50 protein-coding genes, 2 tRNA genes and 1 other RNA gene (1 of these 53 cut by a window edge) are annotated in these 56,767 nt (G+C 71.5%); 35 read left to right on the top strand and 18 right to left on the bottom strand.

The window, feature by feature from the left end:
* Positions 1 to 720 carry the 5' portion of an alpha/beta fold hydrolase gene (locus SSP24_RS31030; protein ID WP_167529749.1) on the bottom strand. It extends 354 nt beyond the left edge of the window, so 720 of the gene's 1,074 nt are visible here — the first part of the coding sequence; its start codon is at positions 718 to 720; the stop codon falls past the left edge of the window.
* A 151-nt stretch (positions 721 to 871) separates the two neighbouring features.
* On the opposite strand from SSP24_RS31030, the gene SSP24_RS31025 reads away from it, so the two are divergent.
* A complete protein-coding gene (locus tag SSP24_RS31025; protein WP_229866075.1) occupies positions 872 to 1,522 on the top strand; it encodes a TetR/AcrR family transcriptional regulator in 651 nt (216 codons plus the stop codon).
* A 178-nt stretch (positions 1,523 to 1,700) separates the two neighbouring features.
* The gene (locus SSP24_RS45345; protein ID WP_373306787.1) at positions 1,701 to 2,588 is read left to right on the top strand and encodes an ATP-binding protein; all 888 of its coding nucleotides are present in this window, start codon (positions 1,701 to 1,703) and stop codon (positions 2,586 to 2,588) included.
* Here the strand turns inward: SSP24_RS45345 and SSP24_RS31020 are convergent.
* Both SSP24_RS31020 and SSP24_RS31015 read right to left on the bottom strand, forming a co-directional pair.
* Positions 2,475 to 3,134, bottom strand: coding sequence for a response regulator (locus tag SSP24_RS31020; RefSeq protein WP_141313290.1), 660 nt, complete (start codon positions 3,132 to 3,134; stop codon positions 2,475 to 2,477). The genes SSP24_RS45345 and SSP24_RS31020 overlap by 114 nt on opposite strands.
* On the bottom strand, positions 3,131 to 4,450 hold the full coding sequence (locus tag SSP24_RS31015; RefSeq protein ID WP_229866077.1) for a sensor histidine kinase: 1,320 nt from the start codon (positions 4,448 to 4,450) through the stop codon (positions 3,131 to 3,133). Before SSP24_RS31015 ends, SSP24_RS31020 begins: the two co-directional genes overlap by 4 nt.
* 37 nt (positions 4,451 to 4,487) lie before the next feature.
* On the opposite strand from SSP24_RS31015, the gene SSP24_RS31010 reads away from it, so the two are divergent.
* The gene (locus SSP24_RS31010; RefSeq protein WP_141313289.1) at positions 4,488 to 5,210 is read left to right on the top strand and encodes an ABC transporter ATP-binding protein; all 723 of its coding nucleotides are present in this window, start codon (positions 4,488 to 4,490) and stop codon (positions 5,208 to 5,210) included.
* Complete coding sequence (locus SSP24_RS31005; RefSeq protein ID WP_141313288.1) at positions 5,207 to 7,216, top strand: FtsX-like permease family protein; 2,010 nt, start codon at positions 5,207 to 5,209, stop codon at positions 7,214 to 7,216. The genes SSP24_RS31010 and SSP24_RS31005 overlap by 4 nt, the downstream gene beginning before the upstream one ends.
* A gap of 175 nt (positions 7,217 to 7,391) precedes the next feature.
* Here the strand turns inward: SSP24_RS31005 and upp are convergent, their stop codons facing one another.
* A complete protein-coding gene (gene upp, locus SSP24_RS31000) occupies positions 7,392 to 8,027 on the bottom strand; it encodes a uracil phosphoribosyltransferase (protein ID WP_141313287.1) in 636 nt (211 codons plus the stop codon).
* Positions 8,028 to 8,123: 96 nt separating this feature from the next.
* On the opposite strand from upp, the gene SSP24_RS30995 reads away from it, so the two are divergent.
* From SSP24_RS30995 to SSP24_RS30980, 4 genes are all read left to right on the top strand, one after another.
* Positions 8,124 to 8,327: a hypothetical protein gene (locus tag SSP24_RS30995; RefSeq protein ID WP_167529748.1), complete on the top strand. Its 204-nt coding sequence runs from the start codon at positions 8,124 to 8,126 to the stop codon at positions 8,325 to 8,327.
* Between the two features lie 303 nt (positions 8,328 to 8,630).
* The gene (locus tag SSP24_RS30990) at positions 8,631 to 9,167 is read left to right on the top strand and encodes a tRNA adenosine deaminase-associated protein (protein ID WP_141313301.1); all 537 of its coding nucleotides are present in this window, start codon (positions 8,631 to 8,633) and stop codon (positions 9,165 to 9,167) included.
* Positions 9,168 to 9,226: 59 nt separating this feature from the next.
* Complete coding sequence (tadA, locus tag SSP24_RS30985) at positions 9,227 to 9,658, top strand: tRNA adenosine(34) deaminase TadA (RefSeq protein WP_229866119.1); 432 nt, start codon at positions 9,227 to 9,229, stop codon at positions 9,656 to 9,658.
* 45 nt (positions 9,659 to 9,703) lie between these two features.
* A tRNA-Ser gene (locus tag SSP24_RS30980) sits at positions 9,704 to 9,788 on the top strand.
* A gap of 58 nt (positions 9,789 to 9,846) precedes the next feature.
* Here the strand turns inward: SSP24_RS30980 and SSP24_RS30975 are convergent.
* Entirely contained in the window at positions 9,847 to 10,359 is a 513-nt protein-coding gene (locus tag SSP24_RS30975; protein WP_141313285.1) for a hypothetical protein, read from the bottom strand.
* A 142-nt stretch (positions 10,360 to 10,501) separates the two neighbouring features.
* Here SSP24_RS30975 and SSP24_RS30970 point away from each other — a divergent pair, with 142 nt between their 5' ends.
* The 3 genes from SSP24_RS30970 to SSP24_RS30960 are packed head-to-tail and all read left to right on the top strand — an operon-like array spanning position 10,502 to position 12,119.
* The gene (locus SSP24_RS30970; protein WP_141313284.1) at positions 10,502 to 11,083 is read left to right on the top strand and encodes an RNA polymerase sigma factor; all 582 of its coding nucleotides are present in this window, start codon (positions 10,502 to 10,504) and stop codon (positions 11,081 to 11,083) included.
* A complete protein-coding gene (locus SSP24_RS30965) occupies positions 11,080 to 11,307 on the top strand; it encodes a zf-HC2 domain-containing protein (protein ID WP_141313283.1) in 228 nt (75 codons plus the stop codon). Before SSP24_RS30970 ends, SSP24_RS30965 begins: the two co-directional genes overlap by 4 nt.
* Complete coding sequence (locus tag SSP24_RS30960) at positions 11,307 to 12,119, top strand: methyltransferase domain-containing protein (protein WP_141313282.1); 813 nt, start codon at positions 11,307 to 11,309, stop codon at positions 12,117 to 12,119. Before SSP24_RS30965 ends, SSP24_RS30960 begins: the two co-directional genes overlap by 1 nt.
* Positions 12,120 to 12,170: 51 nt before the next feature.
* Here the strand turns inward: SSP24_RS30960 and SSP24_RS30955 are convergent, their stop codons facing one another.
* From SSP24_RS30955 to SSP24_RS30935, 5 genes are all read right to left on the bottom strand, one after another.
* Complete coding sequence (locus SSP24_RS30955; RefSeq protein ID WP_229866086.1) at positions 12,171 to 14,096, bottom strand: copper resistance CopC/CopD family protein; 1,926 nt, start codon at positions 14,094 to 14,096, stop codon at positions 12,171 to 12,173.
* Between the two features lie 74 nt (positions 14,097 to 14,170).
* Positions 14,171 to 14,935 carry an SDR family NAD(P)-dependent oxidoreductase gene (locus tag SSP24_RS30950; RefSeq protein WP_141313281.1) on the bottom strand — a complete coding sequence of 255 codons (765 nt, stop codon included), beginning with the start codon at positions 14,933 to 14,935 and terminating at the stop codon, positions 14,171 to 14,173.
* Positions 14,936 to 14,951: 16 nt separating this feature from the next.
* Entirely contained in the window at positions 14,952 to 15,425 is a 474-nt protein-coding gene (locus SSP24_RS30945) for a cupin domain-containing protein (RefSeq protein ID WP_141313280.1), read from the bottom strand.
* Positions 15,422 to 16,030, bottom strand: a complete 609-nt coding sequence (locus tag SSP24_RS30940; protein ID WP_141313279.1) for a GNAT family N-acetyltransferase — start codon at positions 16,028 to 16,030, stop codon at positions 15,422 to 15,424. Before SSP24_RS30940 ends, SSP24_RS30945 begins: the two co-directional genes overlap by 4 nt.
* On the bottom strand, positions 16,023 to 18,113 hold the full coding sequence (locus SSP24_RS30935; RefSeq protein WP_141313278.1) for a penicillin acylase family protein: 2,091 nt from the start codon (positions 18,111 to 18,113) through the stop codon (positions 16,023 to 16,025). Before SSP24_RS30935 ends, SSP24_RS30940 begins: the two co-directional genes overlap by 8 nt.
* Before the next feature lie 90 nt (positions 18,114 to 18,203).
* On the opposite strand from SSP24_RS30935, the gene SSP24_RS30930 reads away from it, so the two are divergent.
* From SSP24_RS30930 to SSP24_RS30855, 16 genes are all read left to right on the top strand, one after another.
* On the top strand, positions 18,204 to 18,914 hold the full coding sequence (locus SSP24_RS30930) for a siderophore-interacting protein (protein ID WP_141313277.1): 711 nt from the start codon (positions 18,204 to 18,206) through the stop codon (positions 18,912 to 18,914).
* A 71-nt stretch (positions 18,915 to 18,985) separates the two neighbouring features.
* Positions 18,986 to 19,177 (top strand): hypothetical protein, encoded by a 192-nt coding sequence (locus tag SSP24_RS30925; RefSeq protein WP_174864748.1) that lies wholly within the window; start codon positions 18,986 to 18,988, stop codon positions 19,175 to 19,177.
* Between the two features lie 5 nt (positions 19,178 to 19,182).
* On the top strand, positions 19,183 to 20,391 hold the full coding sequence (locus SSP24_RS30920) for an NsdA family TPR-like regulatory protein (protein WP_229866088.1): 1,209 nt from the start codon (positions 19,183 to 19,185) through the stop codon (positions 20,389 to 20,391).
* 234 nt (positions 20,392 to 20,625) lie between these two features.
* On the top strand, positions 20,626 to 21,936 hold the full coding sequence (locus SSP24_RS30915; RefSeq protein WP_141313276.1) for an ABC transporter substrate-binding protein: 1,311 nt from the start codon (positions 20,626 to 20,628) through the stop codon (positions 21,934 to 21,936).
* A complete protein-coding gene (locus SSP24_RS30910) occupies positions 21,933 to 22,916 on the top strand; it encodes a carbohydrate ABC transporter permease (RefSeq protein WP_141313275.1) in 984 nt (327 codons plus the stop codon). Before SSP24_RS30915 ends, SSP24_RS30910 begins: the two co-directional genes overlap by 4 nt.
* Complete coding sequence (locus SSP24_RS30905; protein ID WP_141313274.1) at positions 22,913 to 23,794, top strand: carbohydrate ABC transporter permease; 882 nt, start codon at positions 22,913 to 22,915, stop codon at positions 23,792 to 23,794. Before SSP24_RS30910 ends, SSP24_RS30905 begins: the two co-directional genes overlap by 4 nt.
* Positions 23,795 to 23,849: 55 nt before the next feature.
* Entirely contained in the window at positions 23,850 to 25,160 is a 1,311-nt protein-coding gene (locus SSP24_RS30900; RefSeq protein WP_141313273.1) for a glycoside hydrolase family 36 protein, read from the top strand.
* Entirely contained in the window at positions 25,157 to 27,160 is a 2,004-nt protein-coding gene (locus SSP24_RS30895; protein ID WP_141313272.1) for a beta-galactosidase, read from the top strand. Before SSP24_RS30900 ends, SSP24_RS30895 begins: the two co-directional genes overlap by 4 nt.
* Before the next feature lie 65 nt (positions 27,161 to 27,225).
* Complete coding sequence (locus SSP24_RS30890; protein WP_141313271.1) at positions 27,226 to 28,065, top strand: Fpg/Nei family DNA glycosylase; 840 nt, start codon at positions 27,226 to 27,228, stop codon at positions 28,063 to 28,065.
* 45 nt (positions 28,066 to 28,110) lie between these two features.
* Entirely contained in the window at positions 28,111 to 30,057 is a 1,947-nt protein-coding gene (locus SSP24_RS30885) for a WD40 repeat domain-containing protein (RefSeq protein ID WP_141313270.1), read from the top strand.
* A gap of 5 nt (positions 30,058 to 30,062) precedes the next feature.
* On the top strand, positions 30,063 to 30,599 hold the full coding sequence (locus tag SSP24_RS30880) for a nucleotide exchange factor GrpE (protein WP_141313269.1): 537 nt from the start codon (positions 30,063 to 30,065) through the stop codon (positions 30,597 to 30,599).
* A complete protein-coding gene (locus tag SSP24_RS30875) occupies positions 30,599 to 32,230 on the top strand; it encodes an Hsp70 family protein (RefSeq protein WP_141313268.1) in 1,632 nt (543 codons plus the stop codon). The genes SSP24_RS30880 and SSP24_RS30875 overlap by 1 nt, the downstream gene beginning before the upstream one ends.
* A 29-nt stretch (positions 32,231 to 32,259) precedes the next feature.
* Positions 32,260 to 32,472, top strand: coding sequence for a DUF2997 domain-containing protein (locus tag SSP24_RS30870; protein WP_141313267.1), 213 nt, complete (start codon positions 32,260 to 32,262; stop codon positions 32,470 to 32,472).
* Positions 32,469 to 33,044, top strand: coding sequence for a 4Fe-4S single cluster domain-containing protein (locus SSP24_RS30865; protein WP_167529747.1), 576 nt, complete (start codon positions 32,469 to 32,471; stop codon positions 33,042 to 33,044). The genes SSP24_RS30870 and SSP24_RS30865 overlap by 4 nt, the downstream gene beginning before the upstream one ends.
* A gap of 17 nt (positions 33,045 to 33,061) precedes the next feature.
* On the top strand, positions 33,062 to 34,600 hold the full coding sequence (locus SSP24_RS30860; RefSeq protein WP_141313265.1) for a Ycf46 family AAA ATPase: 1,539 nt from the start codon (positions 33,062 to 33,064) through the stop codon (positions 34,598 to 34,600).
* A 41-nt stretch (positions 34,601 to 34,641) separates the two neighbouring features.
* A complete protein-coding gene (locus SSP24_RS30855; protein WP_141313264.1) occupies positions 34,642 to 35,049 on the top strand; it encodes a DUF1257 domain-containing protein in 408 nt (135 codons plus the stop codon).
* Positions 35,050 to 35,061: 12 nt separating this feature from the next.
* Here SSP24_RS30855 and SSP24_RS30850 read toward each other — a convergent pair whose 3' ends face one another.
* Positions 35,062 to 35,781, bottom strand: coding sequence for an NAD(P)-dependent oxidoreductase (locus SSP24_RS30850; RefSeq protein ID WP_141313263.1), 720 nt, complete (start codon positions 35,779 to 35,781; stop codon positions 35,062 to 35,064).
* Between the two features lie 93 nt (positions 35,782 to 35,874).
* Between SSP24_RS30850 and SSP24_RS30845 the strand changes: the two genes are divergently transcribed.
* Complete coding sequence (locus SSP24_RS30845; protein ID WP_174864746.1) at positions 35,875 to 36,555, top strand: TetR/AcrR family transcriptional regulator; 681 nt, start codon at positions 35,875 to 35,877, stop codon at positions 36,553 to 36,555.
* A 63-nt stretch (positions 36,556 to 36,618) separates the two neighbouring features.
* On the opposite strand, the gene SSP24_RS43085 is transcribed toward SSP24_RS30845, so the two are convergent.
* Together SSP24_RS43085 and lanL are read right to left on the bottom strand one after the other, a co-directional pair.
* A complete protein-coding gene (locus SSP24_RS43085) occupies positions 36,619 to 36,768 on the bottom strand; it encodes a VenA family class IV lanthipeptide (protein ID WP_167529746.1) in 150 nt (49 codons plus the stop codon).
* Entirely contained in the window at positions 36,765 to 39,557 is a 2,793-nt protein-coding gene (lanL, locus tag SSP24_RS30840; RefSeq protein WP_141313262.1) for a class IV lanthionine synthetase LanL, read from the bottom strand. The genes SSP24_RS43085 and lanL overlap by 4 nt, the downstream gene beginning before the upstream one ends.
* 247 nt (positions 39,558 to 39,804) lie before the next feature.
* On the opposite strand from lanL, the gene SSP24_RS30835 reads away from it, so the two are divergent.
* From SSP24_RS30835 to gap, 3 genes are all read left to right on the top strand, one after another.
* Positions 39,805 to 41,349, top strand: coding sequence for a fused MFS/spermidine synthase (locus SSP24_RS30835; protein ID WP_373306789.1), 1,545 nt, complete (start codon positions 39,805 to 39,807; stop codon positions 41,347 to 41,349).
* Between the two features lie 65 nt (positions 41,350 to 41,414).
* A complete protein-coding gene (locus SSP24_RS30830; protein WP_141313260.1) occupies positions 41,415 to 42,371 on the top strand; it encodes a GlxA family transcriptional regulator in 957 nt (318 codons plus the stop codon).
* Positions 42,372 to 42,482: 111 nt separating this feature from the next.
* Complete coding sequence (gene gap, locus SSP24_RS30825) at positions 42,483 to 43,481, top strand: type I glyceraldehyde-3-phosphate dehydrogenase (RefSeq protein ID WP_141313259.1); 999 nt, start codon at positions 42,483 to 42,485, stop codon at positions 43,479 to 43,481.
* Between the two features lie 105 nt (positions 43,482 to 43,586).
* On the opposite strand, the gene SSP24_RS30820 is transcribed toward gap, so the two are convergent.
* Positions 43,587 to 44,258, bottom strand: a complete 672-nt coding sequence (locus SSP24_RS30820; RefSeq protein ID WP_218037114.1) for an MBL fold metallo-hydrolase — start codon at positions 44,256 to 44,258, stop codon at positions 43,587 to 43,589.
* Between the two features lie 62 nt (positions 44,259 to 44,320).
* On the opposite strand from SSP24_RS30820, the gene SSP24_RS30815 reads away from it, so the two are divergent.
* Entirely contained in the window at positions 44,321 to 44,929 is a 609-nt protein-coding gene (locus SSP24_RS30815; protein WP_141313257.1) for a CGNR zinc finger domain-containing protein, read from the top strand.
* Positions 44,930 to 45,146: 217 nt separating this feature from the next.
* Here SSP24_RS30815 and SSP24_RS30810 read toward each other — a convergent pair whose 3' ends face one another.
* From SSP24_RS30810 to SSP24_RS30800, 3 genes are all read right to left on the bottom strand, one after another.
* On the bottom strand, positions 45,147 to 47,015 hold the full coding sequence (locus tag SSP24_RS30810; RefSeq protein ID WP_229866091.1) for a pentapeptide repeat-containing protein: 1,869 nt from the start codon (positions 47,013 to 47,015) through the stop codon (positions 45,147 to 45,149).
* 88 nt (positions 47,016 to 47,103) lie between these two features.
* Positions 47,104 to 48,483, bottom strand: coding sequence for an esterase/lipase family protein (locus tag SSP24_RS30805; RefSeq protein ID WP_141313255.1), 1,380 nt, complete (start codon positions 48,481 to 48,483; stop codon positions 47,104 to 47,106).
* Entirely contained in the window at positions 48,484 to 52,989 is a 4,506-nt protein-coding gene (locus SSP24_RS30800) for an ATP-binding protein (RefSeq protein ID WP_141313254.1), read from the bottom strand.
* Between the two features lie 59 nt (positions 52,990 to 53,048).
* On the opposite strand from SSP24_RS30800, the gene SSP24_RS30795 reads away from it, so the two are divergent.
* Complete coding sequence (locus SSP24_RS30795; protein ID WP_141313253.1) at positions 53,049 to 54,038, top strand: nuclear FMR1 interacting 1 family protein; 990 nt, start codon at positions 53,049 to 53,051, stop codon at positions 54,036 to 54,038.
* Positions 54,039 to 54,238: 200 nt separating this feature from the next.
* Here SSP24_RS30795 and SSP24_RS30785 read toward each other — a convergent pair.
* Positions 54,239 to 54,323, bottom strand: a tRNA-Ser gene (locus SSP24_RS30785).
* Positions 54,324 to 54,395: 72 nt separating this feature from the next.
* Here SSP24_RS30785 and ffs point away from each other — a divergent pair.
* Both ffs and SSP24_RS30775 read left to right on the top strand, forming a co-directional pair.
* An RNA gene (gene ffs, locus SSP24_RS30780) (signal recognition particle sRNA small type) lies at positions 54,396 to 54,494 on the top strand.
* Positions 54,495 to 54,572: 78 nt separating this feature from the next.
* Positions 54,573 to 56,767 (top strand): DNA polymerase III subunit gamma and tau (locus SSP24_RS30775; protein WP_141313252.1); only part of this gene is annotated, 2,195 nt, incomplete at its 3' end.

The following is a 56,767-nucleotide window of genomic DNA, read 5'->3' as shown; positions in this document are numbered from 1 at the left end:
TATGAGTCCGCCGTTGCTCACCGCGGCGTCGACCATCCCGCGCAGAGCCAGCTTGATCGTCCAGTGCCCGCCGAAGCTGAAGCCGACGGTGCCCACCTTGCGTGCCTGGGGAAAGCGGCGGCGCAGCCAGTTCAGGACGTCACCGACGTACAGCTCTCCGTCGGGACCGTTGGCGACCGGTGATTCCCCGGTGCCGGCCATGTCGACGGTGGCCACCCGTGCGCCGACCAGGCGAGCCGTCGCGAGCGCGGTGGTGTGCACCTCGACCTTCCAGGTGTCCACGCCGGCGAAGACCAGCACGATCGGGGCGTCGTCCGGCAGGTTCTCGGGGACGTAGAGGTGCAGGGGGACCCGCGCGGTCTCTCCGCGGAAGGCCACGTCGATCACGTGGCGCTCGAAGGGCACCTCGAAGCGGGACGAGGCGTCCAGGAAGGTGCGCGACTGGTTCTCGTAAGCCCGGGTGTGCGCCGCGTTGCCGCCCAGGACGGGGAACTTGGCGATGCCGTACAGGTGGCTGGCCCTCAGGAGATCACCGTCCTTCTCGGCCTGCTCGGCAAGGACGGACCACTCATGCGCCCAGCCGCCGGGGCCCTCGGCCCACAGGTCGCTGATGCGACGGGACATCTCCTCCAGCACGGCGGGATCGGTGCCCCCGAACCGCCACTGGGCCGCGCGTTCCTCGATGAGTTCGGCGGGGTCTACGACGAAGGTGAACGGCATGGTGCGGCCCTCCAAGTGTTGGGACGGCGGGACGGCGAGTCCCCTCACGGCAAAGTGTGCACCATGATGCATTGATGCACTAATGATGCATGGATAGAATGAGGTCGGCACGACCGAGCACCACCCGTGACTTCCAGGCGAGGGAACACACGTGACCCGTTCACCCGCGGCAGCGAGCCCGACGGGCCCGACCGAGCAGCCGATGGGGCGCAGGGAGCGGCAGCGGCAGCGCATCCGCTCCGCGATCCTGGACGCGGCCCTGGAGTTGTTCGCCGAGCAGGGCTACGGTGCGACGACCATCGACCAGATCGCCGAACGCGCCGACCTGGCCCGCCGGACCGTGTTCAACCACTTCCCCCGCAAACGCGACATGCTGGATGCCTGGAGGGGCGAGCGCCGGGAGCTCGTGACCGCCCGGCTGGTCGATGACGGCGTCCGCCGAGCCCCTGCTCGCCGCCAGCTCGAACTCCAGATGGAGGTCCTGGCGGGGGTGAACGAGGAGAACCCCAGGATGGCCCGTGTCCTCTCGCTGGGCTGGCTGAGCGAACTGGGGACGTTCGACAGCCCCTTCCCGGTCTTTGAATCGTTCCGTGACAGCGTCCGCCTCGGCCAGGACAACGGCGACTTCCGTCCCTCCGTGTCCCCGGAAACCGTCGCGGAGACCCTCAGCGCCGTTTACACCGAAACCCTCCACCGCTGGCTCCAGGCGCATCAGCACACCGACAAGCCATTCCTCCTCGGTCCGGCTCTCCGGGTGAAACTCGACCTCGTTCTCGACGGCTTGACGGCACATCAGGGCTGACACCGCGTCAAGGCCGCAGGTCGTGTCGTTCACTCATGCCCGAGGCCGCCGGACTGGCCGGTTCCGAGTTGGAGATGCTCTTGCGCCGGGCCCGGCACCGGAAGACCGGACCGCCCCGGCCGCTTGGCCGAGGGCCTGTCGTTCACATCGGGCGGGCTGACCACGGTTGATCGCCCGCATGGAGGAGGCCAGGCTGCTCGACCGCCGGCCCCTCCCCGGCGACCGCCGGGCATCGACGTCTGCGGGCGTCGGATCGGGGCATGCCGCCCCGCCTGACGCACGCGAGCCGGTGCCTTGCCGGACGGAGAGCACCACGAGCGTGCGATGGGTCCGTCGCGCGGCCAGCGCACTGGACGCGGTGGAGGTCCGCGTGGCCCGGGACGGGATCGTGGTGACCGACCCCCGCCGTGTGGATCCTCGCCGACCTCGCCTTCGACGCGCTGCGCCACGGGTGCCCCCGCCCGTGGCGGTGGAGCCCGACTCCCCCCAGGCCCATGTCCGTGACGATGGCCCCGGCTTCCCGGCCGAGCTGCTCGCGGTGCCGCACGCTTCCGGCCCGGAGCGCTTCCGCGCCGGCTCCCCGTCCGACGGCACGGGCCTCGGCCTGACCATCGCCGTCGGCCAGGCCGGCCTGATCGGCGCCCGGCTGTCCTTGCGCAACCGTCCCCAAGGCGGCGCGGAGATGGTTCTGTGCCTGTCGGCTGGTGAGCCCGGCAGCGGCCGCACACTGGATGTCCCGCACGGGGTTGCTCCTGCTGCTTTCCCCGCACGTAGGGTCTCGCGAGGTTCTGACCGGTGTTCGACGGACTCTTCCTCCGCTTCCTTCGCCGAAGGAGTTGGTGAGCTGTTCCCCGTCCGGCCCGCGCCGGGCCGGCCCGGCTCCGTGCGTTCCGGTTCTGGTGCGGTGCAGGTGCGGGTGTCCTTGTCCGACCGTAGCGGCTGTGCAGCCGCCCTATCGCTCCCGGACCATGCCGGACTCCCACGCCCAGGCGGCGATCTCGACCCGGTTGCGGGCGTCGATCTTCTGCTGGATGTTGGCCAGGTGCGTCTTGACGGTGGACAGTGACACCACCAGCTGGTCGCAGATCTCCTGGTTGGTGCGGCCCACCGCGACCAGCCGGGCGACGTCCAGTTCTCGTTCGGTCAGCGGGCAGGCGGCATCCGGCTCGGGACGCGTGGCGGACAGTTGCTTCAGCAGCCGGACGGTGACGGCGGGAGAGACGAGCGCGTCGCCGCGGGCGGCGGCCCGCACCGCCTCGATCAGCAGGCTGGGCGGGGCGTCCTTGAGCAGGAAGCCGCAGGCTCCGTTGCGCAGCGCGGTGTGTACGTAGTCGTCCTGGTCGAAGGTGGTGATCACGACGACCCGCATCGGGGTGTGGACTCCGGGGCCGGCCAGTGCCCGGGTGACGTCCAAGCCGTCCAGTTTCGGCATGCGGATGTCGACCAGGCACACGTCCGGCCGCAGCCGGCGGGCGAGTTCCACGCAGGCGGCGCCGTCGGCGGCCTCGCCGACTACCTCGATGCCGGGCTGGGCGTCGAGGATCAGCCGGAATCCCATGCGGACCATTTCCTGGTCGTCCGCGATCAGTACGCGGATCGCGGTGTCGTTCACGCCGGTGATCCTGCCACAGCGGCCAGCATGGGGAAGGCGGCGGTGACCCGCCAGCCGTCGTCGTCGGTGGGAGCGGCGGTCAGCGTGCCGTCCACCGCTTCGACGCGTTCACGCAGGCCGACCAGCCCGAAGCCGCCGCGTCCGCCGACCGGGACGGGGCGGCGTGCGGCCGGTGCCGTGTTGGCCACCTCGACCCGCAGCCTGGGCCCGTCCACGTCGATCCGTACGGCGACCGCGGCGCCGGGCGCGTGCCGCCGCACGTTGGTCAGGGCCTCCTGCACCACTCGGTGCACGGAGGTTTCCACCTCGGGGGCGAGACGCGCCTCGCGGGCCGCCGCGGCGACGTGCAACTGGACGTCCGCTTCGTCTTCGGAGAACGCCGAGACCAGGCGGGCGAGTTCCGCCCACACTTCGCCGGGCCGGATGCTGTCATGGTCGTCCTCGCGCAGGACCCGCACCAGGCGGCGCATCGAGTCCAGTGTCTCCGATCCGGACCGGCTGATGTTCTCCAGCAGCGGTCCGACCTGTTCCGGCGCGGTGTGCTGGAGAGTCAGCGCGGCGTTGGCCTGGACGATGATGCCGGTGACGTGGTGGGCGACGAAGTCGTGCAGGTCGTGAGCGAGTTCCAGGCGCTGGCGCTGGCGTACGGCGGCGATGTCGCGGGCCCGCTGCTCCTCCAGCAGCCGTGCGCGCAGGCCCCAGGCGAGAGCTGTGCCGGCGCCGAGCGTCATCAGCAGGCACCAGTTGACGGCGGTCTGGCTGTCGGTCTGGATGTCCCTTGGCAGCCAGCGCAGCGGGATCACGATGGCCGCCACGGCCAGCGCGGCCGACACGGCTGCCGCGGCCCTCGGGCCCGGCACCGTCCACACAGCACGGGAAAGCAGCACCAGCAGAGCGACGCCCTCCAGCAGCCCCCAGCTACCGGCACCGTCCCGGCCCGCGAACACCCCGATCCCGACCGTGAGGGCCAGGGAGCCGCCGGCGACGAGCACGGCACGTACCTGCATCTTGGGCCCACGTCCGGGCCACAGCAGCGCCGCGCAGGCAACCGGGCCGGACACGATCGGCAGCCAGCTCGTCCAGCGGTAGTCGGGCTCCCGACCGGCGAACACGTCCAGCAGCCACACCAGGCTGAGGAAGATCCAGCCGACGGCGAGCAGCGCCCGGCGGCGCAGCGAAGTCTCGGGGTACACGCTCGGCAGGATACGGAAGCGGTGATTCCCGGCGGCCTCGGCCGAATGGCCGATGTCCGGCCACCACAACCGGTCGTCCGGCCGAGACAGCCAGTTGCCGTGCGCCCCGAAAGTGGACGGCATGCACGCTGAACACCGCTTCCCCCGGGGAGACCACTCGATGAACACCACCTCCGCCGTCCTGACCGGCGCCGGCCTGTTCAAGTCCTACGGCATGGCCCGCGCCCTGGCCGGCGTCGACATCGACGTGACGGCCGGCGAGTCGCTGGCCGTCATGGGCCCGTCCGGCTCCGGCAAATCCACCCTGCTGCACTGCCTGGCCGGGATCGAACGGCCCGACTCCGGTGAGGTCCTGCTGGACGGCAAGCGGATCGACCAGCTCCGCGAACCGGCCCGCAGCGAGCTGCGCCGCACCGCCTTCGGCTTCGTCTTCCAGTCCGGCCAGCTGCTGCCGGAACTGCCCGCCGACGAGAACGTCGCCCTGCCACTGATGCTCGGCGGCACGGCCCGCCGGGCGGCCGTCGAGCAGGCCCGGCAGTGGTTCGGACCACTGGGCCTGCAGGGAATGGAGGACCGACGTCCCGGGCAGCTGTCCGGAGGCCAGGCGCAGCGGGTGGCCATCGCCCGCGCCCTGGTCGGCCGCCCGAAAGTGATCTTCGCGGACGAGCCGACCGGCGCGCTGGACCAGGCCACCGGTATGGAGGTGATCCACCTGCTGACGGAGGTCAGCCGCAGCCACGGCGCCGCCCTGGTCGTCGTCACCCACGATGCGAATGTGGCCCGCTGGTGCGACCGCACGGTGCACGTCCGCGACGGCCGGCTGGCCGCAGACCGAACTGCGGCCGAGGCCGGGACCGACGCGAAGGCGGGGTACCGGCGATGAGGCCACTGGACCGCACCACCTGGACACTGACCTGGCGGCTCACCCGGGCCGGCGGCCGCACCGGCCTGCTCGCCACCGGGCTCGCGGTCGCGGCTGCGGCCGTGTCCACCACCCTCCTCCTGCTGTGCGTCGCGATGAACCTGGGCTTCCAGCACCGCACGGACCGCACCGACTGGCGCAACCCCGTGGAGTCCTCCCGCCCGGTCGCCGTGCAGGCGATGGGAACGACCTTCACCCGGGGAGAGCCGGTCACCGTCGTGGACGTCGCACAGCTGCCCGGACGCACCGCTCCCGCCCTGCCCGGCCTCGACCGCTTCCCCGCGCCCGGCGAACTGTGGGTCTCCCCAGCGCTCGGCGACCTGCTCGACCGGCTGCCCGCCGACCGCCACCCGGTCCCCGGCACCCCCACCGGAACCTTGGGCCGCGCGGCGCTCGCCCACCCCGGCGACCTCGTGGCGGTGATTGGACACCGCGCCACCGACCCGGCGGTCACCGCCGAACGCGCGCCCGATCCGCGCCGGATCGGCGACATCGCCTCTCCTACCCGCGTCGCGTCGTTCACCGGCACGCCGCTGACGGACGGCATGGGCGGCATGTACACGCTCCTGGCCCGGCTCGCCACCGTCCTTGTCATCGTTCCGCTGCTGGTGCTGGCGGCCTCCGCCGCGCGGCTGTCGGTCTCCCGCCGCGACCAGCGCCTCGCTGCGCTCCGCCTGATCGGCGCCACGCCGGGCCGAATCGCCGGGCTGACGGCAGCCGAGGCGCTGCTGACCGGGACGGCCGGAGCGCTGCTCGGTGCCGTGGGGTACGGGCTGCTGCTGCCGGTGGCGGCGAGCCTACCGCTCGCGGGCGGCGCCTGGTACTCGGCCGACCTGTGGATCGGCGGACTGCCGCTGCTGGCGGTGATGGCCGGGGTGGTCGCGCTGGTCGTCAGCAGCGCGCTCGCTGGACTGCGTCAGGTGGTCGTCGGCCCGCTGGGCGTGGCCCGCCGCTCCCGCAGCCGGGGGGCGAGCGTCGTGCGGGCGGTGGTCTTCGTGGCCGTCGTCGCCGTATACGGCTGGGTGACGAGGGAGTACGGCAGCGCCGACGTCGTGGCGTTGTTCGCGTTCGCCGCGGTCTTCCTGGCGCTGGCCGTGATCGGGCCGTGGGTGGTCCGGATGCTCGGCAGGATTGTCACTGCCCTGGCCAAGCGGCCGGCGACACTGCTGGCTGGGCGTCGGCTGCTGGATGACCCGAAGGCCGCCTGGCGGATCGTCTCCGGGCTCACCCTGGCCGGTTTCGTCGCCGGGTTCTTCGCCCTGCTCACCGTGGACTCCGCTCCCCCGTGGGGTGGACGGCCCGATCAGCTCGCCATCGCCGCCCCGGCCCACAAGGTGGGCCAGACGCGGACGCAGGCCGAACAGCGCCTGCACGCCGCCGGGGTGAGCGCCGTGGTCGGCGTGGACGACGGCTTCGTGGCCACGTCTCCCTACGACAGCCGCCAGATCACCGCCACCATCTCCGGCGGCACGGCCGAACTGGACCGCGCCCGCACCGCGCTGACCGGCCTGACACCCGACCAGTACCCACTGACCACCACCGACGTGAACTGGTCCGAGAACCGGTTCACCCAGGACTTCACGACCATCACCCGAGTCGTGCTCGTGGTGACCTTCACCGTCGCCATCACCTCCGCCGGGATCACCGCGGCCGCCAACGTCCTGGACCGCCGCCGCACCTACGCCCTGCTGCACCTGGCCGGAACCCCGCTACGGGTCCTGGACACCGCCCGCAGCCGGGAGACCCTGATCCCGCTCACGGTCCTGGCGGGCGGTGCTCTCGCGACAGGACTGCTGTGCGGGGGCTCGATGACGCTGGCTGGCGGCGACTCGTCCCTCGACGCACGCGGCCTGACCGTTCTCGCCGTGTGCTGCGCCGTCGGCGTCGGCGGGATCCTGGCGGCCGGCGGCCTGAGCCGTCCCTTGCTGCGCTCGGTCACCCGGTACGCCGGGGTGCGGGGAGAGTGAGCAGTGCGGGGGCTGAGCCCGACGGCCGGGTCCAGCCCCCGCGGCAAGATGTGGAGGCGCGGATGACGTGATGCCTCGGCAAAGTAGCCGGGGTATCGACAAGTTCCACGAACGGTTGGAGATCCAGCGCGCCGGGCCCGCCGTCGGAGCTACTCCGCCGCGCCCGCCGTAGGACCTACTCCGCCGCCCCGTACATCCGATCCCCCGCATCGCCCAGCCCCGGGACGATGTAGCCGTGCTCGTTGAGGCGTTCGTCGACCGAGGCCGTGACGACCGTCACCGGGGTGCCGGCCAGGTCGCGTTCCATCAGCTCGACGCCCTCGGGGGCGGCCAGCAGGACCACGGCCGTGACGTCATCGGCGCCGCGCTTGATCAGCTCCTGGATCGCCGCGACCAGGGTGCCACCGGTGGCCAGCATCGGGTCCAGGACGTACACCTGGCGTCCGGAGAGGTCCTCCGGCATCCGGGTGGCGTACGTGGACGCCTGGAGCGTCTCCTCGTTGCGGATCATGCCCAGGAAGCCCACCTCGGCGGTCGGCAGCAGCCGGACCATGCCGTCGAGCATGCCGAGCCCGGCCCGCAGGATCGGCACGACCAGCGGGCGCGGGTGGGAGAGCTTGACGCCGGTGGTGGTGGCGACCGGGGTGGTGATGTCGACCTGTTCGGTGCGCACGTCGCGCGTGGCCTCGTAGGCGAGCAGGGTGACCAGCTCGTCGGCGAGACGACGAAACGTCGGGGAGTCGGTGCGCTGGTCGCGCAGCGTGGTGAGCTTGTGGGCGACCAGGGGGTGGTCGACGACGTGGAGACGCATGGGCACAACGGTAACCGCACTTCGGTCCCGGCACTCCCTGGCGTCAAACCCGCCATCCGGGGGAAAGTGAGGGAGACGGATAGGGGTGGTGTGCCTATGCCTGACCTGCCAGAGCTGCCCGACCACGCGTCCCGGGCGGACGCGAGCTCGCAGGAGACCGACGCCGAGCGGAGGCGGCGCCGGGCGCAGTTCCTGCGGGAACTCGCCGAGGCCCGGGAACTGCGTGACCGCGTTCAGCCGCGCCGCGCCAAGACGGCCCGCCTGCGGCACGCGATGCGCATGCGAACGTTTCGCTGGTAATCCCCGCGGTACATCCCGGGGCGGGAAGAACCGCACCCCGTGCGGTCGTTGCCGGGGTGGGCGTGCGTGGCGTCGACCCAAAGCCGCGTACGATCCGCTGGTGGCGGCAACGAGTGTGCTGGTGAGTCGTTCGCGGACGTGCGATCAAAACAGCCGGACACAGCGGGCCGAAGACGTCCCCTGAACGCCTTGTTTCTGCCACGATTCCGAGTGGGTGGGGCTCGGAGCCCGAGCTCTCCCCGCCCGCAGCCTCCGCCGGGGGGACCCCCAACCGGCACGCCTATGACCAGTGGGAGAGTCACGGTGTACTTCGCCGCACTGCTCGCGCGCACCGAAGACGGGTGGGAAGCGAGCGACACAGAGCTCGACGATGTGGAGACCCTGTCGGATCTGGCCGACCTGGCCCGGGAAGCCTCTCCCGACGAGGACACGGTGCTCGTCCTGATCGAGCAGGAGGACGCCTGGTTCGGCGTGGTCCGCGTGGACGGCGAGGACGACCCTCGTATCTACGTCTCGGACGCCGCCGCCGCTGCCCGCAGCAGCTACGGCGAGATCCTGCTCACCGACGAACTGCTCGGCCGCGAGCCGGCCGACGACGACGCCGACCTGGACGCCCTCGACCTGGACGGCACCGAGGACGGTGAGCCCGAGGACGACGCCGACGACGGCGAGGAGGACGGCGGCTCCGCCGAGGCCGTGCCGCACGGCCCGGTCGGTGACACCGGCATCCTCGACGACCTGGGCGTCAGCGAGAAGGAGCTGCTGTCGCTGTCGGAGGACGCGCTCACCGAGATCGCCGAGGCCCTGGGCGCCTCGGAGACGCTGGAGACCGTCCGCTGACCCCGTCGTCCGACCCGAGTACGACCCCGGATCCGGTGCGCGACCCCTGGCGGGCCGCGATGCGGCTCGCCCTGGACGAGGCCGGGCAGGCGGTCCGGGGTGGAGACGTCCCCGTCGGCGCGGTCGTCCTCGCCGCCGACGGTACGACCGTGCTCGCCGCCGGGCACAACGAACGCGAGGCCACCGGCGACCCGACCGCGCACGCCGAGGTCCTCGCCATCCGGCGCGCGGCCGCAGTGCTGGGCGCCTGGCGACTGACCGACTGCACCCTTGTGGTCACCCTGGAACCCTGCACGATGTGCGCGGGCGCGATCGTCCAGTCCCGGGTGGACCGCGTCGTCTACGGCGCCCGCGACGACAAGGCCGGCGCGGCCGGCTCCCTCTGGGACGTCGTACGCGACCGCCGCCTCAACCACCGCCCCGAGGTCATCGAGGGCGTGCTGGCGGAGGAGTGCGCGGCGCTGCTCACCGACTTCTTCCGGGCCCGCTGAATACCAATTTCTGAGCACGCCCCACCTTGCTGTAAGGTCTCCCTCGGTAGCGTGTCCGAGCGGCCGAAGGAGCTCGCCTCGAAAGCGAGTGTGGCGCAAGTCACCGAGGGTTCAAATCCCTCCGCTACCGCTCGTAACCGAGGGGCCCGGTCCACTGGACCGGGCCCCTCGTGCTTTGCCCAGCGGTGTCAGCTGCGCTCCCTCCCTGCCGACAGTAGCGGCCGCAGGGCGATCAGCGCCCCGACGACGAACACGGCGGTGGCCAAGTAGATGGGGCCGAGATGGCCGAGGGTGTCCAGGCCGTACGGGTAGTGGGCGGGCAGTGCGACGGCCAGACCGAGCACGGGGACCGCGATGGCGGTGACATAAGCCCACAGGAGTCCGCGGCGGACGCCGAACCAGGCAAGCGCCGCAGTGGCGAGTCCGGCTGCCGCGATGAAGCCGGACACCGCGATGTGCAGGTGTGAGATGTAGTGGTACAGCTCGGGACTGAACGCCTGGATGTCGGATCGGCCGACATCCACCTCGCCGGGGCCGATGCCCAGTTCCAGGAACGAGCCGGTGAAGTTGCGGACGAAGAAGATCACCGCATATCCGACGAATGCCAGACCGGCGAGCGCCATGAGCGCGGATCCCAGTCGGAGCGTTCCCGGGCTCCCGGCGGTGCCGACCGCGCCCCTCCGATGCGTGACGGTGGTCATGGGGTGCCTCCTTGGTCGACCGGCGATACCGGTGTTCTCGACTGTTCTCGACCATGAAGACGACGCGGGCAAATGAAGTTATTGCAATGTGGCAAAACGCAATAAAATCGGCGTAAGGAACCGTCTGTGTGGTGTGGTGGGCGTGCAAGTCACCCAGGCCGACCAGAGGGAAGACTTCCGCCGACTGGTGCGGGCAGAGCTTCCCCGGCTCTACGCGATCGCCCGATCCCTGGTCGGTGCTGACGCCGAGGACGCGGTGCAGGACTGCATGGTGAAGGCGTTCGAATGCCTCGACCAGCTCCGCGATCCGGCGGCGGCTGCCGCGTGGCTGCGGAGCATCCTCGTCAACTGCTGCCGTGACCGCGGCCGGGCCCGGGCCAGGCAGCCGGTCGCGGTGGACTTCGAGGAGGTGGAGGACTTCTCTCTCTACCGGAAGATCGCCTACGAAGATCCGTTCCCCTACTCGGACAGCCTCCACCTGGACTTCCTTCAGGGATTCGGACCGGAGGACGTGCGCGCCGTGCTGCTACGGCTCCCCGAGATCTACCGGGTTGCGCTCGTCCTGGTCTACATGCACGGCTTTCTGGCCAAGGAAGCGGCGGCGATCCTCCGGGTGCCGCTGGGGACCGTGCTCGCCCGCCTGCACCGGGGCCGCAAGCTCTTCGAGAAGCAGATGTGGGACTACGCGGAGGAGAACGGACTGCTGAAGGAGGGCGTGCGTTGATCACTTGTTCCGAGGCGGTGCGGGAGCTGTGGGAGTACCTCGACGCCACGGTCGATCAGGCGGACCGCGAGGCGGTGGAAGAGCACCTGTCCCGGTGCCGGCGCTGCTGCGGCGAGCTCGAATTCGCCGTCGAGCTCCGCAGACTCCTGCTCGGCACGAGCCGTGAGGACATCCCCGCAGACGTCCTGCGGCGCCTGAACGAGACCCTGGGGGAGCTGGGCTGATGAGCCGCGACCTGATGTACAGCGGCGAGGTGAAGCAGCTGGTCCGGGACGCCTACCGCAACGTCCCGGCGTCCACGGCCGCCGTGGCCCACAAGCTCTACACCCCCGAGGAACTGGCCGAGGTCCCCCAGGCCGCCATCGACCGGGCCCTCGGTGTCGCCGACCACCTCCGCTTCACCGTCGTCCACCCCGGTGAAACCGTCCTCGACATCGGCTGCGGAGGTGGCATCGACACCATCCTCGCCGCCCGCCGCACCGGCCCGACCGGCCGCGTCATCGCCCTCGACTTCCTCCCCGAGATGCTCCAGCGCACCGCCGACGCCGCGGCCGACGCCATTCTGACGAACGTCGAACCCCTGGAAGGCGAGATGGAGGCCATCCCGCTCCCGGACGACACGGTGGATCTGATCATCTCCAACGGCGTCATCAACCTCTCCCCCCGCAAAGCCCGCGTGATGGCCGAATGCGCACGCGTCCTGCATCCCGGTGGCAGACTCTGCGTCGCCGACCTCACCGTCGGCCAGGACGAACTTCCACCGCAGATCCTCACCCAGCCCGCCGCCTGGGCCGGCTGTGTGGCCGGCGCTCTGTCCGAAGCAGACTTCGTACACAAGCTCGACCGGGCTGGATTCCGGGACATCCACGTGCCGTACCGCCACCCCATGAGCGTCGACGACTGCGCGCTGTACCCCCTGTTCAGCGCAGAGGTGATCCACCTCATGAAGAAACTGATCCCACCGGACCAGCAGCAGGCTGTGGCAGTCTCGGTGGTTGTCCGAGCACACCTTCCGGGGACACAGACCGACTGCTGAAGCCAGCTTGACCCAGCCCCACGACGACGGCCAGACCGGCCCAGCCCAGTCCTAGCCCACCCGGACGTCCTTCTCCACCGTCACCTGGTCGATGTCCGTCGTCCGGACCGTGATCTTCATGGTCCAGGTGCCGGGCAGCGGGAGCCGGAGCTTGTCCGTGCCCCAGTAGCCGCCCCGGTTCTCCAGCTCCGCGTCGATGGGGCCGACGTCCTGGGCGCGCAGGGTGAAGGTGAGGCGCAGTTCGGGGACGGTGACGATGCCGCCGTCGGGGCCGAAGACGACGGCCTGCACCTGGTTCTGGCCCACGCGCCCCGGGGCGAGGTCGAGCTGGACCTTTCCCTGGCCGTTGGGGGTGCCCACGTCGAAGGGCACCACGCTGCTGGAGGCAGTGGACCCACCTGCGTCGGCGGCCGTCGTCTGCGCGGCGGCGGACTCGGTGGCGGCGCGGCCCGGGAGGGTGATGGTGAGAAGGGTCGTGATCACCAGGACCAGTACGCCCGTCATGAACTCGGCGAAGACAGAGCGGCGGAGGGCTCGGCGGTGGTGGTCGTGACCGTCGTGGTCGACGGGGGGCCGGTCGTGGGCCGGCGCTTCCGGCGCTTCCGCCGTTTCCGCCGACCCGCCCACCGTCTCCAGCACCCGCGCCTCGGCCGCCACCCGCGCCGGTTCACCCGCCGCCCAGCGCCGCGTCCACCGGCGCGAGAAGGCCGCCGCCGCCAGCAGCAGCGCCACCGCGGCCAGCTTGGCCAGCAGGATGCGGCCGTACGTCGTGCCGGTGAGCGCCTCCCAGGAGCCGAGGCCCCGCCAGGACTGGTAGACGCCGGTCACCGTGAGGACGATCACCGAGGCGGAGGCCAGCCGGGAGAACCGGGTGACGGTGGCGAGCGTGAGGTCGTGCGGGGCGCGGTAGAGGACGGTGAGCAGGGCCGTGAGGCCGCCCAGCCAGACCGCCATGGCCAGCAGGTGCAGCACGGCCGACGTCATCGCCACCGGCACCTGGATACCGGCGGAGGCGTGCTCGGAGGCCGCCCAGGTGACGGCCAGCGCGACGGAGAGCGCGACGCCGGGTGCGGGGTGAGTGGTACGGCGGTCTGAGCGTCGTACGAGGAAGAAGGCCGCCGTCAGGAGGGCCAGCCGGGCCAGTAGTGCCAGCCCCGGCCGGGTGGTGAGCGTGGCGCTCAGGACGGTCGGGTCGAGCGCGTCCGTGAGGCCCGTGCCGCGTTCATACGGGCCGCGCAGGAGCAGCAGGGCGGCCGTGGAGGTCACGAGGGTCAGCCAGGCGGCGGGGAGGAGTTTGCGCAGGGCGTCGGTGGGGCCGCGCAGGACGGCGGACATGAAGACGGCGACGCCGATGAGCAGAGCCAGGCCGCCGTACGCGGCATAGCGGGCGATGTTGTAGAGCGACGCGGTCGCCGGGTCCTCGGTCGGGGCGGTCACCGCGGCGGTCGTCGCCGACGGTTCGCCGACCGAGAAGATGAACGCGCCCGAGACCGGGTGACTGTCCGCCGAGACGACCCGCCACGCCACGGTGTACGTACCGTCCGGCAGGTCGGCGGGGAGGCTGACCCGGACGGTGTCGGCGCTGTCGCCCGCGTGGGCGGCCTCGCCGGTGTCGACCGGGCGGTTCTTGGGGTCGATCACGCGGACCGAGTCGTCGAGCAGGCCGACGGACTCGGTGAAGGTCAGGGTGAGCTGGCGGGGGGCGGAGTCGAGGACGGATCCGTCGCGGGGATCGGTGCCGCTGAGTCCGGCGTGGGCCGACGCGGGGGCCGCGCCACCGAGGAGGAGCAGGACCAGCACGGCGACCAGCAGCACCAGCCGCCGAAGTCGCCGGAGCCGGAGCCGGAGCCGGAGCCAGAGGCGGAGCCGGAGGCGGAGTCGGAGGCGGAGTCGGAGGCGGAGCGGTCCGGGTCGTCGGGACGCGCCGTCGTCGCCGCCCTCGTCGCCGGGCCGTGCTCCGCCATCGCGCATCCCCATCGCCGCTCCGTCGTCGGATCTGCTTCCGGAATACGTACGGATGCGAAGCCCGGCGTACTCACCCCAGGCCGGTCTCACCATGTCGGACGCGCCGAGACACCCCCGTCCACCACCAGATCGTGCCCCGACACCCAGGACGCCAGCGGCGAGGCCAGGAACACGCACGCGTCCCCGACATCCTCCGCCCGCCCCAACCGCCCGAGCGGCACCGCCCGCTGCCAGCGCTCCACGCCCTCCGGCCAGGCCTCCGCCAGCCCCTCCCGGTCGATCAGCCCGGGCGAGACGGTGTTGACGCGGATCCCGTACCGCCCGTACTCCAGCGCGGCCGACCGGGCGTGCATCACCACCGCCGCCTTGGAGGCGCAGTAGTGCGCGTGCGCCGGTGCCGGTGCGCTCGCCTCGATGGAGGCGATGTGCGTCACCGAACCCCCTTCGCCCCGTTCCCGCATGACCTCCACGGCCGCCTGTGTGCAGGCGAACACGCTGGTCAGGTTGGTGTCCACGACCGTCCGCCAGTCGGACGCGGTCATCCCGGCGAGTTCCTGCACCGGCTGCACGGCGGCGTTGTTGACCAGCGCGGTCAGCCGCCCGTCGCCCCACTCGGCGGCCTCGCGCACCACGCGCCGACAGGCGTCCTCGTCGGTCAGATCGGCCTGCAGTACGACGGCCCGTCCGCCCAAGTCCTCGACCAGCGACGCCACTTCACGCGCCGACTCCACCGACGTACGGCAGTGCAGCGCGACCGCCGCGCCCTGCTCCGCGAACCGCAGGGCGATGCCCCGGCCGATCCCGCCGCCCGCGCCCGTGACGAGGGCGACCTGGCCCTCCAGCAACCTCATGTCCGTCACAGCAACCTCATGGCCGACACAGTTCCACGATCCGGTCGGCCCGGTCCGGATAGCGGGCGGTCAACTCGGCGGCGTCACCGTGCTCGTACCCCTCGAAGGTGAACCCGGGCGCCATCGTGCAGCCGAAGAACGTCCAGGAGCCGCCCTCGACGACCCGCCCGCCCATCCAGGTGCCGGCCGGCACGGTGAACTGCGGGTGCTGGCCGCCGAGCACGTCCGGTCCGAGGACGGCCGTGCGGGTGGTGCCGTCGGGGGCGAGGAGCAGCAGCTCCAGCGGGTCGCCGAGGTAGAAGTGCCAGACCTCGTCGGTGGGCAGGCGGTGCAGGGCGGAGTAGTCGTCCCGTCGGAGCAGGGCGACGATGGCGGTGCCCTCCGGACGTCCGTCGGGGCGGTCCGGCCCGGCCCAGGTCTGCCGGAACAGGCCGCCCTCGCGCGGGATCGGCTCCATGGCGTAGTGCGCGACGAGGTCTTCTGGAGTCACGCGGGGAAGGCTACCGCCCTGGGCAGGAACGCGAGTTGAGCGTGCTTCTCGGGCAGGTGCACGTCGGGGAGGTTCACCTCCGGCAGTACGACCTTCGGCCCCGCCACGAACCCCTGCCGCAGGAAGCGGTCGATCGCCTTCTCGTTGCGCACGTCCGGGTCGACCACAACCCGCTGCCGGTCGAGCGTGACCAGCACGTACGCGGCCAGTACGGCGATCAGGGCCGCCGTCCAGCCACCCCGTGCGCCGCCCTCGCCCGCCGGGGCGAGCAGCAGGTGCACGCCGATGTCGCCGGGCTGGACGTCGTAGCACTCGCTGACCCGGTCCGCCTCCGGCTCGTAGGTCTGGAGCAGGGCGGCCGGTACGCCGTCCGTCACCACCAGGTACGCGTGGTGGGTGTCGAGGGTGTCCATGTGGGCGTAAATGCCGGCCACGTCGTCCTGGGTGAGCCCGTTCATGCCCCAGAAGGCGGCCCGCTCCTGGCTCACCCAGCCGTGGACCACCTCGGCGTCGCCCTTCGCGTCGAGGGGCAGCACGCGTACGGTGCCGAAGCCGTCGACCACCTGTTCGTGGACGGCGGTGCGGTCGGCGTACGGGTCAGTCATCGTCGGTCTCCTTAGTCAGGCGGGCCCAGTCGGTGACGACCGGGACGAGGTCTCCCCTGGTCCACAGCGGGAGTTGGTCGCGGTGATGCGCCGAGCCGGGCACGCCGGACGCGCCGAGCGGCACCACCCACAGGCTGTGCTCACGCCGGGCCAGGTCCCACACATACCGGGCGGCCGGGCCGCGCGCTGCGAGGTCGGTGAGGCCGGGGACGGCCGAGGTGCACAGCACGCAGTCGTGGTCGCCGGACAGGGCCGGTTCGTCGTACGTCTTCGTGGCGTACGACGTGCTGGGCAGCGCCCGCCAGGGGGCGAGGCGGTGGGTGTCGCCCCAGGTGCCCGGTGTACCCGCCGCCTCTTTCAGGGCCACCTCCTCCAGCGCCGCCCGGACGATCGCCGGGCGGTCGATGCCGTACAGGTCCTGGACCCTCAGCAGGTTCTCCAGGGCGAACGCGATCCGTGCGGTGAGACCCAGCCAGGGCAGGAGGACCTCCGGGTAGGCGGGCGGCTCGGTGAGCTTTGTGAACGCCGGGTGGGCGGCGAGTCGGCGGACGACGGCGCTGCGCACGGCGGCGTACGCGGCGGCCTCCTCGCTCGTGGCGTCCATGCGATGGTCCCAGCGCAACAGCCGTTCGCGCAGTGCGGCGGCCCCGGGGGCCAGGTCGTCGAGGGCGGCGAGGAGGTCGAGGAGGGGCGCGGCGGAGGCGAGGTGGGTGTCCATGTGGATCGTGGGCATGTCGGCCGCCGACCACTGGTCCTTCTCGTTCAGCAGCGCGGCGATCCGGTCGGCGCGGTGCGGCGGGGCGAACTCGACGCCGAGCGGGGTGGACGGGCCGCGCTGGTTGGCCATCACCGCTATGCCGCCGGTCAGGCCCGCGCGGGGCATCTCGTGCCAGCCGCGCCACTCGTGGCCGGGCTCCCAGGCGGGAACCAGCCGGACCCGGTTGGCCTCGGCCCGCACCGGCACCCGGCCCGCCACCCGGTGCAGGGTGCCGCCCTCGGTGTCGGCGGCCTGCACGACGTTGACCGGCTCCACCCAGGTGTCGAAGGCGCGGTCGACGTCGGCGACCGTGCGGGCCCGCAGCAGCGGGAGCAGCGTGGCGAAGCCGACGTCGGCGGTGACGCGGGGCGGGTAGCGCAGGCTCAGTGCCAGGGGCGTACCGTCGTCGAGGCCCTCCGGCCCCCCGGCGATCACCGGCCCCCGTTCGGTCTCGATGACCTCGACCGGCACCGGCTCGGCACCGCGCACCTCGACGAACTCGGTGTCGCGGTACGCCCGTTCCCATCGCCCGTCCGGGCCGAGCGCCTCCACGCCCGCGCCGGTGCGCCGCAACCGCTCCCGGTAGAGGTCCTGGTAGTCGGCCATGGCGTTGGTGATGGCCCAGGCGACCGTGCCGGTGTGGCCGAAGTGGGCGATGCCGGGGACGCCGGGCACGGCGAGGCCGACGACGTCGAACTCCGGGCAGCACAGCCGTATCTGCTGGTACACGCCCGGCTCCTCGATGAACCGGTGCGGATCACCGGCGATCACGGCCTGCCCGGTGACGGTCCGCTCCCCGGCGACCAGCCAGCCGTTGCTGCCGGAGGTGCCGGGACCGTCCGTGGCGAACAGCGCCACCGCCTCAGGCCCCAGCTGCCGTATCACCTCCTCCCGCCAGAGCTTCGCCGGGAAGCCCGCGAAGAGGATGTGCGTGGCGAGCCAGACGGCGAGCGGGGTCCACGGCTCCCAGCGGCCGGGGGCCAGCCCGGTCTCGGCGAACTCGGGCGTACGGCGGGCGCCTTCCGTCAGACCCTCGTTGACCCCGTCGACGTAGGCCCGGACCCAGTCGGCCGTGACGGGGTCCAGGGCCTCGAAGGAACGTTTCGCTGTGTCCGCCAACCGCGCCCGTCTCGCCAGAACATCCCAGGCCACGGCGGACGTACCGAGGAAGGAGGCGGACGTACCATCGGCCCGATGGCGCTCGACCTCCAACTGCCAGGCGCGGTCGAGGGCGGTGACCCGGCCCTGGGCGCGGGCGAGTTCGCGGGCGTCGGTGGCGCGCAGGTGCGGGATGCCCCAGGCGTCGCGGTGGATCTCGATGGTCACCTGGTCATCACCCTGTCATCCCTATGTGCTTTAGGTTAGGCTTCCCTAAGTTGGTGTGGCGGAATGGTACGCGAAATGTGAAGGAGCGCCATGGGGCAGGGGCACGGTTGGCAGGGCACGGTCCTGAAGCTGATGGGCGCGAAGGACTTCGTCCTCACCGTGACGGGCGCCGAGGACGTCACGCCGGAGTACCGGCGGCTGCACTTCACCGACGGCGGCCTGCTCACGGCCTACGCGGTCCACCCCACGATGTGGGTCAGGCTGTGGTTCGACAACGCGGGCAAGCCGCACCAGCGGGCGTACACGCTGGTCGACCCGGACCCGGAGGCCGGTACGTTCAGCCTGGAGTTCGCACTCCACGAGGGGTGCGCCAGTGACTGGGCGCGGGCGGCGAAGGCAGGGGACACGATCGAGGCGACGGTCCAGGGCACGGGCTTCCAGCATCCCCGGCCCGAGCCCTCACACGTCTTCGCGATCGCCGACCCGGCCTCGCTGCCCGCGCTCAACTCCCTCCTCGACGCCCTCGGTCCGGCCCCGGCGACGATCTGGTTCGAGGGCGAGCTGGACGGCCTGCCGTGCCGCGCGGACACATCCCGGCACGAGATACGCCAGGTACCGCGCCCCGGCCTGGTGGACGCCGTACGGGCGGCGCTGCCCGCCCAGCTGACGGCGACGCCGAACCCGTACGTCTGGATCGCCTGCGACACCGTGACGACGCGGACGCTGGCGTCGTATGTGCGCAAGGAGCTGTCCGTGCCGAAGGAGCGCATGCACGCGCTGGGGTACTGGCGGGCGACCTGACGCTCGGCGCGGTGGCACTCCTGCCTCATGGGCGGGGGTTGGGCTGCTCCGGGTCGGGTTGCCGTGAGCCGGTGCCGGGATTGCTCGAGCTGGGTGCCGCTGAGCTGGAGACGCCCGCCTACCACGCCCCGAACCGGTGGATGGTCGACCGCAGCAGTATGACGATCGGCTTCCCGCGCGGCGACGATCCCTCGTCCGGGACGTGGCAGACGCTCAACTACACGGCGGATCAGGGGAAACCTCGGCTGATCGTGCCCGTGTAGCTGCCGTGCTGAAGGCGCTGCGGCACCGGCGCGGCCTGTCGCTCGCCGGTGTCGCCCGTGCGCTCATCGCCCTGGCCGGGGAACTGCATCAGCCGCCGCTGCCGTCGGTGGCGAGCGTGCAGCGGTCCGTTGCCCGCTGGGAGTCCCCGAAGAGCCCGACGCTGCCCGACGAGCGGTACCAGCTGCTCCTCGCCCACCTCTACGCGCGCACGCCCGCCGGCGATCTCTCCCTCGGCGCGGGCTCCGACTTCGCCGAGTACCTGCATGCCCTCGGCCTGCTCGGGGAGAGTGAGCGGCGGACGGCGGAGCTGCGCGGCCTCGTCCTCCGCGCCGCCACTGACGCGGGCGGCGGCCTGCTCGCTCTGCTCTCCCCGACCGTTCAGGCGGGGCTCACCGCGGCCCTGGAGGATCCGAGTCGGACCGCGGAGGAGGCCATAGCCGGGCTGGCGTCCGTGGTGGCGGACGTCAACGCGGAGGTCGGGAGCCTGCCCATGGTGCGGCTGCAACTGCTGCTCGCCCCCGCGGTCGAAACGTGCCGACGCCTGCTCGCCGGTCCTGTCCCCGATCCGCTCGTTCCCAAGCTCCGGGGGGTCGCCGTAGCGGCGGCGACGCCGGCCGGCCGACTGGCTTTCGAGACCCGCGACGACACCGCGTCCGGCGCCCTGTACGAGGAGGCGACGCGTACGGCGGAACGACTGGCGCAGCCCTGGCGGAAGGCCAACGTGCACATGAGTCACGCGCTGGTCACGCTGTACTCGACACAGGGCATCGATCAGGCATGGCGCCTGGTCGACCACGCCGTACGCGCGGCCCGCTCCGGGGAGAGCACGCTGGTACGCGCGCGGGCGCACGCGCTGCAAGCGGAGATCGCCGCACGGGCCGGGCACGGGCGGCAGGCACGGGCCGCGCTCGGGCTGGCCTGGTACGACATCGAGGCGGACCACGCCGAAGACCCGGCGCCCTTCTCGTTCTCGTCGGGCCATCTGCGCGGTTTCGAGGGGGTGTGCGAGCTGTATGCCGGTGACCCCTCCGCGGCGCACGACCGGTTCGCCCGGTCTGCGGAGATGCTGTCGGCACCGAGGGAGCAGGTGCAGCGGGCCATCGTCACCACTGACCAGGCGCTCGCCCGGATCCGGCAGGAGCTGCGGGCGTGGCGGCGGGAGGACTGGGTGGCCGACCTCGACGACCACCTCATGGACGTCCTGGGCTCCTGATGGGCCTCGGGTGCCCCGACACGGTTTGACCTTGTTGGTTTCTGTGACAACTCCTGTCGGTTATCCCCGCCACACCCGATTGTGACGGTTACGTTTCAACAAACAGTGACGTCCGCCCTTGACGTATGACCAGACATGCGGCTGTTATTACGCCACCCTCGTGTTCGGTCAGGTTGATTTCTGATTGGTTTCGACCAATTTCGGGCCGGACCCCTGTTCCCACCAGGAGCCGTCATGCACAGAACTCCCTCCGGTCTCACCCTCCCGAGCCCGAGCCGCCGTACCCTCCTGCGCGGCGTGGGCGGCGCAGCCGTTCTCGGTGCCGGCATACCCCTGCTGAGCGCCTGCGGGGGCAGTGGAACCGCCGCCGACCCGAAGACCGTCACGCTCGGCTCCAAGGCGTCCGACCCGGTGCCGAAGAAGGCGTTCGCCGACATCTACGCGGCCTTCACCAAGGAGTCCGGGCTCACGGTCGACGTGAACACCAAGGACTCGAACACCTTCCAGGAGCAGATCAACTCCTACCTCCAGGGCACGCCGGACGACGTGTTCACCTGGTTCGCCGGCTACCGGATGCAGTTCTTCGCGGCCAAGGGCCTCGCCACCCCGATCGACGACGTGTGGGAGAAGATCGGGGGCAACTTCCCCGAGGCGATGAAGGCGCTCAGCAAGGGCGAGGACGGCAAGTACTACCTCGTGCCGCTCTACACGTACCCCTGGGCCGTCTTCTACCGGAAGAGCGTCTTCCAGGAGAAGGGGTACGAAGTCCCCACCACCTGGGACGACTTCATCGCCCTGTGCAAGCAGATGCAGAAGGACAAGCTCGTCCCGATCGCCTTCGGCGACAAGGACGCCTGGCCCGCGCTCGGCACCTTCGACCAGATCAACTTCCGTGCCAACGGCTACGACTTCCACGTCGAGCTGATGGCGGGCAAGGCCTCCTGGACCGACGCCAAGGTCCGCAAGGCCTTCGACCTGTGGACCGAGATCCTCCCCTACCACCAGGAGGGCGCCGTCGGCCGCACCTGGCAGGACGCCGCCCAGACCCTGGCCTCCAAGAAGGCCGGCATGTATCTGATGGGCTCGTTCGTCGCCCAGCAGTTCACCGACAAGGCCGCCCTGGACGACCTCGACTTCTTCGCCTTCCCGGAGATCGACCCGGCCTACGGCCAGGACACCGTCGAGGCGCCGACCGACGGCTTCATGATGAGCAAGAGCCCGAAGAACAAGGCGGGTTCGCTCAAGCTCATGGAGTACCTGGGCACGCCGGCCGCCGAGGAGATCTACCTCAAGTCGGACCCGAGCGTCGTCGCCGCCTCCACCAAGGCCGACACCGCCTCGTACACGCCCCTTCAGAAGAAGGCGTACGACATGATCGCGGACGCCAAGAACCTCACCCAGTTCATGGACCGCGACAGCCGCCCGGACTTCACCTCCACGGTGATGCAGCCCGCGCTGCAGAAGTTCGTCCGCGACCCCAAGAGTGTCGACAGCCTGCTCTCGTCCATCGAGCGCCAGAAGAAGACGATCTTCGCGTCCTCATGACCACGAACATCACCAAGGAGAACCCGGAGGCGGCCGCCGTGCCGCCTCCGGGCGCTGCCCCCGCCAAGAAGCAGAAGGTGCCCACGGGCCACCGCCGCCTGCTCACCCGTCGCGACCGGCTCACGCTGGGCCTGATGGCGACCCTGCCGACGATCCTGCACATCGCCCTGGTGTGGGTGACCGCGCTCGCCTCCATCGCGCTCGCCTTCACCACCTGGGACGGCATCGGCTTCGACTCGATCCACTGGGTCGGCCTGCAGAACTTCAAGGAACTGTTCGAGCAGAACCCGCAGTTCTGGCCGGCCGTGCAGCACAACGTCATCTGGTTCGTCGTGCTGATCGTGATCCCGACGCCGCTCGGCCTGTTCCTGGCCGTTCAGCTGGACAAGAAGATCCGCTTCAGCCGCGTCTACCAGACCGCGTTCTTCCTGCCGGTCGTGCTGTCCATGGCCGTCATCGGTTTCGTCTGGCAGCTCGTCTACAACCCCGACACCGGCCTGATCAACAGCATCATCGGGGCCAACGAGCCCGGCAAGTACATCGACTGGATCGGCGACCCGGACCTCAACCTCTGGGCGATCCTCGTCGCCGCCTCCTGGCGCCACACCGGCTACATGATGATCCTCTACCTGGCCGGCCTGAAGGGCGTCGACCCCTCCCTGCGCGAGGCCTCCGCGATCGACGGCGCCAACGAGTGGCAGACGTTCAAGAACGTCGTCTTCCCGGCGCTGCGCCCGACCAACACGATCGTCCTGGTCGTCACCATCATCGAGGCGCTGCGCGCCTTCGACCTCGTCTACGTCTTCAACGGCGGCGCCGAGGGCACCGAGCTGCTGTCCATCCTGGTGACCACCAACATCATCGGTGAGTCCAGCCGTATCGGATACGGCTCCGCGATCGCGGTCGTCCTGCTGCTGATCTCGCTCGTCGTGATCGTTCCCTACCTGGTGAGCACCTTCCGGAAGGAGCGGCGCGCATGAGCACCATCGCTGTGAAGAGGCGCGCGCCGGTCCGCCCGGGCCGTGTCCTGCTGCACGTCGTCCTCGCCACCATGGCGCTGGCCTGGCTGGCCCCGCTGCTCTGGGCGATCTACGCGGCCCTGCGGCCGTACGCCGAGACCAGCGAGAAGGGGTACGTGTCCCTCCCGGACACGCTCAACTTCGACAACTTCACCAACGCGTTCACGCAGTCGGACATGACGCACTACTTCGTGAACACGCTGGTGATCGCCGTCCCGGCGGTGCTGCTGACCCTGTTCCTGTCGTCGATGGTGGCCTTCTACGTCAGCCGCTTCGACTTCCGGGTCAACCTGGCCCTGCTGCTGGTCTTCACGGCCGGCAACCTGCTGCCCCAGCAGGTCATCATCACCCCGCTGTACCGGCTGTACCTCCTGGTGGACCTGCCCGGCATCACGATGAGCGGCAAGCTGTACGACTCCGCTCTCGGGCTCGTGCTCATCCACGTGGCGTTCCAGTCCGGCTTCTGCGCGTTCGTGCTGGCCAACTACATGAAGATGCTCCCGCACGAGCTGACCGAGGCCGCGCTGGTCGACGGCGCGTCGGTGTGGCGGCTGTACTGGCAGATCACCCTGCCGCTGTGCAAGCCGGCGATGGCGGCGCTGGCCACCCTGCTGTCCATCTGGATCTACAACGACTTCTTCTGGGCCCTGGTCCTGATCTCCACCGGCGAGAACATGCCGATCACCTCGGCGTTGAACAACCTCTCCGGCCAGTACTTCACCGACCCCAACCTGGTCGCCGCCGGCGCCCTGCTCACCGCGATCCCGACGCTGATCGTCTACTTCCTGCTCCAGCGGCAGTTCGTCAGCGGCCTCACGCTCGGCGCCAACAAGGGCTGACACCGACCTCAACAGGTCCGACGCAGCCTTTTCGAGCCTTCGAAAGAGAACCACCGTGTCCCACCCCTTCACGCCGCTGGCCTCCGTGCCCGTGGACGTCACCCGAGCCCGCGTCCACGAGGAGGGCTGGCAGTCCTGGAGCCCCAGCGGCGCCTACGCCCTCACCGACCGGCCGTACCGCCCGACCAACGCCAACTGGGCGACCGTCTGCTACCGGCCCGGCGTCACCGTCCCCGAGGGCACCTTCCAGGGCGAGGGCCTGCTCGCCCTCGACCCGGGCGACGGCACACCGGTCCGCCTGTGGGCGGCGGCCGATCCGACCCGCGAGGTCCCGTCGATCCGGCTGGCCGTCGCGGACGGCGTCGCGGAGGTGAGCGCCGACGGCCCGGTGAAGGAGTGGACCGGCACGGACATCCAGTCGGTACTGGCCGACTGGGCCTCGGCCCTGGGTCTCGACGCCCCGCGCCCCGCCCCCACCGTCTGGTGCTCCTGGTACGAGTACTTCACCGCCGTCACCGAGGACGACATCCACGAGAACCTCCGTGCGATGGACACCCTCGACCTGCCCATCGACGTCGTCCAGATCGACGACGGCTACCAGAGCGCCCTCGGCGACTGGCTCACCCTCTCCGGCCGCTTCCGCTCCCGCGAGGGCATCGCGCACACGATCCGCGCCCGGGGCCGCAGGGCGGGCATCTGGACGGCCCCGTTCCTGGTGGACCCGGCGAGCGAGCTGGCCGCCGAGCACCCGGAATGGCTGGTCAAGGACGCGTCCGGCGGCTTCCTGCACGCGGGCGTCAACTGGGGCCACGACCTCAACGTCCTGGACACCACCCACCCCGAGGCGGCGGCGTACCTGACGGAGGTCTTCCGCACCCTGTGCGCCGAGGGCTACGACTACTTCAAGGTCGACTTCCTCTACGCGGGCGCCCTGGACGGCGTACGGCACTCGGACGTGGACGCGCTGACGGCGTACCGCTCCGGCATCGAGCTGATCCGCGAGGCGATCGGAGCGGAGGCCTACCTGCTGGGCTGCGGCGCGCCGGTCCTCCCGTCCATCGGCCTGTTCGACGCGATGCGGGTCAGCCCGGACACGGCTCCGCACCGCCGCCCCGAGGCCGACGACTACAGCCAGCCCGGCCAGGACCCCGCCGAGTTCACCGGCGCCGGACGGCAGTGGCAGCACGGCCGTCTCTGGATCAACGACCCCGACTGCCTGATGGCCCGCCCGGCCGTCGAGACCCGCGAGCGCTGGGCGGCGCACGTCGAGGCGACCGGCGGCCTGATGGCCTCCAGCGACCGGCTGCTGTCCCTGGACGAGTGGGGCGTGGCCACCACGCGCCGTCTGCTGGAAGGTGACCGATGAAGCCCGAGCTCAAGCTCCCCGGCATCGCCTACGGCGGTGACTACAACCCCGAGCAGTGGCCCGAGGAGGTCTGGGCCGAGGACATGCGCCTGATGCGCGAGGCCGGGGTCACCATGGTCAGCGTCGGCATCTTCTCCTGGGCGCTGCTGGAACCCGCCGAGGGGGAGTACGACTTCTCCCGCATGGACAAGATCCTCGACCTGCTGCACGAGAACGGCATCGCCGCCGACCTGGCCACACCGACGGCCGCCCCGCCGGCCTGGTTCTTCCGCAAGTACCCCGAAGCGCTCCCGGTGGACCGGGACGGCCGCAGGCTGTCGTACGGCAGCCGTCAGACGTTCTGCCCGAGCAGCCCGGCGTACCGCAGGGCGGCGCTGCGGATCACCCGCGCGATCGCCGACCGGTACGTCGGCCACCCGGCGCTGGCGATGTGGCACGTCCACAACGAGTACGGCTGCCACAACGCCGAGTGCTACTGCGACACCAGCGCGGAGGCGTTCCGGGGCTGGCTGCGCTCGCGCTACGCGGATCTGGCGGCGCTGAACGAGGCGTGGGGCACCACGTTCTGGAGCCAGTGGTACTACGACTGGGACGAGATCCTCCCCCCGCGCGCCACCGGCGCGGTCCCCAACCCCACCCACCAGCTGGACTGGCGCCGCTTCTGCTCGGACGAGCTGCTCTCGCTGTACGTGGCGGAGCGGGACGTCCTGCGCGCGGCGGCCCCGTCGATCCCCGCCACCACCAACTTCATGGTGATGTACAACTTCGACGCGCTGGACTACTGGCGCTGGGCGCCCGAGCTGGACGTGCTGTCGAACGACCACTACCTGCAGTCCGCGGACCCCGAGTCGCAGATCGACATCGCCATCAGCGGCGACCTGATGCGCTCGCTGGCGGGCGGACCGTGGCTGCTGATGGAGCACTCCACGGGCGCGGTGAACTGGCAGCCGGTCAACCGCGCGAAGGGCCCGGGCGAGCTGCGCCGCAATGCCCTGGGGCATGTGGCGCGCGGCGCGGACGGCATCGCGTACTTCCAGTGGCGGGCGGCGAAGGCGGGCGCCGAGCAGTGGCACTCGGCGATGCTTCCGCACGCGGGTACGGACAGCCGGATCTGGCGTGACGTGGTCGCGTTGGGCGCCGATCTGAAGGCGCTGGCGGAGGTGCGGGGCAGCACAGGCGTGGCGGAAGTGGCCATCGTCTGGGACTGGGACGCCCGTTGGGCGGTGGAACTGCCGTCCCAGCCGAGCGAGCAGGTGCGCTTCCAGGACCTGGTCCGCGCCTGGTACGAGCCGCTGTGGCGGGCGGGCGTCGCGGTGGACTTCGTACGGCCGGACGCGGACCTGTCGCGGTATCGCGTGGTGCTGGCCCCGAGTCTGTACCTGGTGGACGACGCGGGCGCGGCGAACCTGACCGCCTTCGCGGAGCGCGGCGGCACCCTGGCCGTCGGTTTCCACAGCGGGGCGGTCGACGAGAACTGCCACGTCCGGCTGGGTGGTTACCCCGGGGCGTTCCGGGAGGCGCTGGGCGTGCGCACCGACGAGCTGTTCCCGCTGCTGCCGGGGGAGTCGGTGGGCCTGAGCGGGGGCGGTACGGGGACCCTGTGGTCGGAGCGGGTACGACTGTCCGGCGCCGAGTCGATCGCGTCGTACACGTCCGGCCCGCTGACCGGCGTACCGGCGGTGACCCGCAACAGCCTTGGGGCTGGGGCGACTTGGTACGTGGCCACGCTTCCCGACCCGGAGACCTTGGCCGCACTCCTGGACCGCATCCGTGCGGAGGCGGGCGTGGCGCCGGTGCGCGAGACCGTTCCCGGCGTGGAGGCGGTCCTGCGCCGGGGCGGGGACGCCGACTACCTCTTCCTCATCAACCACACCGACGCGGCCGCGGAGGTCACGGTGGCGTCCGACGCCACGGAACTCCTCACGGGCAAGCAGGCGCCTGGGTCGGTCACGGTGCCGGCGGGGGAGACGGTGGTCGTACGGGAGCCGCGCGGGGTCTGAAGCCGCCCTCCCCGGCGGCACCACCCGTCCTGACGGATGGTGCCGCCGGGGGAACAATGGGAAACGTGCCGGAACTGCCGGACGTCGAGGGATTCCGGCGGGTGTTCGAGTCCTGTGCGCAGGGCAGGGTCATCCGACGCGTCGACGTGCGTGACACGGGCGTCCTGCACGGCGTGAGCGCGCGGCGGCTGCGCGAGGCGCTGGAGGGCCGCCGGTTCACCGGGCTCGAACGGCACGGCAAGTGGCTCCTCGCCCGCACCGGCGGCGGCCACACACTCCTGCTGCACTTCGGCATGACCGGGCGACTGGTCTGCGACCACCCCGACGCGGCCGCCGCACCCCATGACCGCGTCCTGTTCACCGTCGGCCGCGACCGCCAGCTCCGCTTCCGCGACCAGCGCAAGCTCCAGGGCCTGTGGCTGGCCGACGACGCCGAGGTCGAACGGTTGCTGGAACGCCAGGGCCCCGACGCGCTGGCGGTGGACCGCGACGACTTCGAGGCCGCGCTCACCGCACGCCGCGGCGCCCTCAAGGCCGCGCTCATCGACCAGTCCGTCCTGGCCGGCCTCGGCAACCTGCTCGCCGACGAGATCCTGTGGCGGGCGCGGCTGCACCCCACCGTCCGGGCGAGCGACCTCACCCGGCCCGACTGCCGCCGCCTGTACACCGAGATGCGCCGCACCCTGCGCGCCGCGGTCACCGCGGGCTGCGTACCGCCGCGCGATGCCTGGCTCACCGGCCACCGCGACGACCCCGACCCGCACTGCCCCCGCTGCGGCACGCCCTTGCGCCGGTCCCGCCTGGCGGGCCGGACCACTGTGTGGTGCCCGCGGTGCCAGTCGGGGGGCCCCGCCTCGGGACCGGTCCCGGCGGTGTCGGGACACAGTGGGCGGCGGACACGTTGACCTGCGAGACACGCGAGGCAGCATGGAAACCGCACAGGTGGCCGGATGAGTGATCCCCGGCTCGACCGGCTGACCGCCAGACTCACGGACACCTCCAAGATGTTCGGGCCGCGACGGCGCCGACGGGCGGCGGAGGAGCTGTCCACGCTCGGCACGGCCGCCGCTGCCGCCGTGCTCGCCGAGGCGCTCGTACGTTCCTCGGACCCGGTCGTCGACGAGATCGCGCGCGGCGCCCTGGAGGGCGTCGAGGAGCAGGACGCGATCGACGCCGTGGCGGACGTGATGCTCTCGACCGGAGACGAGGACCTCGCCCGCCTGCTGGCGCGGGCGGTCCGCGCGCCCTCGGACCCCGGCCGGCATGCAGTGGCGCTGTTCCTGGCCGGTGAGTTCGACCAGTACGCCGACCTCGACTTCGACGGGAGCCTGCTGCGCGGCGTGCATGCCGGGGCCGAGGCGGCGCTGCGGCGGCGGCTGGCCGAGAAGGCGCGCGCCGGGGGACGCCTGGAGTGGGTGCGGGCGGTCGCCGACGGGGCCGTGCGCCAGGCCGGCCGGGTGTCCGACATCGAGTGGGACGCGGTGGTCCAGACGCTGTCGGGTGCCCAGCGGTGGGACGAGCTGTGGCGGCTGGCGTTCGACGCCCCGGCGGCGCGGGCGGCGGCGGTCATCCGGGTGGTGGGGGACGCGCGCTGGCGACTGCCCGACATGGACCCGACCGGCTACCAGGAGCTGGTGCGGCTGGCGAGGCGCGCCTGCGCCGCGGAACTCCCCGGCACGACCCCGTTCGGCGAGCGGCAGGCACAGGTCATCTCCTCGCTCTCCGACATCCAGTCCCTGACCGTGACCCGCGACGGCGAACTGGTGATCAGCGGCAGCAGCAGGGGCGACGCACTGCTGTGGCACGCCCCCACGGGATCACCGGTGGGGCCGCTCGCGTTCAGCGGCTCGAAACGCGTCCTGACGATGGCGACCACTCCCGACGAAAAGCTGCTGATCACGGGAGACCTGGGCGGCGGGATCAAGGTCTGGGACCTGCGCACGCGCAGCGTGATCGGGGAGTACACGCACACCATGGCCAAGCGCAACGTGGTGCTGGGCCGCAACCTCCTGGCGGTCGCGCTCTCCCCGGACGCCGATCTGCTGGCCAGCAGTGGCTACGGCCCCAACGTGCAGTTGTGGCGCGTGTCCTCGGGCCGGCTGACCCGGACCACCACCCTGAAGGCCGACGAGTTGTGGGTGCCGTGCCTGGCCGTGACGCCGGACGGGAGCATGCTCGTCAGCGGCGGCCAGAAGGGCAATCTGCGCCTGTGGCGGCTGCCCGGCGGGGAGCCGATCCGCGCCCTGGAGGGCCACACCGACCATGTCGGCTCCCTGGCGATCACCCCGGACGGTTCGCTGCTGGCCACCGGCGGTTACGACCGCACCGTCCGGCTGTGGCACCTGCCCTCGGGCGAGCCCGCGGGCGTGCTCAGGGGGCACACGCAGCTCATCCGGGCGCTGGCCATGACACCGGACGGCAAGCTGCTCGCCAGCGCCGGCCAGGACAGCGTCGTACGGCTGTGGCATCTGCCCTCCGGCGAGCCGGCCGGGCAACTCCGCGGCCACCGCGGCACGGTCGAGGCCCTGGCCGTGAGCCCCGACGGTTCGCTCCTGGCCAGCGGATCGAGCGACGGGCGCATGCTCTGGTGGACCCGCAAACTCTCGCAGCTCGACGCCCTGGTCCGGGCGCCCCTCGGCGAGGTCGACCCCGCCCGGATACGCCACTTCAAGGGGTCGTACGACCGCTTCACCGCGGCGGAACGCGCCTGGTTCGACCTGGTCGCCGCGCTCGTCCGGTGGCGCCACCGGCACGACGTCGAACTCCTCGACGCGTCGTACGACGACCAGGCCGCGGCGCACGACGTCGAGTTGAGCGACGACGTGAGCGAGGGCACCGCGCGGGACCCCCGCCGGACCCCGCACCGGCCCCGGCGCAAACGGAAGGGGAGACGGTGAGCGCCATGACGAAGGCCACCCGCGTGCTGCGCAGGCTCCTGCCGGGACGGACGGACGAAACCCTGCGACTGCGCAGCGAGTTGAGACAGGCGCGCCTGGAGATCGCGGAGCGCGACCGGACCGTCGAGCGGCTGCGCGCCGAACTCGCCCGGGCCCGCGCGGGCGCCGAGGAGGGCGCCCTGCAGCGGACCCGCGCCGACCTGGAACAGCTGGTCACGACGATCGGCTCGCCCCTGGTGCAGTTGTCGACGCAGGCGCACCTGCACCGTTCGGGCACCGCGCAGCTGCGTACCGGTGACGTCGTGGAGGTCGGCACCCGGCTGCTGCGGCTGCTGCGTGACGTGGGCGTCGACACTGTCGGCGAGCCCGGCGCCGCGCAGCCGTTCGACCCGGATCTGCACGAGCCGCTGAGCGCGACGGTGGCACCCGCGCCGGGGGAGCCGGTGCTGGTCCGGGTGGTGGGGCTGTCCTGCGACGGCCGGATCGTACGCAAGGCCGGTGTGGACGTCCGCGACGGAAGCGACGACAAGGAGGAGGACTGATGGCGGGCCGGCTGGGCGTCGACTTCGGGACGAGCAACACGGTCGTGGCCGTCTGGGACGAGGGCACGGACCAGGGCGTCACCGTCGGCATCCCCGACTACGGGCGGCTGCTCGGACACGGCGCCCACCGGGTGCCGGTGGTGCCGTCGCTGATCCACTACGCCGAGGACGGACGGCAGTTCCTCGGGGACCAGGTGCTGTCGGCGGGCAAATACCACGCGGCGGGCACCTTCCGCTGGATGAAGCGCTACGTCTCCAACCGCAGCCCGCAGAAGATGACGGTGAACGGCCGTCAGGTCTCGCCCGCCGAGGCCGGCCACGACTTCCTGTCCACCGTGCTGACCTTCGCCGCCGTCGAGGCGGGCACCGAGGGCGAGGAGATCGCCCTGACCGCCCCCGTCGAGTCGTTCGAGCACTACGAGGACTGGCTGGCCGAGGCGGCCGAGCGGGCGGGCATGCCCCGCTTCCGGCTGATCGACGAGCCGTCGGCGGCCGCGCTCGGCTACGGCGCGCACATCCGGCCCGGCCACGCCTACCTGATGTTCGACTTCGGCGGCGGCACCGTGCAGGCGGCCGTGGTGCGCATCCAGGACGAGGACGACCGCGCGGGCTCGGGCCGGTACTGCCGGGTGCTGGGCAAGGCGGGCGACGACATCGGCGGATCCACCATCGACCAGTGGATCTACGAGGAACTGCTGGCGCGCTGCGGACGCCACGACAGCGAGGAGGACGTACGCCGGCTCAGCCGGGCCCTGCTGGTGGAGTGCGAGCGCGCCAAGGAGGCGCTGTCCGAGCCGGGCCGCGAACGCGCCGAGATCAGCGTGATGAACCCGGACACCGGTGCCGTACTCGGCATCGACCTGATCCGCAGCGGCCCGGAGCCGCCCGGTGAGCGTGTGGTGTCGTTCGAGGACCTGCTGGACCGGCGGGACCTGTACTCCCGTATCGACCGGGTGGTCCGCCGCGCCCTGCGGGCGGCCGCCACCCGCGGCTACGACGAGGACGACCTGGCCGCGGTGCTGATGGTCGGCGGCAGCAGCCTGATCCCCTCGGTGCGCCGGACGCTGGAGCGCATCTTCGGCCGGGAGCGGGTGCTCAGCGACCGGCCGCTGGATGCCGTGGCCCGCGGCGCGGCGGCCTTCGCCGCCGGTACGGCCTTCCACGACCACATCCAGCACGACTACGCGGTGCGCTGGTTCGACCGCAAGAGCGGCCGGTACGAGTACCGCACCTGCGTCAAGGCCGGTACGGCCTACCCCACCACCGAGCCGGTGCACACCATGACGGTCCGGGCGACCCACGACGGGCAGCGTGAACTCGGCATCGCCATCTACGAACTCGGCGGCCACCGGCCCGGCGCTGCCGGCGGCGGGACCGAGCTGGTGTGCGACCCGTCGGGCGCCTGGCGGGTCCGGGAGATCTCGGCCGAGGACGACGACGCCCGCAACCGCTTCTGGATCAACGAACAGAGCCCGATGTTCCTGCACGCCAAGCCGCCCGCGTCCGCCGGGCAGGCGCGGTTCCGTGTGGAGTTCGGCATCGACGCCAACAAGCGGCTGCTGCTGACCGCGCACGACCTGGTCAGCGGGCGGGTCACCCACCGCGACTACCCCGTCGTGAAGCTGACGTAGGTCGTGAAACCGATGGAGGGAGACGGCGCATGGAGTTGCAGGAAGTCGAGGTGTTCATCGCACCCGACGGCACCACCAGGATCGAGGTGCGCGGGGTGGCGGGCGCGGGCTGCCTCGACCTCACCGAGGACCTGGAGAAGGCGCTGGGCGGCAAGATCGTGGAACGCGAACTGACCGCCGAGGCCCAGGCGGTGATACAGCAGCGCAACGAGGAACAGCTGCGGCGCGGGCCGGGCTCGTGAACCGGGCACAGCGAGGGCTGCGCATCCACGGCTTCGAGCCGTACAGCGCCGCGAACGGCCCGGGTGTCCGAGCCGTGGTCTGGGTCCAGGGCTGCACCCTCGGCTGTCCCGGCTGCTTCAACCCCGAGACGCATGCACGAGGCGGCGGCGAGACGCCCGTGGACGACCTGTTCGAGCGCATCCGGGGCCTCGGCGACCGCATCGAGGGCGTGACGATCAGCGGCGGCGAACCGCTTCAGCAGCGCGAGCCGGTCCTGCGGCTGCTGGGCCGCATCCGCGCCGAGACCTCCCTGTCGGCCGTCCTGTTCACCGGGTACCGCTGGCCGGAGGTGGCCCGGATGCCGGAGCTGGCGGCCCTGCGCGACCGCGTCGACGTACTGCTCGCCGGGCGGTACGAGGCGGGGCAGCGCATCGCCCGGGGCCTGCGCGGCTCCGCCAACAAGACGCTGCACCTGTTCGGCGACCGGTACACGCCGCACGATCTCGACGCGGTCCCGGACGCGGAGGTGGTCATCCACCCCGACGGACGGCTGACCCTCACCGGCATCGACCCGCTGGAGGTGGGCGAGTGAAGAAGGAGTACGACGGTATGGGCCCCGTTTCGGGCTTCGAGGGGGAGCTCGACCTCTTCCTGCGGGCGCGTTACACGCTCGTGGTGGTCGTCACCCTGGAGGAGGAACGGGCGCTCAAGGCCATCGCCGAGGTCTGCGAGCGCGGCCGGCGTCCCTGCCTCGCCTGGGATCTGGCGGACGGATTCGAGGTGCTCAGCGGCAAGCCCGGCAACCTGCCCGTCGCGAAGGACCCGCTGACGGTGATCGAGCAGGTGGAGAAGGCCGACGGCGACATCACCTTCGTACTGAAGGATTTCCACGACTGCTGGTCCAACCCCCAGGTGAAGCGGAAACTGCGCAACACCGCGCAGCGGCTGAAGTTCACCCGCAAGTCCATCGTCGTCATCTCGCCCACCCGCACGGTCCCGGAAGAGCTCCGCAACGAGACGGAGGTGCTGGAACTCCCGCTGCCCGACGCCGCGCAACTGGACGGCGTACTCGGCGGGCTCACCAGGACCCCCGGGATCAAGGTCGACCTCACGCCCGGCGGGCGGGAGAAGCTGGGCCAGGCGGCGCTGGGCATGACGGCCGCCCAGGCGGGTCGCGCCTACGCCAAGGCCATCGTCCGCGACGGCGCCCTGGACGAGCGGCACATCGAAGCGGTCGTACGGGAGAAGAAGGAGGTCATCCGGGAGAGCGAGGCGCTGGAGTTCTACCCGGTCCATGAGACCCCCGACGACGTGGGCGGTCTCGACGTACTCAAGCAGTGGCTACGGCTGCGCGAGCGCGCCTTCACCCAGGAGGCCCGGGACTACGGCCTGCCCGCACCCAAAGGCATGGCGCTGATCGGCATTCCGGGCACCGGCAAGAGCCTGACCGCCAAGATGATCGGCGGACTGTGGCGGCTGCCGCTGCTGCGGCTCGACGTCGGCGCCCTGTTCGGCTCGCTGGTCGGCGAGGCGGAGGAACGCACCCGCCGGGCGCTGAGGCTGGCCGAGACGGTGGCGCCGTGCGTGGTGTGGATCGACGAGATGGAGAAGGCGCTCGCCCACGGCGGCGGCGACTCGGGCACCAGCACCCGGGTGTTCGGCACGATCCTGACGTGGATGCAGGAGAAGACGGCGCCCTGCTTCGTGGTCGGCACCGCCAACGACGTCTCCAGCCTGCCGCCGGAGGTGCTCCGCAAGGGCCGCTTCGACGAGATCTTCTTCCTCGACCTGCCCACCGCCGAGGAACGCGCCGAGATCTTCTCGGTCCACCTGCGCAAACGCCGCCGGCTGCCGGGCGACTTCGACATCGCGCGGCTGGCGGCACGCTCCGAGGGGTACGTCGGCGCGGAGATCGAGCAGACGATCGTGGACGCGATGTACGTCGGTTTCCACCAGGACCGTGAGTTCACCACCGACGACATCCTCACCGCGCTCGCCCGCCAGGTACCGCTGTCGGTGTCCCAGCGCGAGACGATCGGCGCGCTGCGCTCCTGGATGCGGGAGGGCCGCGCGCAGTCGGCGTCCTTCGACGAGGCGGTGGAGGCGGAACGCCAGTTCGTCGTGCCGCTGGAACCGCTCGGCCACTGAGGCGCTCGCGGCCTCGCCGCCCAACCACTTACGGAGACCCCATGTCGCACTTCACCACCATGACCACGCAGCTCACCGACCCGGACGCCCTGCGCGCCGCGCTCGCGGACGTGGGCTACGGCGAGGTGGAACTCCACGACAGCCCCCAGCCGCTGTACGGCTACCAGGGCGACGTGCGCTCCGACCGCGCCCACGTCATCGTCCGCCGCGCCCACATCGGCCGGGCCTCGAACGACCTCGGCTTCCTGCACCAGGAGGACGGCCACTACCGGGCGGTGATCAGCGAGTACGACCGCCGGAAGCACGACGACAGCTGGCTGGCCCGCCTGACCGCCCGCCACGCCTACCACCTCACGACCGACACCCTGGCGGCCCAGGGCTTCACCCTGACGGAAGAGACGACGGAACGGGACGGGACGGTCAGGATGGTGCTGCGGCGGTTCCAGTGAGTCGGCGCGGCACTAGGCGTGGTTGCGGGGACCGCCGCCGCTGTGGGCGAGGGCGCTGGGCGTTCGGCGGCCGACGATCGCCGGGGCCTCTCGGACGAGCGTGTCGTCGGTGAGCGCTGCCACCATGAACAGCGCGAAGTCCACCCGGCGCGTCAGATTGCTGGCCAGCACCGGGTCGCCCACGTGCCGGCTCCACACGGGCAGGCCCTGACTCTCGCCCTCCTCCAGGCTGCTGCCGCGCACCACGGTCCACCGGGTGTCGCTGGCGAAGATCCGCCGGCAGGCCTCCACCTGGTCGTCGATCTCGACGGCGCGAACGAGCTTGCCCAGCAGGGCGGCGATCCGAACGCCCGTGGTGAACCACCACGAGTACCGGTCCTTCCCGTCGCGCGTGATGTGCCAGCCGCAGGAGAAGACCAGGCGCGCGCCCGGCGGCGCGTGGTCGAGCACTGCCTGCGCGGTGCCTGACGCGTACTGCTGCACGCCCCAGGGCACCAGCACCGTCAACACCCCGTCGCACCCGGCGACGGCACGCCGGATCACTTCGGGATCGTTGGTGGGCCCGGGGACGACGGTGATCCGCCCCTCGAACGCGGCCAGCTTCGGCACACTGCGCTCCCGGCAGACGCCGACCACCTCGTAGCCGCGGTCCAGCGCGTGCCGGACCATGTACTGCCCGAGCTTCCCCGAAGCCCCGACGATGCAGACCTTCTTCACCCGATCCGTGCCCATGGCGCAGCCCTTCCGCCGGGATGTCTACCTTATGGCGTAAGGCAAGGTAGCCTTATGCTGTAAGGCAGTCAAGGGTGGCGAAAAGGAGGGCGGATGCGCGACGCAGGCAAGGGCCGACGTGGGGCGTCGGCGCGCACCCCGCTCAGCCGCGAGCGCGTGATTCGTACCGCGATGGCGGTCGCGGACGAGAAGGGCTCGGCCGCGCTCACCATGCGGGCCATCGCCGAACCACTGGGCGTCGAAGCGATGTCGCTCTACCACCACGTGGCGGGCCGGGAGGACATCCTCGACGGCATGGTGGACGCGGTGTTCGCCGAGATCGACCTGCCACGGCACGACACGGACTGGAAGAGCGCCATGCGCCACCGCGCGGTCTCCGCCCGAGCCGCCCTCAAGCGCCACCCATGGGCCATCGGCCTGATGGATTCCCGCTCCCAGCCCGGCCCCGCGACCCTGCGCCACCACGACGCCGTGATCGGCGCCCTGCGCGCCGGAGGCTTCTCTGTCCCGAGGGCCGCGCACGCCGTCTCGCTGATCGACAGCTACCTGTACGGCTTCGTGCTCCAGGAGCTGAGCCTGCCGTTCAGAGGCGCGACGGAGCTGGAGGAGGTCACGGCCGCCATCCTGCGCGACCTGCCCGCCGACGCCTACCCCCACCTCACCGAACTGGCCACCGAGCACGTCCTCAAGCCCGGCTACGACTACGCCGACGAGTTCACCTTCGGCCTCACCCTCATCCTGAACGCCCTCCACCCGGACGAGCCCACCCACTGAGCCGGTGGGCGTTTGCCGGCCTGTGGGGGCCGGCAAACGCGTCCTGCGTCGGGCGCTGTGGGGTCAGCAGGTGCTACCGGCGCAGATGGTGTTCAGCAGTGTGAGCAGGCCGGCGCAGACGCACGTGGCGAACTGGTTGCCGTCACTGTCCACGGGGTCGGTTTCGGGGAGCGCGTGCAGTTCGGCGAGCAGCCGGCTGTCGTTGTCGTTCATGGCGTGACTCCTTGGTGTTGTTGTGGGACGACGGCAGTGGTCTGCCGCCGCGTCGGTGTGCTGACCCTTGTGGACTCCGTGCTGTGGCGGTGGATCCGGGTCTGCAGGGGGACGGTCCATTGCCGGGGCGAGGTGTGGTTCAGCCTGAGCAGGAACGCGAGGATGCCGCTGGTGCCGTCGCTCCAGCTCGTCGAGGTCTCGCCGTACTCGTTGGGAAAGGCCATCCGGCCGTGCCGGTACGTCCGCTGGGCGAGGATGATGCCGGCCATGTCCTGGGCGGTGGAGCGGTAGAAGTCGTCGCCCGTTGCGTCGGCCATGTCGAGGATGAAGTCCGCGTTGCCGGCCAGCCCGTGGCACTGGGTGAGAGGGCCACGCGTGGCGTGCTCGGCCACGGCCTGGGCGGCGCGGCGGGCGAAGTCGGCGAAGCGCGTTTCCCCAGCGACTTGGTGGAGCCCGATGAGGAAGGCACCGATGCCTGCTGCTCCGTGGCACCAGTACGGTGCGGTGGGCGGTTTTCCCACCTGGACGGGCCATTGGGCCGACTTGCCGGTGAGGACGGCGTGGGCCAGCAGGCTGTCACCGGCCTCGACGGCCAGAGACAGGTGTTCGGGGCGCTCGCACAGGACTGCGGCAGCAAGGAGGAAGTAGCCGATGCCTGCGGTTCCGTGTGCGAAGCCGAGGTACGGCTTTCCCGTCGGCCACCCGCCGGCCTCGGCGGGCACCGGCCAGCTGACCCCGTCCGCGTCGCGGCACGCCGAGGCGGCCAGCTTGTCGGCAGCCTCGATGGCGCGGTGAGCGAAGCGCTCATCGCCGGTGTGGAGCCACAGGTGGAGTGCTGCCAGTCCGCTGCCCGCGGTGCCGTGGGTGATGTCGTGGCCGGCGCAGGACTCAAGCGGCGCCAGCCCCAACTCACGGCCGTGGTCCAGCAGGTGCTGGTCGGCGATGGCGCGCCCTGCGTCACACAGGGCCCAGGCGATGCCGGGAAGACCGAAGTGGAGGCCGGGCCGGGCGGGGCCGGTGCCCGCCCGGCTCAGGATCCACCGGCCCGCTGCGGAGATCACTTCTGGCAGACGGTGGTCTCCGGTGAGCTCGAAGTACCGGGTGAGCACGGCCAGGACACCGGCCGCTCCCTGCTGAACGACGCACGGATCGGCCTCTCCGACCGCGGTCGACACGGGCCACAGCCGACTGTCGTCCGGGCTGATGGAGCTGACCAGACCATCGACGAGTGCGGTGACCGGATCCTGGTCCTGCTGCTCGACGCCCGCCCCATCGGCGCTGGTCTGCCGGTACGCCCTTGCGGCCGGTACCGCGTCCCGGTGGCCCGACGGGGCGGTGGGGGAGGACAGTGCGGTGCGCGCCCGTGACAGGTCCCAGCGCTTCGAGGGGTCCTCGCGTGTCAGCCCGAGGACCATCGTCACCAGGCTTGCAGGCAGCTTCAGCCGTTCGGCGCAGGCCGTCAGCCAGGCGGCCATGCGCTGGTCCACGCACCTGGTGGCCGGCTCGTCGGCAAGGAGATGGGGCACGTTTCCGGTCAGGACGTATCCCGCGGTGGCGCCCAGACTGTAGTAGTCGGCAGTCGGCGCCGGCTGTGCGCCGCGCAGTTGTTCCGGAGCGCTGAAGCCCGGCGTGCCCAGGGACGTCGCTCTGGTGGTCATCCCGTCAACTACGGCCAGTTCCAGGTCGATCAGCCGCAGCGTGCCGTCCGGCCGGACCATGATGTTGCCGGGAGTGAGGTCCCGCACGATGCAGCGGTGCTCGTGGGCTGTGGCTGCGAGGTCGACCAGCCGGGCGACCATGTCGAGGGCGTCGGAACTGTAGTGCTGCCAGCCGGTGTTGAGGAAGTGGTCGATCACCCACCGGCGCAAGGTGGTGCCTGGCACCTCCTCCTCGGCCAGAAAGACGTGTCGGCCATGCTCGAACACCGCTACCGGCGCCGGGGACAGGTTCAGTTCGCGCAGCCTGTCCAGCATTTCGGCCTCCGTGCGCAGCCAGTCGCGCACGTCCCACCCGGAGGCATCGGCTTCCACATGCGGCCGGGCCTCCTTGATCACCACAGCGGCCCCCGTGCGGATGTCGGTGCCCCGGTAGACACCGCCCTTGTTGCTGTACCGGATCGCTTCCCGCACGGCGAAGCGCCCGCCGAGCACCGGGTCACCGCTGCCCGACGCGGTCGAGCCACCGGGCAGGGCACCGAAGACGGGAAACGGCGACACCGCCCAGGAAGGCGGAAGGTACTGCCCGGTCCGCCGGTCTTCCACGGGATTGCCCTCGGGGTCGTAGATGAAGTCGACGAAGAGGCCCTGTGCCGACAACTGGCGGCGACCGACGAACGATCCGTAGCGGTAATGCACCAAGCTGTCCGGCGCATAGGGGTGGTCGGACAGGATGCGCGGCCCGGCCAGCCCCGCCGTGGCGCGGTGCAGTGCATCGGCGATACGAACGGCGGCAGCGTCACAGCGGGGATACACCGTGATGAACTTCCCCGAGCTGCCCCGCGGCGTGCTACGGGTGTTCAAAGCCGCCACCCGGGTCAGGGAACTGGCGAACTTGAAAGCGGATTCCTCCCTCAACAGCACCTTCAGTGCCCTTTCGAGCACCTCGGGCGCGGACACCTGCGTCGCCGAGACATGGAGCTTCCAGCCCTGTTCCCGCTGCGCGCCGTCGCACGGCACGACGCGGCACCACGACTCATCCCTCAGGACCTGCCAACACGAAACCGCTCCGGCGCTGCGCAGGGCCCGCTCCAGCAGACCACCAAGCCCGCCGTCCGCATCACGGCTGCCCATCAGACCCCTCCTCGGCCTCGACAGACGCCGCCGGCCTGCTCCCCCGTACTGCGGCGCCCTCCACCGGGGCACCTGCCCTCACGTCGCGCACAAGCCAACACGGACAAGCCACAAGCCACCTGATCCAGCGAGCGGACGACGGCGCATCCGGGGAGCTGGAAGCAGCGGCTCATGTACGCCTCTGCCACGTGAGCGCGCCGGTCGGCGCCGTCCGGATCGCCTGTCTGCAGATGGGTCGCATGCAAGGATGTCGCCCGTGACCGGATCGTCTTCCTCGCCTGTCGCCGAGGACACGCCGCGCAACTACGGCCTGGGTCCCCGTGCTGCCGCCGTGCTTGTGTTCGGGTCGTCGGCCGCGGTCCTGGTGGTTGAGATCGTCGCTTTGCGGCTGCTGGCTCCCTACCTCGGCCTCACCCTCGAGACCAGCACGATGGTGATCGGCATCGCCCTCACCGCGATCGCCCTCGGCTCCTGGCTGGGCGGGCGCATCGCCGACCAGGTCGATCCACGCCGGCTCCTGGGACCGTCGCTCGGGGTGTCGGGAGCGGTCGTGGCGCTCACCCCTGCCGTACTGCGCACCGCTGCGGAGTGGGCACCGGCGACGCTCCTGTTCATCGCGTCGCTGACCATCCTGGTGCCGGGCGCGCTGCTCTCCGCGGTGACGCCGATCGTGACCAAGTTGCGCCTCACCAGCCTCGCCGAGACCGGAACGGTCGTCGGCCGACTGTCCGGCGTCGGCACCTTCGGCGCCATCGTCGGTACCGTCCTCACCGGCTTCGTCCTCGTATCGAGGTTGCCGGTCAGCGGCATCCTGATCGGCCTCGGCACACTGCTGGTGGTCGGCGCGGGGCTGGTCGAGTGGCGAACGCGCGGGTGGCGCGGCACCCCCGCCCTCACACTCGTGGTCGTCGCCGGCGGCCTCGCCACCACGGTCGCGCCAGGTGGCTGCGACACGGAGACCAGGTACCACTGCGCACGGGTCGTCGCCGACCCCGACCGGGACAGCGGCCGCACACTCGTCCTGGACGGCCTGCGGCACTCCTACGTCGACATCGACGACCCGACCTTCCTGGAGTTCGAGTACGTACGCGCCATCGCGTCGGTGGTCGATGCCGCCTTCCCCGAAGGTGAGCCGCTTGTCGCCCACCACCTGGGCGGCGGCGGGCTCACCCTTCCCCGTTACCTCGCGGCCACGCGCCCCGGAACGCGCAGCCTGGTGTCCGAGATCGACAGCGGCGTCGTACGCATCAACCGCGACCAACTCGGTCTGAGACCGGACGCCGGTATCGACGTACGCACCGAGGACGGAAGGCTCGGCCTGAGGCGACTGGACTCCGGCAGTCGTGACCTCGTCGTCGGCGACGCCTTCGGGGGCGTCAGCGTGCCGTGGCACCTCACCACGGTGGAAGCGATGACCGACGTACGGCGGGTCCTCAACGAGGACGGCCTGTACGTCGCCAACCTCATCGATCACGGTGCTCTGGCCTTCGCACGTGCCGAAGCGGCCACCCTCAGCGAGACCTTCGAGCACGTCGCCCTCGTCGGCGAACCCACCGACATCGGCCTCGACCCGACCGCCACTCCCCAGGGCGGCAATCTGGTGGTACTCGCCTCCAAGCGACCAATCGACCTACGCGCGACCCAGGAAGCGCTGGACGCCCGGCAAACCGGCTGGAAGATCGTCACCGGCGACGACCTCGCCTCCTGGATCGGCGACGCCCAACCGCTCACCGACGACTACGCCCCCGTCGACCAGCTCCTCCAGCCCTACAGCCCACAGAGCAGCCAGTAACAGGACACCATCCTGAGTCCGGCGCAGGCAGCAACACGGCATTCTGCCCCTCGTACCCTGTCCCCGTGCCGTCCTCCCGCCTGCACCGCGTCGCCGTCCTTGTGCTCGAGGGTGCGAAGCCGCTCGATGTCGGCATTCCCGCGCAGGTGTTCACGACCCGCGCGAGCATGCCGTACGAGGTGCGGGTGTGCGGGGCGGCACCCGGTCTGGTGACCGGCGCCGACGGCCTGTCGTACTCCGTCGCCCACGGCCTCGACGCGCTTGCGTGGGCCGACATCGTCTTCATCCCCGGCTACCGGTTCCCGGACCGCGACGACCCGCCGCAGGCCGTCGTCGACGCGCTGATCGCCGCCCACGCTCGGGGCACGCGGCTCGCCGCCATCTCGACGGGCGCCTTCACGCTCGCCGCCACGGGCCTGCTGGACGGCAGACGCGCCACGACGCACTGGCACTACTCGCGGACACTTGCGGCGAAGCATCCGCTCGTCCAGGTCGACGAGAACGTTCTGTTCGTCGACGAGGGCAGCGTGCTGACGTCGGCGGGCGCCGCCTCGGGCATCGACCTGTGCCTGCACATTCTGCGTGGCGACCTCGGGGTGGCCGCGTCGAACCACGCGGCCCGGCGCCTGGTCGCGGCCCCCTACCGCAGCGGGGGTCAGGCGCAGTACGTGCCGCGCAGCGTGCCCGAGCCGCTCGGCGAGCGGTTCGCCGCCACCCGCGAGTGGGCGCTGCGCCGGCTCGGCGAACCCCTCACCCTTGAGGTGCTGGCCCGGCATGCTGCGGTCTCGCCGCGTACGTTCTCGCGGCGCTTCGTCGAAGACACGGGGTATACGCCGATGCAGTGGGTCATGCGCGCCCGCATCGACGTGGCGCGTGAGCTGCTGGAGCGTTCGCAGCGGAGCGTCGAGCAGATCGCCGCCGAGGTCGGTCTGGGCACCGGTGCGAATCTGCGGCTGCATTTTCAGCGCATCCTCGGCACCACGCCGAGCGAGTACCGGCGCACTTTCGCCCGCGGCGAGTAGGGCGATTGCCTGGCGCGATCCTTGTGAACCGTGGCGATCACGCCGCTGTCACGCGTGAATGCCGCACGCGACGCTGGTGGGGAACCCAAAGGGACTGAAGGGACACCACTCATGACGCGCATCGCGATCAACGGATTCGGCCGCATCGGACGCAATGTGCTGCGCGCACTGCTCGAACGCGACAGCGCCGTCGAGATCGTCGCCGTCAACGATCTGACGGAGCCCGCCACCCTCGCCCGGCTGCTCGCCTACGACAGCACGGCCGGCCGGCTCGGCCGCCCGGTGACCGTCGACGGGGACGCCCTCGTCGTCGACGGCCGCCGCATCACGGTGCTCGCCGAGCGCGAACCGGCGCAGCTGCCCTGGGCGGAACTCGGCGTCGACATCGTTCTGGAAGCCACCGGCCGCTTCACGTCGGCCAAGGCCGCCCGTGCCCACCTCGACGCGGGCGCTAAGAAGGTGCTCGTCAGCGCGCCGTCGGACGGCGCCGACGTCACGCTCGCGTTCGGGGTCAACACCGACGCGTACGACCCGGCCGTGCACACGATCGTCTCGAACGCCTCGTGCACGACGAACGCGCTTGCGCCGCTGGCTGCGGTGCTCGACGAACTCGCCGGCATCGAGCACGGCTTCATGACGACGGTGCACGCCTACACGCAGGAGCAGAACCTCCAGGACGGTCCGCACCGCGACGCCCGCCGCGCCCGCGCCGCCGCCGTCAACATCGTGCCGACCACGACGGGTGCCGCCAAGGCGATCGGGCTCGTGCTGCCGAACCTCGACGGCAAGCTGTCGGGCGACTCGATCCGCGTGCCGGTTCCGGTGGGCTCGATCGTCGAACTCAACACGACCGTCTCGCGCGACGTGACGCGCGACGACGTGCTGGCGGCGTACCGCGCCGCGGCGGAGGGGCCGCTCGCCGGCATCCTCGAATACTCGGACGACCCGCTCGTGTCGTCCGACATCACGGGCAATCCGGCCTCGTCCATCTTCGACTCGGCCCTCACCCGCGTCGACGGCCGCCACGTCAAGGTGGTCGCCTGGTACGACAACGAGTGGGGCTTCTCGAACCGCGTGATCGACACGCTGGAGCTCCTCGCCACCCGCTGACCGGACGCCGGGGCGGCCCGGGCGACGAGTTCGCGGATGTGCCGGAGGCGGTCGATGCGGGCCATGCCCAGGCGCTCGTCCCACAGTGCCTCGGTCGGCGTCCTGTCAGTCCAGTTGCAGGCGGTCGGCCAGTCCGGCGGCGGTGAAGGCGGTCACCACATCGTCGCGGCCTTCGGTGAAGTGATCCCAACTGTCGCAGTGGACGGGCACCACGCGGCGTGCTCCGAGGATCCTGGTGGCTTCGGCGGCCTGCGCGCTGTCGAGGACGAGGAGGGCGCCGTCGAAAACGGGGCGTCGAGGTGCCCCGGCGAACAGGACGGCGGTGTCGACCGGTCCGAACCGCTGGGCGATCTCCTTGACCAGAGTGAGCGAGGCGTTGTCGCCACTGATGTAGACCGTGGGCAGGTCGTTCGAGGTCAGGACGAAGCCGACGACTTCCCATGGGGCCAGGCCCCTGGCCGTGCCGCCGAGGCGGGCCGCGCCGCTGGGAGTGGTGAGCGTGAGGGGTACGTCGGTGAGGAGGGCTCGGCCGGAGTGGTCGAGGTTGTCGGCGTGCTGATCGTGGGAGAGCAGGACCGCGTCGAGGGGGCCGAGTTCGGAGGGTGTGATGGCCGAGGGCGCTGTTTTGGTCAGGGGCGGGCCGCTGGGCACCTGGTAGTCGCCGGGCTCGTCGAATGTGGGGTCGGTGAGCAGCTTCAGCCCGCCGTACTCGATGAGGGCGGTGGGGCCGCCGAAGACGCGGATCGGGACTGGGGCGTTGGTTGTGTCCTCACGGATGAGAGAAAGATTATCCGTGACGCGACGGTAGTCGTTTCTCACGGATGAAGGCAAGCCATACCATGAGAACCATGAAGGAGCCCGTGCCCGCCGAGTGCCCCCCGCCGCCAGCGCCGGGAGCGGAGCGGTACCCCGCACTCGACCTGGCCAACAGCGCCATTGCCCTGCCCGGCGGCCAGTTCACCGACCTCCTCGGCACCCCTGCGGCCGCAAACCAGTGGCTCACCGAACGCGACCTCGCCCCCGTGGATGCCGGACTGCGGGAGGTGTGCGCGGCGCAACTGAGGTCGCTGCGCGAACAGATCCGGGCGCTGCTCGCCTCCAGAGTCGACGGGCACCCTGCTCCGTCGAGCGCTCTCGCCTCCGTCAATGACGCACTGACCCGGGCCCCTGCGGCCTCCCTGCTGCACTGGGATCCGGTGCGCGGCCTGTACCGTGCCGCCGCCCACCCCACCACCCAGATCCTCGACCATGCCCTCGCAACCCTCGCCGCCAACGCCGCCGATCTGCTCACCGGCCCCGATGCCGAACGCCTCGCCGCGTGCGGCTCCGCCCCGTGCAACCGGTACTTGCTGCGCACCGGCCGCCGCCACTGGTGCTCCACCCGCTGCGGCGACCGCGCCCGCGCGGCCCGCGCCTACGCCCGCCGCACCCAATCGAGCACTGACTGAGCAGCGACGCGAACTGGGGAGCAGCGGGGGACACCGTCCGCAGGGCGAGCCCTCGTCACCGTCCGGCTTCAGCGCCTGCAGCCGGTCGTCCTCGAAACCTCGGTGACCGGATCGGCCAGACGCATGCCCGGATCGCACGCCGGTCCCGCGGCCAGGTCTCGCTCGAAGAGACGGCGGCCTTGCTGCGCGCTCATCAGGGCTGATCTCATGGGGCACGTCACCGCTTCACGCGGCTGCGCACGGCGAGGATGGCAAGCCCCAGCAGGCCCGGCTCGACGAGGCGGGCAGTTATCTCGACGTACATCCCGGTGGTGGTCAGGTCCTGTCCGGAGGCCCGGAAGATCACCGAGTTGACCACCACCCTCACGGACTTCTCGAACCGCGCGGACGACAGACGCCTTGTGTAGGGCCCTTCCGGGTTGACGGGTGTCGGCTTCCTGGTCGTCAGGGTTACTCGGCGGCCGTCGGTGGTACCCGCACTGACCGGGTCCAGGTCGGCCTGCGGCAGCCCCCACAGCATCATCGCGAGCACGGTGGCCGTCATCGCCAGGACCAACCAGGCCAGGGCACGCGTGGCGCGCAGGCCGTATCCGGAGAGTGCCCAGTACAGCCGCAGCAGCGTCCGCTCACCGAGGGACGCCGTGGCGTCGTGGCGGCGCATCTCCATTTCGCCGTAGTAGAAGTCGGCCGCGCCCGGCTCGTTCCGGCCGTCCTCGAGCGCCTTGCGCAGCTGCCGGTAGACCGGTGCGAGCACGGCGGGGTCGTGCGTCTCGACACCCGGTGGCGCGGGCGTCCAGCCGTCGCCGTACCGGGTCGCCCGCCAGTGGTGCTCCTCGGCCAGGGTCCGGCGGCGTATCCAGCGCAGCCCGTCCGGTGGTGGCGCCAGGACGCAGCGGCCTTCGAGCCGCAACTGGTCCAGGTGGACCGCCTCCACGAAGAGACAGCCGGTCAGGTCGACGTCGGCAAGCGCCAGGTGCGCGGCGTCCACGCCCTTGACCGAGGTGACACGCACCCGGGTGTCGGAGAGCCCCGGTTCGGCGATCACCTCGCCCTCCGGCGAGACGAACGGGCGGGGCCGGCCGACGACGGTCACCGGGAACTCCACCACGGCGTCGGTCAGATCCACCACGGCGTACCGCAGCCGCAGCGCGGCGGTGGACGCCCACCGTGTCCGCCGGAAGTGCACCTCCCGCGCGGCGGCCTCCAGCGTCCACGCGGCCTCGAACACGGCGTCGGAGAAGTCCACCGTCCCCGGGCAGACCAGCGGGCCGATGCGGGCGGTACGCCGGAACACCGCCCGCCGGAACCCGATGCCGGCCTCCAGCCGGGCACCGGAGAACGACATGTCACCACCGATCGTGGCCTCGTCGAACGTGGCTTCCGCCGCGAAGTGAGCCTCGGCGAACGGTATGTCCCCGCCGATGTCCGCCCCGTTGAAGCAGGCTCTGCTCCGGTGGAAATGCGTACCGTCGAAACAGGCCCGGCCGGCGACCCGGACCTTCTCGAAGTCGGCACCGTCCTCGAAGACCGCGCCGTCGAAGGTGGCGTTCCCGTCGATGGCCGCCCCGCCGAAGGACGCGACGCCACACACCCGGACACCCGAGAAGTAGGCATCCCCGCACGTCATGCCCTTGAACACCGCACTTCTGCCGACCTCGCGGACACAGAACCACAGCGTGCCCTTGATCCGCGTCTCGTAGAACCAGGCGTCACCGCCCACTTCGGTGTCATCGAGCCACACGTCTCCCGCGACCTGCGCCGCGCCGAGGCGGAGATCGCCCCCGGCACGCACCTCACGGACGTACAGACCCCCGCCGAACACGGCCGACGCGAAAGAGCAGAAGCCGCCGAAGTCGATCCCCTCGAGCTCCGCATCTCCGGTGAACCGCACCTCGTCGAAGGACGCGTCCCCCACCCGCGCCCGTCCGCTCCCCGGATCCCTGAGCGGTGCGAGCAGTTCGTCGAGCAGGTCCTGGGTGAAGGGGGTGCCCCGGTGGTCGAGGTCGGCGCCGGGGGACAGCGAGGCCAGGTGGGCGGCCCGTTCGGCGCTGTCCAGATGCGCCAGGCAAGCCGTGTACGAACCCACTCTGCGCCCCCGGCAGCGTTCCCCGGCGTCGAGGTGTCCGCAATGCGGCCACGCGGGAGCGTCGGTTGCAGTCATCCCAGCCCCCGTCTCATACCGCCACGACCGTCACGTCCCTCCGGTCACGCCCCTTCGGCCGGTCGACCAGTGCCTCGACCACCCAGCGTCCGGGGGTGGCCTCCAGTTCCGCCCGATAGCGGTCGGGCTCGTACTGCCGGAAGACGACGGGTTGTTTGTCCTTGCGGCCCGAACGCCACATGAACGTCTGCAGATTGCGCCGCGACAGGTCGTGTCCCAGCAGCTCGATCACGAACGGACGGCCGGCTGCGACGGGGTCCCGGGGGAAGTGCAGGGCGATGCCCTCCTCACCGGCGAGCGTGCCGCCGGGCGGGCGTCCCGCGCGGATCGCGAGCATCGCGTCCCGGAGCGCGGGCCCGCTCGCCATGTCCGCGTTCCGGAAGCCGGTCCACAGCATGGGGTCCGTACCGGTCCAGTCCGCGACGGCCGACCAGCGCGGCACCGTCCCGTCGCCGGGCCCCGGCAGGCCGTCGGCGATCCGCGACCCGTCGGAGGAGAGCACGAGCGCCTCGGGGGTCGGGAAGTCGACGCTACCGAGGCAGTGCACGGTGTACGGGAGGGGACCGGCGCGCCGGTGCCCGTCGCACCCCGAGCGGAACTCCTCCTGGAAGGCCACCGCCTCGCGGACGGCGTCGCCCGGCAGCCCGGGAACCGGGTAGCGGTTGTCGGTGATACGCCGCTCGTGGCGCTTGCCCTCGACCCGCACGGCGGGGTGCAGGGGAAGCATCTCGACGACCGCCGGCAGGTTGAGCGCCCAGTCACGCAGCGCCTCGTTCAGCCGGGCGGCCACGTCCGCGCCGGGACCCGCGTCGCCGGAGATCGCATCACCGGCCAGCAGCCGGGCGGCCTGGACCAGCCCCTTCTGCGGGGTGCCGAGGGTGACCAGGGTCCGGGCGGTCTCCCGGCCGTCCTCGCACTGCAAGTAGTGCCGCCCGATCAGCCCGCCCGTCGCATGGCAGACCAGAATGACGCGCGGATCATCGGTCCGGTCCGGGTAGTACGCATCGACCTCCGCACGCCACCGGTCGAGCTCGCGTGCCACCCGCGCCTTCAGCTGCCGGGCCACCAGCCGGTGGGACAGCCGCCAGTCGTAACCGAACGGCACGAACTGCGCGTCGAGCGGGTCGCCGAGGGCGGTACGAATGTCGGGATAGCCCATGCAGGACAGCAGCCCGGGTACGGAGTCCGGGACCTGCAGCAGTGCGTCGGCGTCCAGCCGGAAGGGGCCCTCGGGCGGCGCGTCCCCCAGCCCGGGTGGGAGGGCCACCTCGGTGAGCGCCGCAGCCGCCGGGCCGATCAGCTGCTCACCGCACCGCGCCCAGACGTCCTGGCCGTCCCGGCACAGCCGCGTGCCCAGGAACCCCGGGACGAAAACCACCAGATCGTGTTCCATTCATCCTCCCCGTGTCCCGGCCCCGAAGAACGCGTGCGGCAGCCGGATCAGATCGCAACGGTCCTCCCCCTGCAACGCCACCACCAGACCCTCCGGGTCCATCGCGGTACGGACGGCGTGCACGTCGTACCCACGCGTGGGAATCCCCGGCCCGTCCAGCCATTCCCGGGACCAGACGTCCCATGCGCGTGACACCGCCTCCGGCATGCAGAGCAGCAGCACCGGCTGCTCCACGGGGCCGGCGAACACCAGGGACGTCACGTCGGGGAAGTCCCCCGGCAGCCGCTCCGGGGGGTGGATGCTGTGGGGGCCGGAGCAGTCCTTGACGTACACGCTGCCGTGGTCCGCCCAGGCCAGCAGGGGCATCGAGGCGTCGTCCTCGTCGTCGTACAGCTCCCCGAGGGCGAGGCAAGAGGGGCCGGCGGAGAGCAGGACGCGCTGCTCGACGCCCTGCTCGCCCTCGGCCCAGACCCGCAGCTGGTCACTCAGATCACCGGCCATCCAGTACGTACCGTCCCGCAGGACCCTCGAGTCGATCCCGCAGAACCCGCGGTCGGTGCGGATCTCGCGCACCGCGGTCCCGGCGGACGAGGCATCGGCCGGGACCTCGTGGCACACCAGCCGCCGACCGTCCGCCACGCTCAGCCGCAGTGTGCCGGCGGCGGGGTCGCCGACCAGGCTCAGCGCGCGGGCCGGCTGCCCGGCGTCCCCGCCGAGCGGGATGTCCCGGTGGGTGACGACCGACAGGCTGTCGTCGAGCCGCCACAGCCGTACGGTTCGACCGGCCGCGGCGGCCACTGTCCAGCCGTCCACCGCCCGCACCGCGGCCACCGCTGTCACCGTGCGCCCGTCGTGGGCGAGCTCGGTGGCCGCAAGAGCGGCCGGATCCCCCTGTTCCGGCCGGGAGACCCGGATCCGGTCGTGCCAGGCCCGGCACAACAGCGGCGGACCGTCCGGTGCGCCGGCCAGGTCGAGGACCGGGCGCTCGTTGCTCGGCCGTCGCTGGATCCCGTAGCCGGCCGCCAGCGCGGGAACCACGTCCACCACCCGGATGTACGGGCCGTCGGCGACCGCGAGCAGTCCCTGACCGCCCGGTTCGAACGCCATGGCGCCCTCCCGGGGGGCGTTCAGAACGAGCGTGGCCTCGCGCCCGGACCGCTCGACGGACCAGATCGGGACGGCCACTTCCTCGTATCCGGCGAGCAGCAGTTCATCGCCGTACCGTCCGAAGGCCAGACCGCGCGCGTTCGAGTGGTACGTCGCCACCTCCTCCACGACCGGCTCGGGGCCGGACACGGCCTCGCACCGCCAGACGTACACAGCGGTCCCGTCGGCCACGGCGAGGAACCCCTCCCGGGGCGAGACCGCGAACGCCGCGGCGGCCATCGCGGGTGCCGCCAGGGTCACGCCGGGAGCGGTCCGGCAGGCACGCAGACCGTCGATCCCGTTGCGGGTGCGGCCCACTTCGTACAGCTCCACCCGCTCGGTGCCCGCCGTCAGGACGAACATCCGCGTGCCCAGGGTGAGGGCCGCGAGCTGCCGCACGTCCGCCGTACGGACCTCCTTCAGCTGCGTGTCCAGCTGCGTGCCGTTCTTCCAGAACCACACCCACACCCGGTCCCCGTCGGCCGCCAGGGCCACGCTCTCGCCCTCCACCTCGGCCACCGACAGGGCGCGCACACTGCCGCCCCACCGGTACTCCTGATCGGGCATCCGGGCAGCCGCGCGCCAGAAGTACACGGCTTGATCGTCCCGGGCGACGGTGGCCCAGCGGGCTCCCGCGCCCATCTCACGTACCTCGCTGAGCGGACGTCCACGCTCCACGCCGGTCCGGGGCAGCCGGCGGGTCAGCAGCCGGGCGCCCGACTCGGGGTGCAGGACCTGGACCTCCCCCAGTCCGCCGGCGGTCAGGGTGTCCGCGTGGGTCAGCCCCACCGCCCCGGTCCCGGCTCGCCAGCTCAGCGTCCGCGCGCCGCCCGAAGGCGCCGCGCGCCGCCATTCCGGGGGGTCCGGCGGGGCATCGGTCCAGTACTCCTGCCAGGGCAGGAAGCCGTCGGTGCGCGACAGCGTCCGGTACGTCGCGTCGCGGTGACTGACGAAGGCGGTGGCGCTGAGCAGGGCCTTGCGCTCCAGCAGGACCGACGCCGGCAGCGGGCCCGCCGAGCGGGGGAACGAGCCCGCGATCCTGCCGTACAAGGCGGCGCCGTCGCAGTCCCGGGCCAGGCCCGCCGCGAGCGGCAGCATGACATCGGGGTTCGTGCGCAGCAGGAAGCCCACGTCCTCGAAGAGCTCCCGCAGGGCGTCCGGCCCCTCCTGGGCGGCGTGGGCGCCCAGGTATTCGAGGGTGTACTCGTCGGCGCCGCTCCAGTCGCCGCCGGCGCGGGCGCGCAGCGCGTCGAGCACCCTGCGGTGTGCCTCCCGGACGGTCAGTCCGGCGTCGGAGAGGAAGAACTCGCCATAGCTCGGATGGGCCAGCTGATGGCGGATCCGCCCGGCCGTCTGCCGCGCGCCGTCCTTCTGGGTGGCGACGATGCCGCCGTCGGCGCTCCGGCACACCTGTCGCAGATCCTCCAGCGTGAGCTCCGGTGAGCCGGCCTCGCGCAGCGCGTTGGCGAGCGTCAGCCAGGTCGCGTCCGGGGTCAGCCCGGGCCCCTGGATCACCGCCAGCGCCCGCAGCACCTCATGGGCACGCTGTGCGCCGGGCTGCTCGCTCAGGTAGCGCGTCTCCTCCGCGAGGCGGGTGCGCAGGTCCATGCCGCCGTCACGCAGCCACGCCAGCAGCTCGGCCTCGGCGGCGACCGTGGTCCGCCGGGCGAGCCCGGTCGCGACCAACCGGGCCACCAGGAACGAGCCGTGACTCTGCGCCGCGACGATCTCGGCCGTCCAGTCGCGGTCCTCCCGCCGCGCGTCACCCCGGTACGGGGAGTGCTCGGTGTCCAGTACGGACAGCACCATGCCGGCGATGCTCGCGCGCGCCTCCTCGTCGTCCCCGAGGACCACGGGTTCGACGCTGAGTTCCAGGGTGTCCAGGAGCGACTCCTCTTCCGCGGGCGCGGTGGTACGCCGGCGGGGCTGCGTCCGGGTACCGACGATCACCCGGACACCGGGCGTGGCCGCCAGGGGGTTCAGGACGTGCCGGGCGATCGCGTATGCCTGGTCCGGGAGGGCCTCGTCGAGTGCGTCGAAGAGCAGGTTCACCGAACCCGCCCGGCCGACCAGCTCCTCGAAGGCGTCGGTGAACTTCTCCGACGTCACCGGCTCCTCCGGCAGCGGCGGCGCTCCGTCGACGTCCGCCAGCACCTCCCGCAGATGCGCGGCCAGCGAATGGGCGGACTGCCCCCGGCAGCTCAGCGCCGCATGCACGGTCCCCGCCCGGGGCAGCGTCGCGGGGTCGAGGTCCGGACCGAGGGTCTCCCGCCAGCTCGGCAGGGAGGTATGGGCCAGTCGGCCGAGCAGCGCGGTCTTCCCCGTGCCCGCCAGGCCCGTCACCGCGAGCAGCCCCTTCGGGTGGGTGTCCATCCAGCGCACGATCCGGCTCAGCACATCCCGCCGACCCGCGAAGTGGCGGCTGAGATGGCTGTTTTCCTCGAGCCCGAACTGCTCGGCCTCGATCCACGGCTTCCGCCGCGTCAGCACGGCCGGCGTGTACACCGGCCGGTCGGACTGGTGGTAGTAGGGGTTGTCGAGGAAGTTGTTGGGAAGCGCCCGGACCTCCCGGCAGTCCGGCCGCTGCGCCGGGTCGTCGAGACCGTCGTCCGCCGCCCGCGCGTCCACGGCACGGCAGAGATACGGCAGCGGCAGATACAGCGCGGCCGGCTCGAACGGGCGGGCCTGGTCGTCGGCTACGAAGTCCGGCTTCGCCAGTGCTTCCTCCAGCCACGTCACCCAGCGGCCCGCCGGCACCTGCGCGTCCGCCCCCGAGGTGCCGATGACGGCGAAGCCCTTCCGCCGGTTCTCCCGCGCCCGGATCACCGCGGGGTCCCGCTCCAGCTCCACGGCGTGCCGCACCGCCTCGCCCAGGGAGTTGTAGCTCTGGGAGGAGCAGGCGTCGACGATCAGCAGGGTGTCCGTCTCGTACTCCGGCCGCAGCAGGAAACCCACCAGCTCGAGCAGGGAGACGGCCCGGGCGGGGTCGAACTCGCCCGACTGCCAGGAGTCGGCGCAGGCGAGGAAATAGCCCTCGTCACCGCGCTGGACGCCGTGCCCCGTCCAGTAGAGGATCTTGCGCTGGGCACCAGCGGCCAGGAACTCCCCCAGCCCGGCCCACAGTTGCCGCTGAGTCGCCCCGCCCCGGTCGGCCCGGAGGGCCTCCCCGAACCCCAGCTTCTCCCGCGCGGTCTCGGTGAAGCGGTCACGGACCTCATCCAACTGCGGGCGGCGCAGCCTCTGCCGCTCCTCCGCGTCCGGGTGGAGGTACTCCGGTACGGCGATCGTGCCCACCAGGGAAGAGGATCGCCGCTCGGCTTTCAGTAACGCCAGCCGGTTGTCCGTGTCGCTTCGTACCATGAGATCGACAGCACCCCCTGAGAGTGTCCACCACAGCTTATTTACCAGTGGAGTTGGCGATGCGAGACAGATTCACCGTGGTTGGCCGGGCAACGGGCTGTCATCTCTTCGAGGGTGACGGGACCCGGCCCATCGACGAGGAGAACGTCCACGTCAAGTACACGCCGAAGCGTGTGCAGTTCCCGGAGGAGATCGCCGCCTGGCGGCGGTCCATCGAGGCGGAGGAGGAGCGCAAGGAGGCCAGCGGGCTGCCGCACCGGTGGAACAATGCGCGTTTCGCGGTCGAGCGGGTCGTGGTCACCCGTACGCATCTGGCCGAGGAGCCCGTGGTGTCCCTCACCATGCGGGACGCAGACTACTTCGACTTCCTCACCACCTCGCTCAACCTGGACCGGCGGCAGAAGAACGGCCTCACGCTGCGTGAGCAGTATCTGGAGGGCGGCGACCCGGCCGACGCGCCCTCCTGGATGAACTGCAGCTTCGGCATCAACGTGGCCCTGGAGACCGGCAAGGACGGCAAGATGCTGTTCTCCCGGCGGAGCGCCCAGGTCGCCGGGCCGAACAGCGCGCGGTGGAACTCCTCCGCCAACGAGGGCCTGGCCCAGCAGCACGACCTGCCCCGGGACGGCAGCCCGGTCAGCCTGCACGCGGTGGCGCGCCGCGCCCTCTTCGAGGAGCTCGCCGTGCACGACGGGGACCAGACCAGGGTGGAGTTGCTCGGGTTCGGGCTCGACCTGGTCAACCACCAGTGGGCGGCGTTCTTCCGCGCGGTGGTGCCCGAGCTTGACGAGCCGGCGCTGCGTCTTCGCTGGACACGAGGTGTCACCGACAAATGGGAGCACGACCGGTTCGAGTTCGTGGACGCGGACCCGGAGTCGGTGCTCGGCTTCATCGCGGACGAGCCGGAGGAGCGGTGGACACCCTGCGCGCCGGCCCTCTTCTATCTCGCCCTGGTACACGGTGCCGTGGAGCGCGCCGACGGTGACCCGGCCGCCCGGTTCGCCGTGGAACAGGCCGAGCAGAAGGTCATGTCGGACCGCGGTCTGTGAGCCGGGAGGCCGGGGCGAGACGTCTCAGGGGGTTTCCCGCCCACATCTCCCCCGGCCCTGGGCGCACATCGACGCGAGGGCACGGCCCATCCCGCCCGCCGTTATGGACAAAGACACAGGACAACGGGGCCCGAGTGGACAACACGAAGGGCCCCACCGGAAACTAGCAGGGCCCTTCGTTTCGCCTGTTCAGGCGGCTGCGGAGGATACGAGATTCGAACTCGTGAGGGGTTGCCCCCAACACGCTTTCCAAGCGTGCGCCCTAGGCCTCTAGGCGAATCCTCCGCCGGAAACATTACATGACCGAGAGCAGTGCTCGCGAACTCGTTCCTGCACCTCAGCATCAGGTAGGCTGTGCGAAGCCCCTCACGCGGCGCTATCTGACTGAACTCCCCCAGGGCCGGAAGGCAGCAAGGGTAGGTCGGCTCTGGCGGGTGCGTGGGGGGCGCTCGCGTTGGGGCCCCGGTTCGCAACGGGCTCGCCCCGGTTCTGGGGCGGGCCCCGTTGTCAGTGGGCGCCTATAACCTCGTATGCGTGTCGTCTCTCGCGCTGTACCGCCGCTATCGCCCGGAGTCGTTCGCCGAGGTCATCGGGCAGGAGCATGTCACTGACCCGCTGCAGCAGGCGCTGCGGAACAACCGGGTCAATCACGCGTACCTGTTCAGCGGTCCGCGTGGATGCGGCAAGACCACCAGCGCGCGGATTCTCGCCAGGTGTCTGAACTGCGAGCAGGGGCCTACGCCCACCCCGTGCGGGGAGTGCCAGTCGTGCCGGGACCTCGCACGCAACGGGCCGGGTTCGATCGACGTCATCGAGATCGACGCCGCCTCGCACGGCGGTGTGGACGACGCCCGTGAGCTGCGGGAAAAGGCCTTCTTCGGGCCTGCGAGCAGCCGGTACAAGATCTACATCATCGACGAGGCCCACATGGTCACGTCGGCCGGTTTCAACGCGCTGCTCAAGGTCGTCGAGGAGCCGCCGGAGCATCTGAAGTTCATCTTCGCCACCACCGAGCCCGAGAAGGTCATCGGGACGATCCGGTCGCGTACCCATCACTACCCGTTCCGCCTGGTGCCGCCCGGGACGCTTCGGGACTACCTCGCCGAGGTGTGCCAGAAGGAGAACATCCCCGTCGAGGACGGCGTCCTGCCGCTCGTCGTGCGGGCCGGCGCCGGGTCCGTGCGTGACTCCATGTCCGTCATGGACCAGCTGCTCGCGGGCGCCGGGGCGGACGGTGTGACATACGCCATGGCCACGTCCCTGCTGGGCTACACGGACGGGTCGCTGCTCGACTCCGTCGTCGAGGCCTTCGCCACAGGGGACGGGGCCGCCGCCTTCGGGGTCGTGGACCGCGTGATCGAGGGCGGGAACGACCCGCGGCGCTTCGTCGCCGATCTGCTGGAGCGGTTGCGGGATCTGGTGATCATCGCCGCCGTTCCGGACGCCCTGGAGAAGGGCCTCATCGACGCCCCCGCCGACGTGCTGGAGCGGATGCAGGCCCAGGCCGGCACCTTCGGCCCCGCCGAGCTGAGCCGCGCCGCCGACCTCGTCAACGAGGGCCTGACCGAGATGCGCGGCGCCACCTCCCCGCGCCTCCAGCTGGAGCTGATCTGCGCGCGCGTGCTGCTGCCGGCCGCGTACGGGGACGAGCGGTCCGTGATGGCCCGGCTCGATCGGCTGGAGCGCGGTGTGAACTTCTCCACGGGCGCCGGTGCCCCTGCCATGGGGTACGTCCCCGGGCCCGACGTGCATGGAGGAGCGCCCGCGCATGCCGGTGCGGCCGTTCCGCCGGGGGGCGGGGCTGCTGCGGCTCGGGCTGCCGTGCGGGCTTCCGGCGGTGCCGCAGGCCCCTCGGAGGCGGGGAGTGCCGTACCCGGTGTGCCCGCGGGACAGGGTGCGCCCGTTGCGCCCGGGGATCAGCGGGGCGACGTACGTCCTGGCGGCCCGGGTGCGCCTACGACCCCCAGCACGGGCGAGCCCGCCCAGCAGCCGCCCACAGCCCCCACGCCGACGCCGCCGGCAGCACCGGCCCCCGGCCCGGCCGCCGCTCCCGGCGCCTGGCCCACCGCGACCCCCGCCGGTTCCGGAGGCGCCGGCCGACGCCCCGGCGGCTGGCCCACCGCCGCACCCCCGGGTGGCGGCGGCCGCCCCCAGACGGCCCCCAGCCCGTCCGCACCAGCACCGACACCCACACCCGCACCCGCGTCGGCCCCAGCCACCTCCCCACCCTCGACCGGCGGCCTCGACCCCCGCTCCCTCTGGCCGAACATCCTCGAAGCGGTGAAGAACCGCCGCCGCTTCACCTGGATCCTCCTCAGCCAGAACGCCCAGGTCACCGGCTTCGACGGCACCACCCTCCAGCTCGGTTTCGTAAACGCGGGCGCCCGCGACAACTTCACGAGCAGCGGCAGCGAGGACGTACTGCGGCAGGCACTGGCCGAACAGTTCAACGTCCACTGGAAGATCGACGCCATCGTCGACCCCTCGGGCGGCGGCTCGGCTCCGCCCCCGCCGGGGGGCGGGGGCGGTTACGGCGGCGCCGGGACCCCCGGTGGTTACGGCGCCGGTGGCGGCGGTGCCACCAGCGGTTACGGCGGTGGCGGCACCGCGAGCGGCTACGGCGGCGGTACGCCGGGAGGCACGGGCGGCGGTACTGCGACCGCCCAGCGCCCGGCGCCGACGCAGGCCACGGCGGCCGCCCCCGCCCAGCCCACCGCCGCACCGGCCCC

It is taken from the genome of Streptomyces spinoverrucosus (assembly GCF_006539505.1).
GTDB classification, from domain to species: Bacteria; Actinomycetota; Actinomycetes; order Streptomycetales; family Streptomycetaceae; genus Streptomyces; species Streptomyces spinoverrucosus.
Note: the sequence above shows the minus strand (reverse complement) of the source record. Positions and strands in the feature narration are given on the sequence as shown.

What these genes read in the sequence shown, in the direction of transcription:
- SSP24_RS45345 (WP_373306787.1), top strand. Translation starts at nt 1,701, where the DNA reads ATGGAGGAGGCCAGGCTGCTCGACCGCCGGCCCCTCCCCGGCGACCGC.
- SSP24_RS31015 (WP_229866077.1), bottom strand. Translation starts at nt 4,450, where the DNA reads ATGCCGTCCACTTTCGGGGCGCACGGCAACTGGCTGTCTCGGCCGGAC.
- SSP24_RS31010 (WP_141313289.1), top strand. Translation starts at nt 4,488, where the DNA reads ATGAACACCACCTCCGCCGTCCTGACCGGCGCCGGCCTGTTCAAGTCC.
- SSP24_RS31005 (WP_141313288.1), top strand. Translation starts at nt 5,207, where the DNA reads ATGAGGCCACTGGACCGCACCACCTGGACACTGACCTGGCGGCTCACC.
- upp (WP_141313287.1), bottom strand. Translation starts at nt 8,027, where the DNA reads ATGCGTCTCCACGTCGTCGACCACCCCCTGGTCGCCCACAAGCTCACC.
- SSP24_RS30995 (WP_167529748.1), top strand. Translation starts at nt 8,124, where the DNA reads ATGCCTGACCTGCCAGAGCTGCCCGACCACGCGTCCCGGGCGGACGCG.
- tadA (WP_229866119.1), top strand. Translation starts at nt 9,227, where the DNA reads ATGCGGCTCGCCCTGGACGAGGCCGGGCAGGCGGTCCGGGGTGGAGAC.
- SSP24_RS30975 (WP_141313285.1), bottom strand. Translation starts at nt 10,359, where the DNA reads ATGACCACCGTCACGCATCGGAGGGGCGCGGTCGGCACCGCCGGGAGC.
- SSP24_RS30960 (WP_141313282.1), top strand. Translation starts at nt 11,307, where the DNA reads ATGAGCCGCGACCTGATGTACAGCGGCGAGGTGAAGCAGCTGGTCCGG.
- SSP24_RS30955 (WP_229866086.1), bottom strand. Translation starts at nt 14,096, where the DNA reads ATGGGGATGCGCGATGGCGGAGCACGGCCCGGCGACGAGGGCGGCGAC.
- SSP24_RS30950 (WP_141313281.1), bottom strand. Translation starts at nt 14,935, where the DNA reads ATGAGGTTGCTGGAGGGCCAGGTCGCCCTCGTCACGGGCGCGGGCGGC.
- SSP24_RS30940 (WP_141313279.1), bottom strand. Translation starts at nt 16,030, where the DNA reads ATGACTGACCCGTACGCCGACCGCACCGCCGTCCACGAACAGGTGGTC.
- SSP24_RS30930 (WP_141313277.1), top strand. Translation starts at nt 18,204, where the DNA reads ATGGGGCAGGGGCACGGTTGGCAGGGCACGGTCCTGAAGCTGATGGGC.
- SSP24_RS30915 (WP_141313276.1), top strand. Translation starts at nt 20,626, where the DNA reads ATGCACAGAACTCCCTCCGGTCTCACCCTCCCGAGCCCGAGCCGCCGT.
- SSP24_RS30910 (WP_141313275.1), top strand. Translation starts at nt 21,933, where the DNA reads ATGACCACGAACATCACCAAGGAGAACCCGGAGGCGGCCGCCGTGCCG.
- SSP24_RS30905 (WP_141313274.1), top strand. Translation starts at nt 22,913, where the DNA reads ATGAGCACCATCGCTGTGAAGAGGCGCGCGCCGGTCCGCCCGGGCCGT.
- SSP24_RS30895 (WP_141313272.1), top strand. Translation starts at nt 25,157, where the DNA reads ATGAAGCCCGAGCTCAAGCTCCCCGGCATCGCCTACGGCGGTGACTAC.
- SSP24_RS30885 (WP_141313270.1), top strand. Translation starts at nt 28,111, where the DNA reads ATGAGTGATCCCCGGCTCGACCGGCTGACCGCCAGACTCACGGACACC.
- SSP24_RS30880 (WP_141313269.1), top strand. Translation starts at nt 30,063, where the DNA reads ATGACGAAGGCCACCCGCGTGCTGCGCAGGCTCCTGCCGGGACGGACG.
- SSP24_RS30875 (WP_141313268.1), top strand. Translation starts at nt 30,599, where the DNA reads ATGGCGGGCCGGCTGGGCGTCGACTTCGGGACGAGCAACACGGTCGTG.
- SSP24_RS30870 (WP_141313267.1), top strand. Translation starts at nt 32,260, where the DNA reads ATGGAGTTGCAGGAAGTCGAGGTGTTCATCGCACCCGACGGCACCACC.
- SSP24_RS30860 (WP_141313265.1), top strand. Translation starts at nt 33,062, where the DNA reads ATGGGCCCCGTTTCGGGCTTCGAGGGGGAGCTCGACCTCTTCCTGCGG.
- SSP24_RS30855 (WP_141313264.1), top strand. Translation starts at nt 34,642, where the DNA reads ATGTCGCACTTCACCACCATGACCACGCAGCTCACCGACCCGGACGCC.
- SSP24_RS30850 (WP_141313263.1), bottom strand. Translation starts at nt 35,781, where the DNA reads ATGGGCACGGATCGGGTGAAGAAGGTCTGCATCGTCGGGGCTTCGGGG.
- SSP24_RS30845 (WP_174864746.1), top strand. Translation starts at nt 35,875, where the DNA reads ATGCGCGACGCAGGCAAGGGCCGACGTGGGGCGTCGGCGCGCACCCCG.
- SSP24_RS43085 (WP_167529746.1), bottom strand. Translation starts at nt 36,768, where the DNA reads ATGAACGACAACGACAGCCGGCTGCTCGCCGAACTGCACGCGCTCCCC.
- lanL (WP_141313262.1), bottom strand. Translation starts at nt 39,557, where the DNA reads ATGGGCAGCCGTGATGCGGACGGCGGGCTTGGTGGTCTGCTGGAGCGG.
- SSP24_RS30835 (WP_373306789.1), top strand. Translation starts at nt 39,805, where the DNA reads ATGTCGCCCGTGACCGGATCGTCTTCCTCGCCTGTCGCCGAGGACACG.
- gap (WP_141313259.1), top strand. Translation starts at nt 42,483, where the DNA reads ATGACGCGCATCGCGATCAACGGATTCGGCCGCATCGGACGCAATGTG.
- SSP24_RS30815 (WP_141313257.1), top strand. Translation starts at nt 44,321, where the DNA reads ATGAGAACCATGAAGGAGCCCGTGCCCGCCGAGTGCCCCCCGCCGCCA.
- SSP24_RS30805 (WP_141313255.1), bottom strand. Translation starts at nt 48,483, where the DNA reads ATGGAACACGATCTGGTGGTTTTCGTCCCGGGGTTCCTGGGCACGCGG.
- SSP24_RS30800 (WP_141313254.1), bottom strand. Translation starts at nt 52,989, where the DNA reads ATGGTACGAAGCGACACGGACAACCGGCTGGCGTTACTGAAAGCCGAG.
- SSP24_RS30795 (WP_141313253.1), top strand. Translation starts at nt 53,049, where the DNA reads ATGCGAGACAGATTCACCGTGGTTGGCCGGGCAACGGGCTGTCATCTC.